Consider the following 56,944-nt stretch of genomic DNA (forward strand, 5'->3'; position numbering starts at 1 on the left):
GTGACGGTCTGGTGTTGCGGACCGTCCTCGTGGGCGTGCATCGAGACGACCGCCGTGGCGACGATGTCTCGTTTCTGCCGGGCCGTGACCGTGAGTGTCGCGAACGAGCGGCCTTCGTGCTGTCGCTGCACGATGTAGAAGACGGGGGCGTCGCCCTTGCCCTCGTGGGCGAACACCACGTGCAGCGATTTGACGGCCTTGGCCGGGCAGGCGCACACGGACGCCCGCACGATCTGCGCGAGCAATTGCCCGCCGTACAGCCAACCGTGATCCAGCCGTTGACTCGATCCCTCGTAGACGGTCAGCGTCTCCCGGCGGCGGCCTCCGATGCCGGGCCGGGTGTCGGCCGTTCCGGGCGACGGAGACGTCGGTCGCTGGCGGAGGTCGAGGCAGGCGAGCAGCTCGCTCCAGAGGTCAGGCATACCTAAATTGTAGCGTGTTCTCTTCTTGGGAGAATGCGATTTTCCTAGCGACGCGGCGTCGGCTCGGAACCGGCTACACCGGGTCGAACGCCGAGATCCGCCAGGCATCGTCGGCCTTGCGCAGCGTGACCCGGACGCTGCTGGCGGCCAGGGCGGGATCGGGTTTCTCGGCGCTCGTGGTGGTTTGGTTGATGAAGACCAAGACCACGGCCTCGTCCGGGCGCAGCTCCGACACCGCCGCCCGCACGACGGTCGCGGCCGTGCGGACCGACTTCTGCTTGGCGGCCGGGGCCACCACCTGCTGGGTGAACTGGCTGTAGTACGCCAGGAAGTCGCCGGTCAGGAAGGACTTCGCCGCGCCGAGGTCATGGTCGATGGTTTCGGGTGCGTAGGACAGCAGCGCCACCGTGCCACGGGAGGCGGTGTCGAGCGCGGCCGCGGTGTCGCCCTCGGTTCGGCTGTCCGGCCGGTACTGCAGGAAGAACAGGCACGCGGCGGTCGCGACGGCGGCGACGACGAGAACGGCGAGCAGGACCAGTTCGTATCCGGGCCGCGCTGCCGGCTTCGATTCGGCGTCGCCCTCGACGGCGGATGTGCTGTCGCGGGTCACGGTACGAACTCCACCTTCGACATCTTGAGCTGATCTCCGTCCCGGGTCACGGTCACACTCAGCCGCCAGGCCCGCGGCTCCTGTCGCGCCCCGGCGGAATTGGTGACCTGGGATGTCGCTGCGACGAGCACGACCGCGGAATCCTCCGTCATCGACTCGATTGCGGTGGCGTTCACCTTGCCCTCGGTGGTGACCTGCGACTGCTGGACCACGCTCGTGAAATCCGCGGCCCGCGCTTGGAAGTCGCCGCGGAAGGACCCCGTCGAGTTGTCCACGACCCGCTGCACGTCCTCTTTCGCCCGGTTGAAATCGAGCGTCGTCAACGCCACCACCCCTTGGCGTGCGGCAGCGGTGAATTCGGCGGCGCGCCGGTCTTTCTCGGTGACCTTGTGATGGTGCCACACCGAATATCCGCTGCCCGCGAGCGCGAGGGCGATCACGGCGATGGCGGCGATCCGGGCGGAGCGACCGCGCGGACGCCGAGTGAGGATGCCGCGAAGCCGTGCCGGGCGCGAGGGGGATGCGGGCTCGGCCGGATCTCCGGTGGCGTCGCGGCGCTCGTCGGCCGTGGCACTCGTCGGTGTGCTGCCCACTGGACGGGCGTCGGAAAGGTCCCCCGGAGGGGTGGGTTCGGCGGGCGTGGCGTCGCTGTCCGAGAGTTTCCGCGCCCCTGCCGATTCCGCAGCGCCGGTGCTGTCGGTGGGCTGCGCGGCGGTGCGCACTCGGCGGCGCAGCTCGGCCGCGCGAACCTGGGCTCGGGCCGCCGCGGCGCGCGCCTCGGCCGCCTGTGCCTCCGCCTCCGCCGCCTCGGCGGCCAGGGTGAGTTCGTCGGCATCGGCGTCGCTGAGCGCTTTGCCGCCGAGAGTCCGTTCGCCGCCATCAGGCGCGGGTGGCGATTGGACGTCGCTTCCGGTTTTCGGGCTCATCACCACCTCCGCGGTATCGCAACGGATCACGGGCCGACATGTGGGCGTTCGATCCGGTTGGTCGGGCAAGCAATGAGAATGACATTATCACAGAATTATGTGACTCAACTCGCACAGTCTAAGTTTCGTTTGGTAATCAAGCGGCAGTCCTGCGGAAATGGCATTTTCGTGAACTGCACGGGCCAAGCTGTGAAGAAGCCTGGTTCGAGGGCTCCGGCTCAGAAGTGGCCCGATCATCCGCAGGGCCGCGGCCGGTGGCCGGTCCGTCCGCCTGCGCTCTGTGTGCGGCGACGAGTCCTCGGCCGCTATCCACCGGCGATGAGGTGTGAATATGCTATTCTCCGCAAACGAGAATGACAATATCGCAGCGCGCCCGGTGGGCGATCGCGGAGAGGGTGCGGAATGAGCGTCTCGCTCTTGCTGGACATGGCTGCCTCGAGCAACCCGGACCGGCTCGCGGTGGTGTGCGAGGAGGTGCGCTGGACCGCGTCCGAACTGAACGCGCGGGCCCAGGGCGGCGCGGCGGTGATCGGGAACTCCGGGGCGCGCAGCGTGGCCTACGTGGGGACCGGCGGTCATCTGCTGCCGCTGCTGATCTTCGCCTCGGCAGGGGCCGCGACCGCCTTCACGCCGCTGAACTATCGGCTCGGCGCCGACTCCCTGCGCGAGCTGATCGCTCGGCTCGACGATCCGCTGGTGGTCTGCGACGACGAGTACCACGACATCGTCGTCTCCTTCGGCGTCAGGATCATGCGGTCGCGGGCGTTCGCCGAGGCGGCCGCCACCGCCGATCCGCTCGTGGACGCCGAGCCGGCCGATCCCGATCACGTGGCCGTGGTGCTGTTCACCTCGGGGACGACCTCCCGGCCCAAAGCGGTCGAGCTCTCCCACCACAACCTGGTCAGCTACATCACCGGCACCGTCGACTTCGACTCGGCCGGACCCGCGGACGCCGCGCTGATCTGTGTGCCGCCTTATCACATCGCCGGTATCGGCGCCGCGCTCTCCAATCTGTACGCGGGCCGCACGATGGTGTACCTGCGCAACTTCGACGCCGCGCGCTGGATCGAATTGGTCACCAGCGCGTCGGTCACGACCGCGACCGTGGTGCCGACCATGCTCGACCGCATCGTGACCGAACTCGAGCGCTCCGGCGCACGGTTGCCCGCCTTGCGCAATCTCGCCTACGGCGGCTCGAAGGTCGCGCTGCCGCTGGTGCGCAAGGCGCTCGACTTGCTGCCGGAGGTGGGTTTCGTCAACGCCTATGGCCTGACCGAGACCAGTTCCACGATCGCGGTGCTCGGGCCGGAGGACCACCGGGCCGCGCACCGGTCCGCCGACCCGGCGGTCGCGCGGCGGCTCGGCTCGGTGGGGCAGCCGGTGCCGGGCATCGAGGTGCAGATCCGCGACGACAGCGGACGGGTGTTGCCCGCCGGCGCGACGGGGGAGCTGTTCGTGCGCGGGCCGCAGGTGTCCGGCCGGTACACCGGGATCGGATCGGTGCTGGACGACGAGGGATGGTTCCCGACCAAGGACGTCGCGATGCTCGACGCCGACGGCTATCTGTTCATCGGCGGCCGCTCCGACGACACGATCATCCGCGGCGGCGAGAACATCGCACCGGCCGAGATCGAGGACGTGCTGGTGGAGCATCCGGCGGTGCGCGAAGTCGCGGTCATCGGCGTGGAGGACGCGCAGTGGGGCCAGATCATCGTGGCGGTGGTGGTTCCCGCCGACGGCGCGACACCGGATCCCGGCGCCCTGCGCGACTACGTCCGTGCGGGACTGCGCGGCTCGCGCACGCCCGACCGGGTCGTGTTCCGGGATTCGCTGCCCGCCACGCCCACCGGAAAGGTGCTGCGCCGCGAACTCGTCGAGGAGTACGGCCCGCGCGCCGCGGCGGATGTCGCCGCCACAACGTAGTCACCGTGAGGAAGGACGACAATGGTCAAGAACGGCACTCGCCTGCGCAGTCAGGTGTGCGACACCGAGGTGATCGTGGTGAAGGCCGCGGACAGTCTCGACGATCTTCGCGCCGGGGGTGTTCCGATGGTCCCGATCGGCGCGGAACGCACCGCGGGCGCCGAGCCGGCCGCGGACTTCGCCGACGGCAATCTGATGGGTAAGCGCTACGTCGACGAGTCCGGCGGGGAGATCCTCGTGACGAAGGCCGGAGTCGGCACGCTGAGCGTCGGCACCACCCGGCTCGCGCTCAAAGAGGCCAAGCCCCTTCCGGCCAGCGACTGACCGGTCCCCGATCGAGCCGCGCGAGCGCGAATACGGCGCCCGCGCGGCCCGTCGCGTTTCCGGGACACGGCGCGAGCAAAATTCTTACGATCAGAAAGTAATGTTCTCATTGTCTCACGACGGTTCGGCGTGCGGCCGGGCGCGGAGGCGGAGTGGAAGGACTCGAAACGTGGCGGAATCGAAGATGCTGGTGTTCTCCAACGCCGTGGCGGGGCAGGACGAGGAGTTCAACGAGTGGTACGACACCAAGCACCTCGCCGAGGTTGTCGCCGTGCCGGGTGTGTCGAGCGGGCAGCGATTCGAGCTCGTGCCCGCCGCCCTGCCCGGCGGCAACGCCGAGGCGCCCGCGCACCGGTATCTCGCGGTGTACGAGCTGAGTGATGATCCGGACCAGGTCGTGCGGGCGTTCCTGGCCCGCGCGGGCAGCGGGGAGATCGAACTGAGCAAGGCGCTGGATGTCTCGACGCTGGCCGTATCGGTGTGGCGCGCCCGGGGCGCCGCGCAGACGGCGGACTGAGCGAGCGGCCGAGGGGCGTCTCGCCGCGCCGACGGCGAGGCCCCTCGGATGCGTCGCGGTCAGCGCCGTGCCACCGACAGCATCTCGTCCACGGAGAAGAATTTGACGCGGGGGCGGGTGGCCGCGGCGCCGCGCTCGCGCTCGGCGGCATCGATGGCACGCCATCCCGTCCATTCGACAGGGTCGGCGCCGCGCTCGGTCATCCGTGCGCGCAGCGCCGCTCGGTCGCCCACCGGCCGATCCAGTGTGGCCGCTGTGGAAGTCCGTCAGCAGCGCCGCGACGGTTTCCGTGGCGCAACCGCGGTTCGTCCCGATGACGCCGCGCGGCCCGCGTTTGATCCATCCGGCGACATAGACTCCCGGCACGGCGGCGCCCGTGTCGTCGACGACACGGCCCTGCTCGTTCGGCACGGTGCCGGTGCGCGCGTCGTAGGGCAGACCGCCGATCGGAGCGCCCTGGTACCCGATGGACCGGAGCACCAGCGACGTCTCGATCGAGTCGGTCTCGCCGTCGAGGGAGCCCGCGACGAACGCTCCGTCCTCGGTGATCCGATTGCGCACCGTGCGCAGTTGTTCCACGTGTCCGCCGCCGAGGATCTCGGCCGGTGAGGTGAGGAATCGGAAGACGATCCGCTTGTGGCCCGCGGTCGTGGGGCGTGCGGCGAATTCGCGGGCGATCTCCAGTTTGAGCGCGGTCTCCACGTCGTCGTCCGGATGCGGTGCGAGGTCGCCGCCCTCGATGACCACGTCGATACCGCTCAGATGTCCGAGCGCGTGGAACTCGCCCACCGAGAACGCGGCGTCGCGCGGACCGCGCCTGCCGAGCACGATCACCTCTTCGATGCGACTGCGCGTCAACGCCTCCAGCGCGTAGTCGGCGATATCGGTGGCGGCGAGATCCTCCGGTGACATCAGCAGCACTCGCGCCACATCGAGCGCGACGTTGCCGTTGCCGACGACGACCGCCCGGCGCGCCGACAGGTCGAACCGGCGTCCCGCGTGGTCGGGGTGCCCGTTGTACCAGCCGACGAACTCGGCGGCCGCGTGGTGGCCCGGCAGGTGCTCCCCGGGGATGCCGAGTTCGCGGCTGGTGGCGGCGCCGACGGCGTAGATCACCGCGTGGTGGTGGGCGAGCAGATCGGCATGGGTCAGCGTCCGGCCGATGTCCACATTGAGGTGGCAGCCGAAACGGCGGTCGGCGAAGGCGGCGTCGAAGATCCGCACCACCGACTTGGTGCGCTGATGGTCGGGCGCCACACCCGCCCGGATCAGGCCGAACGGGGTGGGTAAGCGCTCGAACAGATCGACCTCGACGCCGCCGACCTCCAGCAGTTCGGCGGCGGCGTAGCAGGCCGCGGGCCCCGCGCCGACGACGGCGACGCGCAGGGCGCCGGGCTCGACCGACGTGCGTTTGCTCAGCGGTTCGATCATTCCCGGCTCCAGCGGGTGGTGCCGGAAGTACGCGGCGTTGATCTCCCGGAACCGTTCCATCTCGGGCGGAAGGTCGAACTCGGAATAGATCGCGTCCACCGGGCACTCGTCCGCGCAAGCGCCGCAGTCGATACAGGTCTCCGGATCGATGAACAGCATCTGCGTGCCGCGCTCCTCGCCCGTGGGCCGGATGCAGTCCACCGGGCATGCCGCCACGCAGCTGGCGTCTTTGCAGCAGTTCTGAGTGATGACGTAAGCCACCGGCTGACCTCCTCGACGTGCGGCGCGAACCGCCAGGGCACGCCCGGTAGTGTAAACTATGTTATCAATATTTGAGAGGACTACTCTCGCTCAGGTCGAGGAGCGCCGACCCGTGATGCCGTGGGCGCAGAAGTTCCAGACTTCCTCGGGGGTGAGTGGCCGAGCCTCGGGATCCGCGTTCGCCGGCTGCGAGGTGAACATCACCGTGTGCATGATCATCGCGGCCAGCCTTCGCGGATTGGCGGCGGCGGTGAGCCGGTCGGCGGCCTGTGCCTCCGTCATCAACTCGGTGAACAGCGCGAACAGCGACGCGTGCGCCATCCGCACCTCCGCCGGATGGGAACTCAGCAGCTGCGGCGAGAATTCGGTGAACAGCGGCCTGCGTGCGTCGGGATCCGGTCGGCACAGCTGGAACAGCAACTCCACCGCCGTCCGTAGTCGGTCCAGCGGCTCGCCGCTGTTGATCGTGGCCGCGCGGATCTGCTCCACCGTCCGGCCCAGCGCGTCCTCGTACAGCGCGAGCAGCAGTTCGTGCTTGCCGTCGAACTGGAGATAGAAGCTGCGCAGCGACTGCCGCGACCGGTCGACGACCTCCTGCACCGTGAAATCCGTACTGCCCTTCTCGGTGATGATCGCCTGCGCCGCGTCCAGGAACCGCTGCACGCGCTGACCGGCGCGCAGCTTGGCCGTGCGCAGCGACCGCTCCACGGCGCGCTGTTTCCAGGCGGGCTCGCGGCGGCCCTCCACGTCAGTCATGGCCGCCCCGTCCCGCGCGCCGACTCGTTCGCACCCGTCGCAAACCATGCATCACCGGATGATACTCGCTCGGAATCATAGTTCTTCCACTTCAGCTATTAGCATCTGAGAACTGAAACTACTATTATCGTTAATTAAGAACTACATTCTCGTCGCAGTTCGAGGGAAGTGCTGACGGGGAGTCGTCGAGGAGGACGATCGGATGTTGCTGGAGTTCGACTCCGATCAGCGGTTGTGGAAGGACACCGTGCGCGAGGTGGTCGCCAGACACTGCCCGGTCGCGCTGATCAGGGACATCGCCGATCGCGGCGCGGATCCCGGACCGCTGTGGAAGACCTACCTCGACCAGGGATGGACCGCGCTGACCGATCCGGCCGCAACGGTCGAGCTGACGATCGTGCTGGAGGAACTGGGGCGGGCGACCGATCCGACCCCGTACCTGGCCACGATGACCCACTACGCACCGCTGGCCGGTGACGCCCACCCGGTGACGGCGGCTTCCGCGGTGTTCGACGGCATCTCGGCGCGCCGCGACGGCGCGGGATGGCGGCTGGACGGCACCGCGCACGTGCTCGACGGCGACCGCGCCGAACGGTTGGCGGTCGCGACCGGGGCCGGAATTTTCGTGGTTCCCGCCGAGCGGGTGGCCGCACGCCGTATCACGGTCTTCGACCCGCTTCTGCACGTCGCGCAGGTGACGCTGGAGCAGGTGCGCGTCGGCCCCTCCGACCGGGTGCACCGCGATGCGCGACAGGCCAGGGAGGTGGCGCTCACCGGGCTCGCGGCCACCATGGTCGGCGCTTGTCAGCGCGTGCTGGACCTGGTCGTTGAGCACGTGCGCGTGCGCCGCCAGTTCGGGGCGCCGATCGGCGCGTTCCAAGCGGTCGCGCACAAGGCCGCCGACATTCACGTGGCCGTCCAGCGCGCCCGCGCGCTGACCTATTGGGCCGCGCTGACCATCTCCGCCGACGACCCGCGCAGGCATCTGGCCGCCGTCATGGCCAAGGCGGCCGCGGGCGAGTGCCAAGCGGTGGTATTCCGCCACGGCCTGCAGCTGTTCGGCGCCATGGGCTACACCTGGGAGAACGATGTGCAGTTCGCGTTGAAACGGGCCAAGGCCGGTGAGTTGCTCCTCGGCGGCGCCGACGAGCATCGCGCCACGATCGCGAGGGAGTACCGTGCGACTGACCTTCGATGACGATGTGGAGGCGTTCCGCGCCGAATTCGCGGAGTTCCTCGACCGGCATTTGCCGCCGGAGGCCGCGGCGGGCGAACGCCCCCGGTCCACCGCCCATGTCCCGGAGTGGGCGCGGCAGTGGCAACGACTGCTGTTCGAGCACGGCTGGCTGGTGCCGGGCAACCCACCGGAGTTCGGCGGCCGCGATGCCGGGATCCTGCAGCAGTATGTGCACCGCGAGGAACTGGCCCGGCGGCGTATCTATGAGAACTTCAATCCGCAGGGCGTCGGTATCGTCGCCGCTTCCCTGATCACCTTCGGGACGCCGGAGCAGCAGCAGCGCTGGGCGATCCCGATCCTGCGCGGCGACCGCACCGCCGCCCTCGGGATGAGCGAGCCGGAGGCGGGCTCGGATCTGGCGGGTCTGCGCACCAGGGCGGTCCTGCGCGGCGACCGTTTCGTCGTGGACGGGCACAAGATCTGGACCTCGGGCGCGCACGATGCCGACGTGCTGCTCGCGTTCGTGCGGACCGATCCCGACGCGCCCAAGCACCGGGGAATCTCGGCCCTGCTCATCCCGACCGATCTGCCCGGGGTGCGCTGCCGGCCGTTCGCCTCGGTCTGCGACCCGGCGGACCTCGATTTCAACGAGGTGTTCTTCACCCAGGTCGAGGTACCCGCCGAGAACCTGGTCGGCGAGCTGAACCGAGGCTGGCGGGTCGCCAACGGGTCGCTCGGGCACGAGCGCACACTGCTGTGGCTCAGCTTCGCGGATCGGCTGGACGGCCTGCTGGCCGATTTCCGTCCGGATACCGCCGTGGCCGCCGATCGCTACGCCGGTCTGGTCCTCGACGCGCACGCCCTGCGTCTGCTCGGATCGGACGCGCTGGCCAAGGCGGCCCGCGGTGAGGACGCCGGACCCGGGCTCTCGGTGCTCAAACTGCTGGGATCGGAAGCCGTGCAACGCGGGGCCGAACACGCCCTGGCGGCCGCGGGGACCGGCGGGCTGGCGCACCCCGATATCACCGCGCGGCACAGTGTGTTCAACCTGGAGGAGACCACGCCGGGCTGGTTCGAGCGATTCGTGCGCAGTTTCGCGGGCACCATCGCGGGCGGCACGTCGGAGATCCAGCGCAACATCATCGCCGAGCGCATCCTCGGGTTGCCGCGGCAGTGAGTACGCCGGTCAGCGGCCGACGGACGTCGGCCGCCGACCGGCTGAGCGCCCGGCCGTTTCGCGCCGCCCAGCGCGGCGGCGGGCGCTCGCCCAGCTCACTCGACCAGCGAGATGGCCGCGCGCGGGCACTGCGCTACCGCGTCCCGGACGCGATCTTCGACCTCCGGGGTCACCTCCGGCCGTAGCACGTGCAGTTCGTCCTTGTCGTCCAGTTCGAACACCTCGGGGATGATGCCCATGCAGATGCCGTTGCTCTCGCAGGTGCGGTAATCGACCTCGATTCTCATCGCGCCGCCTTCGTCTCGCAGGGGTTGTGGCCGGTCGGGCGACCCGCCGATGCTGTGGTTCCCGGGGTGCCGGTGCGCGCCGAGGTCGTCCTGAGTTCGCTCATCGCGGCGGCTCCTGCTGTTCGGTCGCGGGGGTGGACGGCGAACTCGTTGCCGCAGGGCCGGATTCGGGCTCGGGCACGGCGATGATCGCGTGCACCGGGCAGTCCAGCAGCGCGCGCAGCACCCCGTCCTGATCCGCCGCCGCCACGACGCCGGTGCCCTCCAGCGCGGCGTAGCCCCAGTCGTCGAGCGAGAAATGCGCGGGTGCGTGCTTGGCGCACAGGCCGAAGCCGTCGCACAGGGTCCGATCGAGCCTTATCCTCATGCCGGCAGCTCCGCTTCCACGTCGAACGGCCGGTCGGCCGAGTAGACACCGGAGGCACAGGTGGAGCACCGGCCCTCCAGATGAGCGGCGACCTCCGGGGAGAACCGCGCCAGCAGTGTGGCGGCGGCGTTGGCCGCGCCGTCCAGGGTGCCGCAGGCCCCGCGTCCGCGCAGCACCACCGACCACCGCTGCATGCGTTCGATGTCCGCGGCGGTGGCCGTCGCGTCCCGCAGCGCGGTGGCCGCGGCCGCCATCGCCGCGGTGCCGTTCCAGCAGGATCCGCACTGGCCCGCGTTCTCGCGGTCGAAATAGCGCAGCACCGCCGCGGCCACGGCGACCGGGCACTCGCCGGTGAGCAACGAGATCGCCCCGCACCCCAGGCCGCTGCCGAGCGCGCGGATCGATTCGTGGTCCAAGGTGGCCGTCAGCACCGCACGGTCCACCATCCCACCGAAATAGCCGCCCATCAGCGCGCCACGCACGTCGTCGGGTGCCACGCCGTGCAGGGCGAGCACATCGGTGAACTTGCTGCCGTGCGGCAGTTCGTACAGGGCGGGCGGGCGCCCACCACCGGTGACGGTGGCCAGGAAGGTACCCGGGGATTGCGCGGTGCCCACCGCGCGGAACGCCGCACCGCCGTACCGGTGCACGAACGGCAGATGGGCCAGCGTCTCCACGTTGCTGACCAGTGTGGGCAGCCCGTCGACGCCTTGCTCGAACGGGCGCGGCGGCTTGTCCGAGGGTTTGGCCGGGCCACCGTTGACGGCCCGCACCGCCGCCGTCTCCTCGCCGGCCACATAAGCCGGCGCCACGGTGACGAGTGCGATATCCACTTCGCCGCCGCCGGCCGCGTCGAGCTCGGTGAGCGCGGCGTCGATCCGGCGCGCGGACTCCGAATCCGAGACGTAGACGTAGGCGCGGCGCGCGCCGACGATTCCCGCCGCCAGGCGCAGTCCGTCCAGAACGAGATGTGGGCGGTGGCGCATCAGCCATTTGTCCTTGACCGAGGCGGGTTCGCCTTCCTCGCCGTTGGCCACGACCACGGTCTCGTTCCCGCGCAGACCGGCTTCGCGGACGCCGTTCAATTTGATCGCGACCGGAAATGCCGCGCCGCCACGACCGAGCAGTCCGCTGCGCCGCACCTGCGCCAGCACCGTGTCAGCGGGGCCGAGCGCCCGGTAGCCACCGGCCTCGCGGTAGGCGGCGAGGTCTTCGACGGCGCCGTCGGCCCGCAGCAGGCGTGGTACGCAGCCGGGCGCCGGGGCCACGGTGAGCCCGGTGGCCGGTTCCACGGTTTCTTGCATGGCAACCTCTTCTGGGTGGTGTGTCGATCAGAGAGGGCAACGGCGTTCTCCGATCGCGGCGGTTACGCTTGCGCACATGAGAACCGCAGTGCTGCGCATCAATGTCGACCCCGCCGGGCAGCTCACCGCGGCGCAGCTGGCGGAGGGGATGCGGGCGTTGCGTGCGCACGCCGCCACGATCGCGGCCGCGTCGCCGGACAACGATCTGCCGGGCGAGCCCGCCGCTCGGCGCGAAGTTCAATTGCTGGTCGCGACAGACGATCCCGAAGCCGCGGTAGGCGAGGCGGTGCGGGTGTGCGCGGCTGCCTTCGGCACCGCGCCGGTGGCCGGTGTGGTGACCTTCGTCAGCCGGGGCACCGATGACGACGCGCACGGCGTCCTCGCCGGTTTCGGCGTGACCGGCGAGGTCACCCGGGCGCAGGACGCCGACGGCTTCGACGTGGTCTCGGTGACGCTGCGCGCGTCCGACCTGGAGCGGGTGCCCGAGAGCCGGATCCACACCGCCCTGGAGGCGTCGCTGAACTGCGAGGTCCGCATCCGCACCCGGTGAGCGGCGCGAGCGGACGCCGGGCAGCGATCGGGCAGGCCCGGCCATCAGCCGTCCAGGAACTTCAGGATCGCTGGCGCCCCCTGCACCCAGGTGTCGAACAGGTTGTAGTAGTCGACTTTTCCGCTCGCGCGATCCTCGACCGCGCGCTCCCAGGCGTCTTCGGGCCAGGGCGGATCGATAAGTGTCGAGCCCTCGATCAGGCAGCTCACCTCGAGCGACGTGCGCTTGGGGTGGTCCAGGTCGCCCGCTCCGCCGCGGATGATCAACGTGGGGACGCGAACGCGGTCGAACAACTCGTCGTCCACGCCGGGGATCGTCTGGCCCGGTTTCGGCACATAGGCGTTGAGCCACCGCAACGACAGCTTCACGAACTCGTCGCGGTCCAGGTTCAGCAGGCGCTGTTCATTGGCGGGGTTCCGGGCGATGCGCTCGCGCCACTCCCGCATCCGCGGCAGACCCGCGACCCCGCTGCCGCGCACGACCTGCAAGCTGGGCAGCACATAGTAGGCGCCGAGGTTGAACATCCCGTAGACGCCGCCGACGATGTTCCACAGCACGAGCTTGCTGACCCGCTCGGGATAGAGCATCGCCGTCAGCATCGAGTCGCGGGCGCCGCCGGAGCCGCCCGCCAGCACGCACGGGCCCGCGTCCAGCGCGGCGAGCAGGCCGTCGAGCGTCTCCGCCCGCATGTGCGACTCCGTCTGCCCGTAGAACTGCACGTCGGAGGCGCCGCAGTTGGGGCGGTCCCACAGCAGCACCGTGTAGCCGCCCGCGACGATGGCTTCGGCCAGCGGGCGCAACCCGGGCACGTCCATGCCGAACCGGCCGCCCGGCGTCAGGACGACGAGATCACCGGTGTCGCCGAGGATCTCGTAGACGACCTTGCCACCGTTGATCTCCACCGAGGACACGCGCGCCGCGCCGCTTTCGCTGTTCATGCGGGCGCCTCAGGCCATGACCACGACGTCGTCACCGACGATCCGGACCGGATAGGTGCGGATGCTCCACTCGGGCTTCACCGCGGTGGTGCCGGTGGCCAGCTCGAAACCCCATTGGTGCCACGGGCAGTAGATGTATTCCTTGTCCCGCACCATGACCGCGTCTCCGGGGACGGACTCGTCGACGACGGTGCGTCCGCGGGTCCGGCCCGCGCAGAGCGGGCCGCCCTCGTGCGGGCAGTAGTTCGCGATGGCGTAGAACGTTCCGTCGACGTTGTAGACGCCGACCCCGTGCCGGCCGATCGGCACCACCTTGGACGAACCAGGGGGGATCTCGCCGACGGTCGCGACCACATGTTCGCGGCCCTGCGCCAGCCGTGGCGTCTCGGATTCCTCGGGCACTCAGAACACCCGCCTCTGGCCGTCGATTGCGGGCACCGTCTCCGGCAGGTGGTAGGTCTCGATGCCGTTGCGGTACATCACCTGTTCGCGCGCGTGCTCGGGCAGATGCTTGACCAGCCAGCGGGGATCGTCGAAGGTCCAGTGCGGGTAGTCCGAGGAGTACAGCAGGATCTTGTCCGCCTCCATCCATTCGAACGCCCGGGTGAGTTCGGTCTTGTCCTCGGGATAGTCCAGCGGCTGGGTGGTGAACTTGATGTGCTGCTTGACGTACTCCGACGGCTTGCGCTTGATGCCGGTCCACGACTTGCGCGCCGCGTAGACCGCGTCCATCCGCCACATCAGCGGCAGGATCCAGGTGAAGGCGTGCTCCACGAACACGATCCGCAGCGCCGGGAAACGGTCGAACACCCCGTCGAAGATCAAGCTCATGATCTGATTCGCCGCCAGCAGCGAGTAGCTGACCATGAAATCGTGGTTGTAGCTGGGGAATCCGACCGGCGGCATGGGCATCGTCTCGTAGGCGCCGCGGCCGAGGTGGCAGCTGACCACCAGGTCGTGCGCGGTGGCCGCCGCCCAGATCGGGTCGTACTTCGGATCGCCCCAAGCCGGGCGCGGTTCGGCTTTGACGAGGATCTGCGCCATGTACGGGTGCCCGGCCCAGTGCTCGATCTCGCGGACCGCGCCCTGCGGGTCGTCCACGGCCGCGCAGATCGAGCCGCGCCACCGCTGGTGCCAGTTGTTCTTCGGGTCCAGCCAGTGGTTGGCCTGCCAATGGTTGATACCCGTCGCCAGCGCCTGAGTGGCCTCGGCGAGCCGGGTGGCCTTGACCGTCGGCTCCAGGATCGCGATGTCGGAGCCCGCCTCCACGATCAGCTGCCGGAAGGCCAACTCCGGATCGCTGCCGGGGAATTCGCCGTCGGCGGGGAAGGTGTCCACCCGCATCGCGTAGGAGTGCGCGTAGTCGGGTGCGTCGTAGATGATCGTCTCCCCGACACGGTGACTGAGGAAGTACGAGCTGCGGTACGGCTCGGGGATGTACTCCACGAGTTCCCGGCGGCGTGGCACGGGGTGCACGTCCGAGTCGACGACCCGGATGGCGACCTGCCCGGGGGCCGGGGTGGGGTGCTGCTGGTGGGCCAGCGTCATGGTCGTCTCCCTTCTTCGCGACTATTCGGTGACCAGTTCGGCCGCGATGTCGATGCCGTAGAGCCGGGACGCGTTGCGCCAGCAGAGCTTCTCGCGCTGTCGCGCGGTGATCGTGGACGGGAGCCCGTCGACGTCTCCGCAGTGCCAGTGCGGATAACTGGAGCCGAACATCACCATGTCCTCCTTGCCGGTGAAACCGAGCCACTCGGCGGCGAATTCGGTGTCGCCTGGCCCGTCGAGGCTGCCTTGGACGAAGAACACGTGACCGGGCAGGTAGTCGCTGGGCATCCGCGGCGACCAGGGCGTCTGCTCCAGGTGCGGCCTGCCGAAGGTGTCCATCCGCCAGGTGAACGGGGTCAGCAGGTCGGCCCCTCCGTCGGCCCAGACGAAACGCAACGACGGCAGCCGCTCGAACACGCCTTCGGCGATCATGTTCATCAGGTGATAGACGTAGTTCAGCGACATGAACCCGAGATACTGCTCGTAGGTCCGGGTGTGCCCGGACGGTGTGGGCGGGAAGCCGATGCTCTCGCCGGACTCGATGTGCGCGGCCACCGGCAGCCCGGCCTCGGCCGCCGCCTCCCACAACGGCCAGAACTGCGGCTTGCCGTAGAGGTCGCGCGACTGCAAGGGGACACCGATCTGGACGACACCGGGATGATCGGCCCACGTGCGGATCTCGCGCAGCGCCCCGGGAATGTCCTCGGGGTTCACCCGGATGGTGCCGCGATACCGGGACGCGTACGTTCCGGAATCCAGCCACCGCGACACCATCATCTCGTTGTGCGCGGCCAGCACCGCCGTGGTCAGGTGCCGGTCCGGCAGGATGCCCCGGGTCATCGGATGCAGGATCGCGACGTCGACGCCGCGGGTCTCGAACAGCTGCCCGCCGACCACGTCGGGGTCCGAACCGGGGTAGCCGCGGTCGGGCCCCCTGGTGCCCTTGGCGTATTCCCCGCCGGGCGCGCCGTACCAATCCATCTCGGCGTCCGGAATGCCGCGGCTCTTGAACGGCTCGCGCAGGAAGCCGCGCATGTCCTTGTTCGAGGCGAAGAAGATGTGCACGCTGGCGTCGATGACGGGGATGGCGGTGCCGTCGGAAAGCGTTCTCATCCCATATCTCCCAATGAGCAGGTACACGTCAGTCGATCCGCGCGATGTCGGGGCGTTCGGTCACCGGCGCCGCCAGCTCCTGCTCGTCACAGATCCGCTGCAGTTTCGCCAGCGTCTCATCCAGCCCCGGTCCCAGGCGCGGTCCCGGCGTGAAGGTGGCGGGCAGGTGCCGCATGCCTTGGATGACCCCGATGGTCTCGTAGTGCACGGTGCCCTCCGGATCGCAGCGGTAGTCCGGCATCCGGTCGAGCACGGCCGTGAGCATGGACTTGAACACGGTGCGCGCGACGTTGGACCCGATGCAGCGATGCACGCCGAGGCCGAAGCTGAAGTGCCGGTTGCCTTTGCGGTCCAGGACGACCTCGTGCGGATCGGGGAAGATCGCGGGATCACGGTTGGCCATCGCCCAGGACAGCCACAGCCGCTCGCCCTCTGCGAACTGGGTGTCCTCGACGACGCAGTCGGCCGAGATGGTGCGCCCGTCGCCCGGTGCGGGCGTGAAGAAACGCAGGAACTCCTCGGTGGCCGAGTCGAGCAGGATCTCGCGCTCGCGGCTGAGCAACTCGCGCTGGTCCGGGTGGTCAGAGAGCCATTCCAGCGAGTGCGCGGTGAGCGCGGTGGTGGTGTCGAAGCCGCCGCCGATGATCAGGCCGAGCATCCCGAGCAGTTCGAGGTCCGGCGCGGGCTCGCCGTCGATCCGCAGTTCGGTCAGCGCGCGCACCAGGCCGGGGCGGGGGTTCTGCTTGATCTCGACGAGGTTGGTCAGCAGGTCGATGCCCATCGCGCGGTGCATCTCGGCCACCCGCGCCGCGTCGGGCGAATCCTCCGGGGTGTACACCGCGGCGTGCACCGGCTCGCTGTAGAGGGACCACTGCCGCAACGGAATCCCGAGCATGGCCAGCGTCAGCACGGCAGGGACGACGTTGGCGAGGTCGTCGACGAAGTCGATCCGCCCGCTTTCGATCTTCTCGTCCAGGCCGGCCCGCACGATCTCGTCGATGACCGGCTCCCAGCGCCGGACGGCGGCGGGGGACAGGTAGGGGTTGAGCACCTGGCGGTAGAGCCGGTGCTCGGGATCGTCCATTTCCAGCATTCCGCCGCGGACGAGCTGCGCGCGCTGGGCGGGCGGAATGGAGATTCCCTTGTAGCCCCTGCGTTCTCCGTGCAGGTCGTGGTCGTTGGAGACGTGCGGGCAGCGGGCGAGTTCGAAGACCGCGTTGCCGCCGCTGGCCACCCAGTGACCGTCGTAGGTGTCGCTCCAGGCGATCGGGCACTTGGCGTGCAGTTCCTCGGTGATCTCCTGGAACCGGTGCCGGTATTCCGGGGTGTGCCGGTCGAAGTGGTACCGGTTCTTCTTGCGGTCCTGATCGGCGACCGCGTCGTCAATGCTCACGGTGATGTTCCTCTGCTGCTCACGGGATTCGGCGCGCCGGCGACGGGCGTTCAGGAGAGGGATATGGCCCGTTCCGGACACGATCGCACGGCTTCACGCACCTGCTCCTGCTGCTCGGCCGGGACGTCGCCCGCGACGGCCGTCGCGTGTCCGTCGACGTCGCTCAGCTCGAATGCCGCCGGTGCGTTGATCGCGCACAGGGTGTGTCCCTGGCACCGATCCGGATCGACTCGGACCTTCACTGCTGGTTCCTCCGCACTCGTCGTCGGGTTCGCGGGTCGGCGTGCCGGTCAGATGTGGTAGTCGTACCACTTCAGGTATCCGCCGCCGTCCACCCGAAGTTGCAGGCCGGTGACGTATCTGGCCTCTTCGGAGGCGAGGTAGACGATGGCGTTGCTGATGTCCTCGGGTTCCACGTACGGGATGCGCATGGCCTGCTGCACACCGAAGGCGGGCTCGGCGTCGGCGCGGGTCGGATGCTCGAGGTCGGGACGGAACGAGCGATACATCGGCTCGCTCTGCAACATCGGCGTGTTGCAGTTCGTCGGGTGCACGACGTTGGCGCGGATGCCGCGCGGCGCCAGATGGCGCGACAACTCGTAGACGTAGGCCGTCAGCGCCCGCTTCGAGTGCACGTACGCCATGCCGCCGAGATCCTTGCCCGGCTGGTCGATCTTCGAGATGTCGATGAGCGAGGCGGTGGAACCGGTCGCGATGATCGAAGCGCCCTCGGCGAGATGCGGCAGCGCGACCTGGATCGCGTTGATGGTGCCGATCAGGTTGGTGTTGATCACGTCGGACCACGCCTGCAGCTGCGGTTCGCCCTTCATGCCCGCGATGCCGGCCTGGGCCACGACGATGTCGAGCCTGCCCAGCTCGCGGATGCCGTTCTCCAGCGCGGCCTGCAACTGTTCGGCGTTGCGCACGTCGGCCTTCGCGGCGACGACGCGCCGCCCGGTCTTACCGACCAGGTTCGCGGTCTCCTCGAGGTCCTCCGGCGTCGCCAGCGGGTAACCGATGGTCGCGATGTCCTCGCAGAGATCGACGGCGATGATGTCGGCGCCCTCCTCGGCCAGGCGCACCGCGTGACTGCGGCCCTGTCCGCGTGCGGCGCCGGTGATGAACGCGACCTTGCCCTCGACACGTCCCACAGCTGAACCTTCCGTTCTCTTCGATGGCCGCCACGGCCACGCGGTGACGACGGATGTCGCCGCAGCCGCGACGCCGAAGCGCACGCCCGCGGTGCGCCGGGAATGCAGGCGGTCCGCCTGCCGGGAACCGGCGGACGTCCTCCGTGGCCAGGGCTGTTCGGGCGCGCGACTCGCTCGCCGGATCTCCGGGTCTGCCCGTCGTCTCATTGGCAAGAATTATCCTTGCCGCTGATGAGAACGGTACTCTACCGAAAGTTTCGCTGCAAGCCTGCCCGAAGTCTGCTGATCACACGATCGTTCGCAGGGAGCCCGGTGCGCCTTCCGGGTAGAACGGTCTACTTCCAGCAACTCGGGATCGGCTGGTGGGGATGTATTACTTTCGAATACGGAGAATGAGATTTCCGTCGATAGTGGGCGCAGTCCGATGGCCGTCCTTCGACTCACCGCCCGCCGACGCGGTGCTGTCGCGCTGCGCCCGAGAAGTGAGTGAGAGTCGATATGCGAACCATCCCAGGGGAATTGAGCGCCCGCTACGAGCGCGCAGGCTGGTGGCGGCGGGAGGCGCTGGGCGAGCTGCTGAGCCGAGGGCTCGCGGCCGCTCCCGGTACCGAGTTCCGGGTCCATTCCGATGTGCGCCCGTGGTCGGGCACCTTCGCCGATGTCGAGCGGGTGGCGCGCAGGCTGGCCGCGGGACTGCGGGCGCGCGGAGTCCGTCCGGGTGACGCGATCGCGTTCCAGCTGCCCAATTGGATGGAGGCCGCCGCGACCTTCTGGGCATCCGCGTTGCTGGGCGCGGTGGTCGTGCCGATCGTTCATTTCTACGGACGCAAGGAGGTCGCGCACATCCTCGACGCCGTCCGGCCCGCCGTGTTCATCACGGTGCACCGGTTCGGCAAGCTGAGTTTCGACCCCGCGGTGAGTGCCCGGGTTCCGGTGGTCGGGCTGGTGGAGATCGACTTCGACGAGTTGCTCGCCGACGAGCCGATGGCCGGGACGATCGCCGTGGATCCGGCGAGTCCCGCCCTGATCGCTTTCACCTCGGGAACCACCAGCGCTCCGAAGGGTGTCGTGCACAGCCACCAGACGCTGGGGTGTGAAGCCAGGCAGCTCGCCGAGCAGAACCAACTGGATCGGGGCAAGCAACTCACGGCCACCCCGGTGGGCCATTTCATCGGCATGGTCGGGGCGTTCCTGATTCCGGTGCTGCACGCCAAACCGGTGCATCTGACCGATGTCTGGGATCCGGGCCGTGCGCTGGCGCTGATGCGCGGCGATGGCCTCTCGGTCGGCGGCGGTCCGCCCTACTTCGTCACCAGCCTGCTCGACCACCCGGATTTCACCCCTGACCACCTCCGGCACTTCCGGTACGTCGGACTCGGCGGCTCCGCGGTCCCGGTCTCGGTGACGCGCAGGCTCGCCGCGCTGGGGCTGGTCCCCTTCCGCGCCTACGGCAGCACCGAGCACCCGTCGATCACTGCGTCGCGGTACACGGCTCCGGAGTCGGAACGGCTCACCACCGACGGCAGGCCGATGCCGGGCGTCGAGATCCGGCTGGCCGACGACGGCGAAATCCTCAGCCGCGGACCGGATCTGTGCCTGGGCTACACCGATGACGTACTCACCCGCCGCGCTTTCGACGCGGACGGCTGGTATCACACCGGCGACATCGGCGTCCTCGGCGCGGACGGCTGCCTGACGGTCACCGGCCGCAAGTCCGACGTGATCATCCGCGGCGGCGAGAACGTCAGCGCGCTGGAAGTGGAGGAGGTGCTCGCCGAGCTGCCCGCGGTCGCCGAGGCGGTGGTCGTCGCCATTCCCGACGACCGCTTCGGGGAGGCGGTCGGCGCGGTGCTGCGCATCCGGCCGGGGCACACGCTGCCGTCCATGGACGAGGTGCGCGCGCACTTCGCGGCGGCGGGCATCGCGCGCCAGAAGTGGCCGGAGCGGTTGTTCGAGGTCGAGGACTATCCGCGCACGGCGAGCGGGAAGGTGCGCAAACATCTCCTCCGCGAAAGGATTGCCACATCCGCGCTATGAGAATACCATTCTTCTCAGTTGCAAATGGTGGTCTCGCGTACCTCGCGCCTCCACCCGCATTCCTCCGGGCCGGCGCTTCGGGGTCGACCGCGCAGCGCCTGATCCGCGCGGTCCCGGCTTCGCCGCCGTCGGCTCGGTGAGGGCTTCGAAGCGCCCGCCGCGATCGGCTCGCAAGAGCGGATCCGGTGCGCCCGTGGCTCGCCCGTCCAGCCGAAAGGAAATCGCGCAGTGCCTTCGCAGCAGCAGGAACGATCCGCCACGACGGCGGATGTCGAGGTGGACGTGGTCGTCCTCGGCAGCGGCGCGGCCGGCTTGACCGCCGCATTGACCGCGGCGGTGCACGGCGCGTCGGTGGCCGTCTTCGAGAAGGCCGCCACTGTCGGCGGAACGAGCGCCGTCTCGGGTGGTATCGCGTGGATTCCCGCTCACGACCGCTGCGCCGACGGACCGCTGAGTGTGGCCGACGCGTTGAGCTACCTGCACGCCCAGTCCCTGGACTCGATGGACGACGAACTGGTCGAGGTCTTCGTGCGCACCGGTGCGGCGATGGTGGACTTCGTCGAGGCGCACAGCGGTGTGCGTTTCGAGATCGCCGAGGGCTTCCCGGATTACAAACCGGAACTGCCCGGCGGCAGGCCGGGCGGCGGGCGATCACTGAGCCCCGTCGCGTTCGATCTTGCCCGGCTCGGCGAATGGCGCGACCGCATCACCGCCTTCCCGGCGGACTGGAGCAACGTGGGGTTCGACGCCGAGACGCGGGCCCGGCTGCACGCGACGGTCGCCGACGAGTCGGCCGATCTGTGCGTAGCCGGAACGGCGCTCGTCGCCGGCTTGCTCGCGGGGGTGCTCGGCGCCGGAGTCGTGCCACGGACCGGGGCCAGGGCGACGGAGTTGATCGCCGAGGACGGGGCGATCAGCGGGGTCCGGATCGTCACGGCGGCAGGCGAGTCGACCGTGCGGGCGCGCAGTGGCGTCGTCCTGGCGACCGGCGGATTCGAGTGGGACCCCGGCCTGGTCCGCGCTTATCTGCGCGGCCCCATGCACGGCGCGGTCTCGCCGCCGAACAACACCGGCGACGGTCTGCGCATGGCGATGGCGCACGGCGCGGAACTCGGCACGATGAGCGAGGCCTGGTGGGTGCCGATCGTCCGTATTCCCGGCGACACCATCGAGGGCAAGCCGCGCAGTCGCAGTGTGCGCCTGGAGCGCACGCGCCCGCGCAGCATCATGGTCAACCGGGCGGGCAGGCGGTTCGTCAACGAGGCGGCGGAGTACAACTCGATGGCGGGCGCCTTCCACTATCTCGATCCCAGGGGCGGTTACGTCAACGACCCCGGCTGGATCGTCTTCGACGCCGTGCATCTGAGCCGGTACGGCTTCCTCGGCGTCGCCCCCGGTGACCCGGTCCCCGAATGGTTCTGCGAATCCGCGGATCTCGCCGAACTCGCGGCCAGGACCGGCATCGATCCCGCCGGGCTCGCCGCGACCGTCGCCGCGTGGAACCGTCACGTCGCCACGGAGAACGATCCCGACTTCGGGCGCGGCGGGAGCGCCTACGACGGCTGGTGGGGAGACCAGCGCGCCGCCACCGTCGCCGGTCGCACGCTCGGCCCGATCGATACCGCCCCGTACTACGCCGTGCCGGTCACCGTGGGCGCGATGGGTACGAAAGGCGGGCCGCGAACCGACCGGGACGGGCGGGTGCGGCATGTCGGCGGGGCGGTCGTCCCCGGTCTGTTCGCGGCGGGCAACGCCATGGCCGGTGTGACCGGCCGGGCCTACGGCGGGGCGGGCGGAACCATCGGTCCCGGGATGGTGTGGGGCTTCCGCGCCGGGTACGCCGCGGCCACCGGTAAATCGGTCGAGATCTGACAGCGAAGGCATCGGGTCTGCTCCGCCGCGTCGGCGGCGAACAGACCGGGTTCTACGGAGGTAACGAGTTGCCGGAATACGAGAGCATCTGGAGCGATCTCCAGGGCGTCCCTTTCACGCAGGGATACCTGGATGTCGGCGGCGTCCGAACCCGCTACCTACACGCGGGCGATCCCACCCGCCCGGCTCTCGTTCTGCTGCACGGGTCCGGTGGGCACGCCGAAGCCTATGTCCGCAATCTGGAGTCGCACGCCGCGCACTTCTCCACATGGTCGATCGACATGCTCGGGCACGGCTACACCGACAAGCCCGGCCATCCGCTGGAGATCGCGCACTACGTCGAGCACGTCATCGGGTTTCTCGACACGGTCGGCGTGCGGCGCGCGTCCGTCAGCGGGGAATCACTGGGCGGCTGGGTGGCCGCGCGCGTGGCGATCGATCATCCGGACCGCGTCGAGCGCTTGGTGCTCAACACCGCGGGCGGGTCACAAGCCGACCCGGAGGTGATGCGGCGCATCGTCACGCTGTCGATGGCGGCCGCCGCCGACCCGGCCTGGGAGACGGTGCAAGCCAGGATCAAATGGCTGATGGCCGACAAGTCGAAGGGCTACGACGATATAGTCGCCAGCAGGCAGCGCGTCTACCGGCAGCCGGGCTTCGTCGCGGCCATGCGCGACATCATGGCCTTGCAGTACCCGGAGATCCGGCAGCGAAACCTGTTGGGCCCGGCCGAGTACGGCCGCATCACCGCACCCACCCTGGTGCTGTGGACCAGCGACGATCCCACCGCCGACGTCGCAGAGGGCAGACGGATCGCGTCGATGATCCCCGGCGCGCGATTCGAGGTCCTGCCGGACTGCGGGCACTGGCCGCAGTACGAGGACGCCAAGACCTTCAACGCCCTGCACCTCGACTTCCTGCTGGGCGGCTGACCGTGTCCGAGCAGATTTCTCCCCCCGCGACCGACGTCGACGTAGTCGTGGTCGGCGCGGGCCCGGTGGGCCTGACGCTGGCCAACATGCTCGGGATGTACGGGGTGCGCACCCGGGTGGTCGAAGAACGCGCGACGCTCATCGACTACCCGCGCGGCGTGGGCCTGGACGACGAGTCGCTGCGCACGTTCCAGGCGATCGGCCTGGTCGACCGCATCCTGCCGCACACGACGCCGAACCAGATCATGCGGTTCGTCGACAGCCGCCGCAGGCTGCTCGCCGAGATCGCCCCGACCGAGCAGCAGTTCGGCTGGCCGAAGCGCAACGGATTCGTCCAACCGCTGGTCGACGCCGAACTGCTCGCCGGACTGGACCGTTTCCCGCAGGTCGAGGTGGCCTGGGGGACGGCCATGACCGCGTGCGCGGACTCCGGCGGACAGGTCTCGGTCGCACTCGACACCGGCGCCGGGGCGTCCACCGTGACCGCCCGGTACGTGGTGGGCTGCGACGGCGGGCGCAGCGCCACCCGACGGCAGATGGGGGTGTCCTTCGACGGCACCACCTCGCCGACCCGCTGGCTGGTGGTCGACTTGGCCTCGGACCCGCTGGGACACCCCAACATCGAGGTCGCGGCCGATCCGGCGCGGCCGAACGTGTCGGTGTCGATCGCGCACGGCATCCGGCGTTTCGAGTTCATGATCCACGACGACGAGCCCGACGAGCTGGCCGAGGATCCGGCGTTCGTGGCGAAGATGGTCGCGCCGTTCGTCCCGCATCCCGAGCGGCTCGAGGTCATCCGGCGCCGGGTCTACACGCACCACTCCCGGATCGCCGGGGCCTTCCGGCGCGGCCGACTGCTGCTGGCCGGCGACGCCGCGCACCTGATGCCGGTGTGGCAGGGGCAGGGCTACAACAGCGGCATCCGGGACGCGGCGAATCTCGGATGGAAACTCGCCGCCGTCGTCCGGGGGCACGCGGGGGACGGCTTGCTCGACAGCTACGACGTGGAACGGCGCAAGCACGCCAGGGCCATGATCGATCTGTCGACGATGGTCGGCCGGGTGATCTCGCCGACCGATCGCAAGGTCGCGGCGGTGCGGGACGTGCTGGTGCGCGCGGCGGCCGCGATTCCTCCGGTGAAGCGCTACGTGCTGGGCATGCGGTTCAAGCCGATGCCGCGCTACGAGCACGGCGCGGTGGTGCACGACTGGTCCCGTTCGCCGGCGTCGTCGGTCGGCACGCTGTTCGTGCAGCCCCGGGTGGACACCAGGGACCGCGCCGACGTCCTGCTCGACGAGGTGCTCGGCCCGTGGTTCGCCGTGCTGTGCTGGAACAACCGCCCCCGCGAAGTGCTCGGCGCGATGGCGTTCGAACGATGGAAATCTCTGGGAGCCCGGTTCTTCGAGGCCCGCCCGTTCACCCAGCTGCACTGGACCGGCCACGACGACCCCGACGTGGTCGTGGTCGGCGATCGCACCAGCGCGCTGAAACGCTGGTTCGACGGCCAGCGCGACTCGGTGCTGTTCCTGCGCCCGGACCGCTGTGTGGCGGGCGCGTCCATCGCGCAGCTGGCGCCGGAACTGAGCGCCGACCTGCTCGACACTCTCGACTTGCCGCAGGGAGGAAACGATGCCGCTGGCCCTGTGCTGCGTCTCGCACAGCCCTCTTCTTGATCTGCCCGGACCGGAACGCGAGTTGCTCGACGACATCGAGTCCGCGCTCGACGAGGCGGCGCGGTTCGTGCGCGCCTTCGATCCCGAACTGGTCGTGGTGTTCGCGCCCGATCACTACAACGGGTTCTTCTACAAGCTCATGCCGCCGTTCTGCGTCGCGGCGGCCGCCACCGGAGTGGGGGACTACGGCACGCACGCCGGACCGCTCGACGTCCCGGCCGAGCTGGCCACCGAACTGGCCGAGGCGGTGCTCGCGGCCGGGGTCGACGTCGCTGTCTCGATGACGACGGACGTCGATCACGGGACGGTGCAACCGTTGCAGCGGCTGCTCGGCGCCGCGACGGCGCGTCCGGTCGTCCCGATCTTCGTCAACTCGGTGGCCGTGCCGCTGGGGCCGCTGCATCGCGCCCGCGCGTTGGGCGCGGCCGTCGGCGCGCACGTCGCGACACTGGACAAGCGGGTGCTGGTGCTCGGTTCCGGCGGGCTGTCGCACGACCCGCCGGTGCCCGCACTCGCCACGGCCACCGGACCGGTGCTGGAGCGGATCGTGCACGGCGGGCCCATGACCCCGCAGCAGCGGGAAGCGCGCCAGGAGAAGGTGATCGAAGCCGCACGCGAGTTCGCCGCCGGTCGCGGCGGCCTGCGGCCGCTCAATCCGGAGTGGGACCGGCGCTTCCTCGAGCTCCTCGACGAGGGGCGGCTCGGCGAATTCGACGACTGGGCCAATGCGTGGATCACCGAGAAGGCAGGCAACTCCGGGCACGAAATCCGCACCTGGGTGGCCGCTTTCGCGGCCATGCGCAGTCAGGGGCCGTACCGGACGACCGTGCGCTACTACCGCTCCGCGCCCGCGCTGATCGCCGGATTCGCGGTGCGAACCGCCCTGCCGGAAGCCGATCAGGACAACGATTCGACCGCCAGGAGGCGAGCGTGACATCCGAACCGACCGACGCGCCCGCGTCCGGCACCGTCGAGCAGTCCGGCGATGCCGGGGGCGCGACGGCTTTCGACCATTCCGTCGACGTCCTGATCGTCGGCTCCGGCGGCGGCGGGCTGACCGCCGCGCTCACCGCCGAGGCGGCCGGATTGTCCACCCTCGTGGTCGAGAAAGCGGCGCACTACGGCGGATCCACCGCACTGTCGGGCGGTGGGATCTGGGTGCCCGGCGCCCCCGCGCAGAAGCGCGACGGCTACGAGCCCGACCCGGAGCGCGTCGTCGAGTACCTGCGCGCGATCACCGAGGGCTTGGTGAGCGACGCGCGCCTGCGCGCCTATGTCACCAAGGCGCCGGAGATGATGGAGTTCCTGGAGCGGCGCAGTTCGTGGCTGGAATTCGTGTGGAAGCCCGGCTACGCCGACTACTACCCGGAACTGCCCGGCGGTTCCGCGCAGGGCAGCACCATCAACGTGCCGCCGATCGATCTGCGCGAACTCGGCGACGAAGAACAGAACCTGCTGCGCCCGCTGGCTCTGGCGCCCAAGGGGATCTGGCTGGGCCCCAAGGATCTTCGCCTGTTCTATCAGGTGCGCCAGTCCTGGCGTGGCAAGGCCGTGCTGGTGAAGCTGGTGTGGCGGATGTTCCGAGCCAGGGTGTTCGGCGACCGGATCGCCGCCATCGGGCAGTCCCTGGTCGCCCGGCTGCGACTCGCCCTGCGGGAGCGCGACATCCCGCTGTGGCTGAGCGCGCCGATGACCTCCCTGATCACCGGAGCCGACGGCCGCGTGGTGGGGGCGGTGGTCGAGAAGGACGGAAAGTCGCTGCGGATCCGCGCCGAGCGCGGGGTGATCCTGGCGACCGGCGGCTTCGATCACGACATGACCTGGCGCAAGGAGCACCAGCCGGTGGTGGAGCGGGACTGGAGCTTCGGCAACCCGGAGTCCATGGGCGACGGCATCCGCGCCGGACAGCGGGTCGGCGCGGCCACCGACCTGCTCGACGAGGCGTGGTGGTTCCCCGCCATCCAATGGCCGGACGGCCGGCTGCAATTCATGCTCAACGAGCGCATGATGCCCGCCCAGTTCATCGTCAACGGCGCGGGCGAGCGGTACATCAACGAGGCCGCCCCGTACATGGATTTCGGCCACGCGATGATCGACGGACAGAAATCGGGGACCACGCACATCCCGAGCTGGCTGATCACCGACGTGCGCTCCTGGCGCCGCTACGTCGTCGCGGGGCATCTGCCGCTGCCGAAGATCCCGTTCGCGCCGGTGCCGACCGGCCGGAAGATCCCGCAGGCATGGCTGGACTCCGGTGTCGTCGTGGCCGCGAACTCCTGGACGGAGCTCGCGGCGAAGATCGGCGTGCCCGAGGATCGCCTGCGCGCCACCGCCCAGCGCTTCGACGAACTCGCGCGCAAGGGCCACGACGACGATTTCCAGCGCGGCGACAGCGTCTACGACAACTACTACGGCGACCCGACGCTGCCCAACCCCAACCTGTATCCGCTGGGTAAGCCGCCGTACTACGCGTTCCGGATCATCCTCGGCGACCTCGGCACCTCGGGCGGACTGCGCACCGACGAGCACGCCAGGGTGCTGCGGCCCGACGACACCGTCATCCCGGGTCTGTACGCCGTGGGCAATACCTCCGCGGCGGTCATGGGCCGCAGTTACGCGGGCGCGGGCGCGACGATCGGGCCCGCCATGACCTTCGGCTACCTCGCGGTCGAGCACCTGGCCGCAAGCGCGGGCCCCGCGACCGGAGCGGCGGACGACGCCGGATCGGCCCGCGACCACTCGACATTCGATTCCATCGGAGGAAGTAAATGAAGATATCCCTGTTCTACGAATTCGCGCTGCCGAAGCCGTGGGTCCCCGACGACGAGCGCCAACTCTTCAAGGAGGGGCTCGCCGAGGTGGAGGCCGCCGACAAGGCCGGGTTCTCCACCGTCTGGTTGACCGAGCACCACTTCCTCGAGGAGTACTGCCACTCGACCGCGCCGGAGATCTTCCTCGCCGCGGCCAGTCAGCGGACCAAGGACATCCGGCTCGGCTTCGGCGTCATGCACCTGCCCCCGGCGATCAACCATCCGGCACGCGTCGCCGAACGCGTCGCCACTCTCGACCTGATCTCCGATGGGCGGGTCGAGTTCGGTACCGGTGAGTCGTCGTCGGTGGGGGAACTGGGCGGGTTCAACATCGATCCCGCCGACAAGCGCGGGCAATGGGAAGAGGCCCTCGAGGTCTCCATCCGCTGCATGATCGAGGAGCCGTTCACCGGTTTCAAAGGCGAGCACATCGAGATGCCCGCGCGCAATGTGATTCCGAAGCCGCACCAGCGCGCGCATCCGCCGGTGTGGGTGGCGTGTACCCGGCCCTCGTCGGTGCAGATGTCGGCGCGACTGGGTGCGGGTGCGCTCAGCTTCGCCTACACCGGCCCTGGACCGCTGGCCGATCGCGTGCGCGGGTACTACCAGGAATTCGAAGATCACGCCGAGCCGTGGTTGCCGGTGCTCAACCCGAACATCCTGGCCATCGGCGGCGACCTGTCGATGATGGTCGCGCCCACCGACGAGCAGGCTTTGCAGCGGCTCGGCCTTGGCGGCGGCTTCTTCTCCTTCGGGATCATGCACTACTACATGACCGGCCAGCACACGCCGGGCCGCACCGGCGTCTGGGAGCGCTACCTCGACGCGGTGAAGGAGGACGAGACGCTGGCCTACGGTCCGGGCCGGGGCGCCATCGGGTCGCCGGACACCGTGCGCGAATTTCTGCGCGGTTACGAGGAGAGCGGCGTCGACGAGATCATCCTGCTGCTGAACCCGCGCAGCCACGAGGCCACCATGGAGTCCATCGAACTGATGGGCAAGCACGTGCTGCCGGAGTTCATCGAGCGCGACGCGCAGGCGGTCGCCGCGAAGGCCGAGCGGCTCGAGCCGGTCATCGAGAAGGTGGAAGCGCGGCGCAAGCCGCTGTCCACGCCCGCGTTCGACGAGAACTACGCGTTCGGTGGCCTGCCCACCGGCCGGGGCGGCACCTTCACCGCGAGCGAGATCCCCGAAGCGATGGCCGAGATCAACGAGGGCCGGGTCCAAGCCGCGCAGCGCGCCAAGGAAGAAGCGCAGTGACCGCCCGCCCGCGCGGCCGCGCCGCGACCGCGCGGGCACGCCCGGACGACAGGGGAGAAAGACGAGGTGCCCGAGGTGGAACGAGCCGATGAGCTGTGGCGCTACGACGGCAAGCGGGTCGTCGTGACCGGCTGCTCCTCCGGGATCGGCGCGTGCGTGGCCGGGCAGGTCGCCGAACTCGGCGGCCGCGTGGCCGGTCTGGACCTGGTGGAGCCGACCGGTGCGCTGGACGAGTTCCACCGCGTGGACATGGCCGACGCCGCATCGATCGACCGGGCCGTCGCCGCGCTCGGCGGCCCGGTGGACGCCTTGTTCAACGTCGCGGGCGTCTCCTCGGGCATCGGTGACCCGATCCGCGTGGTCACGATCAACTTTCTCGGCCTGCGGCACTGCACCGAGGCGATCGCGCGGTCGATGGGCCGCGGCGCCACCATCGCGAGCGTGTCCTCGCTCGCGGCGGCCGGCTACCTGGAGCATCGCGAACAGGTCGGCGGCCTGCTGGACACGGCGGACATGGACACCGGAATCGCCTGGTGCGAGGACCATCCCGACGCCGTGGCCGACGGCGGATACCGGCTGTCGAAGGAAGCGATCATCTACTACACGATGCGCAACGCCGTCGCCTTCGGCGCGCGTGGCATACGGATCAACTGCACCGGCCCGGGGGTGACGGAGACACCCATCCTGGATCAGCTGCGCTCGGCATACGGTCCGCGGTACCTCGACACCATTCCCAAGCCGCTGGGCCGGGTCTCCGAACCGGCTGAACAGGCGGCCGCCCTGCTCTTCCTCAACAGCCGGGCGGCGAGCTACGTGACCGGCCAGGTGCTCTGGGTCGACGGCGGCAACGTCGGCGCCCGGATCGCCGGTGTCGAGCTCGGCTCGTGACCGCAGGCAGACGAGCGATCAGCGTGAAAGGACAAGCAGCGTGGCCAATCTGACCGAATTCCGGCGGGTCGCCGACAGTGTGCGCAATTGGGGCCGATGGGGTGCCGCCGACGAACTCGGCACCCTCAACTTCGTCACCCCGGAGAAGATCGCCCAGGCCGCGCGCCTGGTGCGGCACGGGCGGGTGTTCCCGCTCGGCGTCGACTTCGGTTCGTCCGGGCCGCAAGGGGCGTTCAAATTCCGGCACAACCCGGTGCACGTGATGACCGTGGACGGCGGCGACGCGCGAACCCTGACCGAATACGGCCCGAAGTGGTTGCGCAACAGCGTCGGACGCGAACTCAGCGGCTTCTTCGAGGACAACCCGTTCCGCTTCAACGACGACCTGATCATCATGCCGCTGCAAGCGGCGACGCAGTGGGACGCGCTGTCGCACGTCTACTACGACGACTACCTGTACAACGGTTTCCCGGCGAGCTCGGTCACCAGCCTGGGCGCGTATCACTGCGGCATCGACAAGGTCGACGGCAAAGGCATCACGACCAGGGGCGTGCTGCTGGATCTGGTCCGCCACCGCGGCGCCGACACCTTCCTCGCGCCGGGCGACCCGATCACCCCCGACGAACTGGACGCGGTCGCCAAGACACAGGGGGTCGAGGTCGGCCGCGGCGACATCGTGCTGATCCGCACCGGGTGGTGGGCGCGCTTCCTCGAGGCGGGCGACGGCACCGAACCGTACTCGGGCCTGGACTGGCGGTGTGCCACCTGGCTGCACGAGCGCGAGATCGCGGCCGTGGCGGCGGACAACCTCATGGTCGAGGACCCGGTGTCCGGGGTGGACGGCACCTTCCTGCCGATGCACATGCTCTGCCTGCGGGACATGGGCCTGATGCTCGGCGAGTACTGGGACCTCACCGCGCTCGCGGCGGACTGCGCCGCCGACGGCGTCTACGAATTCCAGCTCATCGCACCGCCGTTGCGCGTCGTCGGCGCCGTCGGATCACCCGTCAACCCGATCGCCATCAAGTAGAACCAGAAGGAAGCACGAGGTTTCGGTCATGACCGCAGGCACGACACGTGCGACGGCCACCGAGCAGGCCACGGCCGGACGGCCGTTCGTCGTCGGCATCGGCGGCACGTTGCGGGCGGGCTCGTCCACGGAGCAAGCGCTGCGGCACTGCCTGGCGGCGGTCGAGCGCCACGGCGGCCGCACCGCGCTGTTCTGCGGCGAGGAGATCAACCTGCCGATGTACAACCCGCACGACCCGGCCCGCACCGAGAAGGCGACCGCGCTGGTGGCGGCGCTGCGCCGCGCGGACGCCGTGGTGATCGGCTCACCCGGGTACCACGGTGGCGTCTCCGGCCTGGTGAAGAACGCCCTCGACTACATCGAGGACCTGCGCGGCGACGCGACGGTGTACCTGGACAACAAACCGTGGGGCTGCATCACCTGCGCCTACGGATGGCAGGCCGCAGTGGGGACGCTCGGCCAGCTGAGGGTGATCGGGCACGCGTTGCGGGCGTGGCCGACCCCGCTCGGCGTCGCGATCAATTCCGCGGAGCCGATCTGGGATGCCGAGGGCCGGCTGACCGACGACGCGGTCAGCGCCCAACTCGACCTGCTCGCCACCCAGGTGCTGACCTTCGCCGCGGCCGGCGGGGCACGAGCATGACGGCCGCGCCCCGGCCGGCCGGCCGCACCACAGTGGCCGAGGCGACGGCCGCCCTCCGGTCCGGGCGGATGATCCTCGTCCTGAGCGAGGTGGACGGCGCGTGCCGGGGCGATCTGGTGCTGGCGGCCGAGTGCGTGACGGCCGAAGCGGTGAACGTCATGACCGCGCTCGGGTGCGGGCTGATCCACGTGTCGATGCGCTCGGCGGCGCTCGACGCCCTCGGGATACCCCCGGCCGACCCCACCGCCACCGGCCCGGGGCGCGACCGGTTCCGAGTGTCGGTGGGACTGGCCGGTGCCCAGGCCGGTGGGGTCCGCGCCTCCCAGCGCGCCCACACGATTCGCACGCTCGCCGACCCGGCCAGCACGGCGAGCACGTTCGCCCGGCCCGGGCACGTCTTCCCGCTCGGCTGCGCCGCGGGCGGCGTGCTGTCGGTGCCCGCGTGTCCGGAGGCCGCGGTCGATCTGGTCGAACTGGCCGGGATGGCGCCGGTCGGCGTGCTGTGTGAGGTCTGCGGCTCCGACGGCGAACAAGCCGGATACGCCGAGCTGCTGGACATCGGTCGCACGCACGGGTTTCCGGTGGTGTCCATCGATGACCTGGTCGCTTACCGCCGACGTGAGCTGTGCCGGGTCAAGCGTTGTGGGGTGGCTCGAATTCCGCTGCCCATGGGGGAGTTCCGGGCGATCGGCTTCACCGACGGCATGGACCGCGAACACGTCGCGTTCGTCCACGGCGACCCGGCGGCGGGCGGCGCGCCGCTGGTACGCCTGCATTTCGAGTGCCTCGCCGGTGACGTGTTCGGTTCCCGGCACTGCGGATGCCGGGCGAAACTCGAGGAGGCGCTGGATCGCATCGCGCGTGCCGGGGACGGCGTGCTCGTCTACGTCCGGGCACGCGGAACCGCCGTGCGGGACACGTTGCGCGCCTGCGCCACCGACGGCGAAAACCGCTGTGCCGAAGCGCATCCGGTCGGCCACAGTGATCTCCAGTCGGCCTTCGACATCCTCGACGAACTCGCCATGCGCGAGATCCGGCTGCTCAGCGACGTGGCCGAGGCCTCGCTCGAGCCGGAGCAGGTGCGCATCGTCGAGCGGATCCCGCTGTCGGAGAGCCCCGCGCGCACGGGCGCGCAGACCTTCGCGTCGCGCCCACCACACGCCGACGACCGGATCGGGAGCATGTCGTGATCGCGCAGCGCAGAACCGTCGTGGTGGACGGCTCGACCACTGCGTACCTGGAGGCGGGATCGGGCGAACCGGTCGTGCTGCTGCACGGCGGAGAGTTCGGCGGGTGCGCGGAACTGGGCTGGGAGCACACCATCGACGTCCTCGCCCGTCACTACCGGGTCCTCGCGCCGGACATGCTGGGTTTCGGTGGGTCGGCGAAGGTGATCGACTTCACCGACGGACGCGGCCTGCGGATCCGGCACATCGCACGGCTGCTCGCCATCCTCGGGATCGAGTCGGCGCACTTCGTCGGCAATTCCATGGGTGCGATCAACCTTCTGGTCGACGCGACCTCGACCGCGCCGAAACTTCCGATGCGCAGTCTGGTGGCGATCTGCGGTGGCGGCGAAATCCAGCGCAACGAGCACATGCGGGCGCTCTACGACTACGACGCCACGCTGCCCGGGATGCGCGCCATCGTCCGGGCGCTGTTCCACGCCGAGTCGTTTCCCGCCGACGAGGCCTATGTGCGCAGGCGGTACGAATCGAGCATCGCCCCCGGCGCGTGGGAGGCGTTGGCCGCGGCCCGTTTCCGCCGCCCGGGCGCCGAGGCGCCGCCTGCGCCGTCGAGCAAGCGCGCCTACGAGCGCATCCGCGTCGCGTCCCTCGTCGTCGAAGGCGCGTGCGACAAGTTGCTGCCCGCCGGATGGTCCGCCGAAATCGCGGCGCAGATCCCGGCCGGACGCTCCGCTGTCGTACCGGACGCGGGGCACTGCCCGCAGATCGAGCAGCCGGAATTCGTCAACGACCTGCTGCTGGCCTTTCTGCGCGAGCGGACCGGCCCGGTGGCGGAGTCGAACGGCGCAGGTGCGGGCCTGCCGGGGCGCAGCCTCGGGTACGGCTCCGGCCGGACCGAAACGAAAGGAATGAACGCATGACCGACGAATTGGCGGGCAAGGTCGCCATCGTCACCGGCGGCGCGTCGGGCATCGGCAGCGCCACGGTGGCGCGGTTCGTCGCCGAAGGCGCGCGCGTGGTGGTCGCCGATGTCGATCCCGAGCGCGGCGCGGCCTCGGTGGCCGGTTACGGTGCGGCCGCGGTGTTCCAGCAGACCGACGTCGCCGACCCGGCGCAGGTGGAGCGGCTCGTCGACACCGCGGTGCGCACCTTCGGCGGGCTGCACGTGATGTGCAACAACGCGGGCATCTCGGGCACCATGCACAAGAGCTTGCTGCACGACGATCTCGCCGACTTCCACCGCGTCCTCGGCGTCAACCTGCTCGGCGTCATGGCGGGCACCCGCTTCGCGGCCCGGCACATGGCCGAGAACGGCGGCGGATCGATCGTCAACGTGTCCTCGGTCGGGGGCATCCAGGCGGGCGGGGGAGTGCAGAGCTATCGGGCGTCGAAGGCGGCGGTCTTGCACTTCACGAAATCGGCGGCGATCGAACTGGCGCAGTTCGGTATTCGCGTCAACTGCATCGCGCCCGGCAACATACCGACCTCGCTGCTCGCCTCGTCGGCCACGACGATGTCCGCGGAGCACAGCGAGCGGTTCACCAAGGCGATGCGCGAATCCATGGAGGCCGACCGGCCGTTGCGGCGGGAGGGCACACCGGAGGACGTCGCGGAGGTAGCCGTCTATTTCGGCGGGGACCGATCCCGGTACGTCACCGGAACCGTGCTGCCGGTGGACGGCGGAACGGTCGCGGGAAAACCCCTGAGACCGCGCAAGAAGGCGGCGGGGCAATCGCTGGCGGCGGGGCCGCGATGAACCGCCGCACCGGAGTGCTCGTCGTCGGGGCCTCGGCCGCGGGCCTGGCCGTCGTGGAAGCGCTGCGCAGGGAAGGGTATCGGGACCGCGTCACACTGCTCGGCGGCGAACCGCACCTGCCGTACGACCGTCCGCCGCTGTCCAAGCAGATCCTCTCCGGCGCCTGGCGGCCCGAACGGACCCTGCTGCGCGCGCCGCGCATGCTGGCCGGACTGGACGCCGACCTCGTCCTCGGCTGCCGTGCCACCGCCCTCGATGTCAGCACGCGCACCGTCCACACGACGACCGGCGCCGTGACGGCGGACCACATCGTGATCGCCACCGGCGCCGCCCCCAGGACGCTGCCCGCACCACCCGGAGTGCGCGGGGTCCACGTGTTGCGCACGCTGGACGACGCCCTCGCGCTGCGCGAGGGTCTGTCGGCCCCCGCGCGCGTGGTCGTGGTGGGCGAGGGTGTGCTCGGCGCGGAGATCGCCGCCACCGCACGGCAGATCGGTCACGACGTCACGATGACGGGTCCGCAGCGCGCCCCGATGGCCGCTCAGCTCGGCGGTTTCGCCGCCGAGCTGCTCGCGGGCCTGCACACCGGCGAGGGAGTGCGCCTGCGGCTCGGCGTCGGCGTCTCCGGCCTCACCGAACACGGCGGCGAGGTCACCGGAGTCGTCCTGGAGACCTCCGAGACCTTGCCCGCGGATCTGGTGGTGGTCGCGATCGGGGCGGTGCCGGCCACCGACTGGCTCGTGGGCAGCGGGCTCTCGCTGGCCGACGGCGTCGTGTGCGACGAGCGCTGCCGCGCCGCCGACGGCATCTACGCGGCCGGTGACGTCGCACGGTGGCGCCATCCGGCCCTGCGGACGACGATCCGCTTGGAGAACCGCACGAACGCGACCGAACAGGCGGGCGTGGTGGCGGCCAACATCCTGGGCGCCGAGCGGGCGTATCAGCCGATTCCGTACTTCTGGACCGATCAATTCGGCACGAAGATCCAGGTGTACGGGACCATCACGGCCGACGCGCGGGTCACCGTCGTCGAGGGCGACCCGGCCGGTGGCCGGTTCGTCGCGCGGTTCGAGCGAGGTTCCGCCGTCACCGCGGTGCTGGGCTGGAACATGCCCAAGCAGGCCAGGATCCAGCGCCAGCAGTTGGCGCAGGCGCACGCGCTGCTCACCTCGCCCCCTACCCCAGCCCACTCCCCGTAGGAAGAAGGTCCCGATGAAAGTGACTGTCGACCAAGTCAAATGCGTCGCGGCCGGGCATTGCGTCATGCACGCGGCCGATGTGTTCGACCAGCGAGACGAGGACGGCATCGTCGTCCTGCTCGACGAGAACCCGCCGGACGAACTCGCCGAGGACGTGCGCCAGGCTGCGGCGGTCTGCCCGGCCATGGCCATCCATATCGAGGAATGAACCGGCAGCCTGCGGTGCACCCGCAGCCGATCACCCAGGAGCGCACAGTGTCCGAAGCACTGACCGAAACGACCGCCTCCGTCACGGAGGTTCCCGACTATCCCATGCCCCGCTCGACCGGGTGCCCGTTCGCGCCGCCGCCGGAGGCGTTGCGGCTCGGCCGGACCAAACCGCTCAACCGCGTCCGGATCTGGGATGGCAGCACACCGTGGCTGGTTACCGGATACGCCGAGTTCAAGACGCTGATGTCGGATCCGAGGGTCAGCGTGGACGATCATCGCCCTGGCTTCCCGCACTGGAACGAGGGAATGGCGGCGATCGTGGACAGCAGGCCGAAGTCGCTGTTCACCACCGACGGCGAGGAGCACAGCCGGTACCGGCGGATGCTGACCAAACCGTTCACCTTCAAGCGGGTGGAGGCGTTGCGGCCGGTGATCCAGCAGATCACCGACGAGCACATCGACCGGCTGCTGGCCGGACCGCAACCCGGCGATCTCGTCGAGGCGCTGGCCCTGCCGGTGCCGACGCTGATGATCAGCGAGATGCTCGGCGTGCCGTACGAGGATCACGAGTTCTTCCAGAAGCACGCCACCGTCAACGTCGACCGGTACGCGACCAAGGAGCAAGCCGCCGAGGGCCGCGCCGGGCTGGCGCGCTATCTGGTCGAACTGGTCAAGAAGAAGCTGGAAACCCCCGCCGAGGACGTGGTGTCCGACATCGCCGAGCGGGTCCGCGCCGGCGAGATCGACATGAAGGAGGCCGCGCAGCTCGGCACCGGCCTGCTGATCGCCGGGCACGAGACCAGCGCCAACATGATCTCGCTCGGGGCGCTGGCCCTGATGCGCAATCCCGATCAGTTCGCCCTGCTGCGCGATACCGACGATCCGAAGATCGTGGTCAACGCGGTCGAGGAACTACTGCGATACCTCAGCATCATCCAGAACGGGCAGCGGCGCGTCGCGATCGAGGACATCGAGATCGCGGGCGAGACCGTCCGGGCAGGCGACGGCCTGATCTTCGACCTCGCTCCGGCCAATTGGGACGAGAAAGCGTGGGACCAGCCCGACCAGCTGGATCTGCGCAGGCCCGCCGCTCAGCACCTGGGATTCGGCTTCGGCCCGCATCAGTGCGTCGGGCAGCAGTTGGCCAGAGCCGAACTGCAGATCGTCTTCCGGACGCTGGTGCGGCGAATTCCCACCTTGCGCTTGGCAATTCCGTTCGAGGAAGTCCAGTTCAAGCACGACCGGCTCGCTTACGGGGTGTACGAGTTGCCGGTGAGCTGGTAGGACGCGCCGAAACCGCTCTGCCGCAACGCTTCGCCCGTCCGCGCGCCGGGCGCGTACGCCGGGCAGTCGCCGAATCCGGCAGCTGCCCGGCCGTGCTGTTCGCGCGGTACTCGCCCCCGCACGACGACCTCGACCCATCGGTCCAGTAGTGAGCGCACGACCGAGCGGCAGTCTGACACCGGGCGGATTCATATAGTAGTAATCGTGTTACTCTACGGTAGGTCCGTAGCTGTGACTTGTCTCATGCGCAACAGCTATTGCGGCCGAGGACACTCGGCGACGGTGCCGGGGTGGAGTTCACGGAGAGTTGATCGATGCAACGACAGCAGGGGCAGTCCGGGTCGAGGTGGCGGCGTTGGGTCGCTCCGTTGGCGGCGGTGGTGGCCGTCGCCGGTGTCGCCGCGGTGGCCGTGGTGGGAGTGGATACGCGGGAGGCGGCCGCTGCTCCGGTGAGTGATTTCTATGTTCCGCCTGCGCAGATTCCGTCGGAGCGGGGTGCGATCGTCAAGACGGCGCCGATGAGCCTGTTTGCGACGGTGCCGACGGACAAGGGGTGGCCGGGTAAGGCGCAGCATGTCATGTACACCTCGCGGTTGCAGGACGGGTCGCCGGTGGCGGTGTCGGGGACGTTCATCGACGCGACCGGTCCGTGGCAGGGGCCGGGTCCGCGTCCGACGGTGGTGATCGCCCCGGGCACTTCGGGCCAGGGTGATCGCTGCGCGATGTCGGTGGCTTTTTCTACCGGCTTGACGCTGTTCACCGATCCCTCGCCGGGGTTGTCGGCGAATCAGGAACTGCCTGCCTCGGCGGTGTGGAGCGGGCTGGGCGCTCGCGTTCTGGTGACCGATTACATCGGGCTGGGCACGCCGGGTATCCATACCTACGCCAACCGGATCGAGGCCGCACACGCCGTTCTCGACGGGGTTCGCGCAGCTCACAACTTGGCGGGTGTCGGGCCGGAGACCCCCGTGGTGTTGTGGGGTTACTCGCAGGGTGGCGGGGCGACCGCGGCGGCCGCGGAGCTGCAACCGGACTACGCGCCGGAGTTGAATCTCAAGGGCACCTGGGCCGGTGGGCCGGTGGCGGATCTGGCCGCGATTCTGGAACGCATCGACGGCGCGCTCATCGGCGGCGCGATCGGGTTCGCGATCAACGGATTGCTCGCGCGCTACCCCGACTTGCACAAGGCCGTCGACCGGGTGATCAGTCCCGCAGGGCGCGCCAGGCTGGAGACGCTCAGCGACGAATGCATCGGTGACATCATCGTCCGCCATCCCTTCCTGAAGACCGGTTCGCTGACCAACGACGGCCGCTCCCTCAGTGCGCATCTGGCGGCGATGCCCGAGGCGGGGCCTGTGCTGGCGGAACTGCGTATCGGTAATCGCACTCCGGCGACGCCGGTGTTGATCACCAGCGGGTTGAACGACGACACCGTTCCTTACGGTCAGGCGCGTCGGCTCGCGGAGGACTGGTGCGCGAAAGGCGCCACGGTGACGTTCCGGACCAACGACCTGCCGCCGATCTTGCCGGGCACCACCATTCCGAACCATTTCGGTCCGGAGATGATCGACGGTTTCGGCCCGGACAACGCGATCGTCTACCTGCTCGATCGCCTCGCGGACAAGCCCGTCACCGGCTGCACTTTCGACTGAACCAGCTGCGCCGCAATCTCAGCGGGCCTCGCATCCGACACCGTCGGTATGCGGGGCCCGCTCGTTTTCGTGGATCCGCGTTGCCCTCGACTTCTTGGGAGAATGACAATCTCCGGAAATGAGAGGATCAGTTGCATCAACGTAGCGGCAGTTTTACACTGGCAGGACTCCGACAACTCGGTCTTCGGCTGACTCTCGTCCGCACCACCGAGGACGACGATGTTTCTGCGAGAGGCGAACCTCAGTGACCACCAGCGCGGCCAGCGACGTGTACTACGACCCGTACGACGTCGAGCTCAACGCCGATCCCTACCCGATGTTCAAGCGGCTCCGCGAGGAGATTCCGCTGTACTACAACGAGAAGCACGACTTCTACGCGGTGAGTCGCCACGCGGATGTCAACGCGGCGTTGCTGGACAAGGACACCTACAGTTCCGCGCGGGGAGCGATCATCGAACTGATCAAGGCCGATATCGAGATGCCCTCCGGCGTGCTCATCTTCGAGGACCCGCCGATTCACGACATCCATCGCAGCCTGCTGTCGCGCATGTTCACCCCCCGCAAGATCCGGGCGCTCGAGGACAAGATCCGTGAGTTCTGCGCGCGCAGCCTCGATCCGCACGTGGGAACCGGACGGCTGGACTTCATCGCCGATATCGGCGCGCAGATGCCGATGCGCACCATCGGCATGCTGCTCGGCATCCCGGAGCAGGACCAGGAGGCCATCCGCGACTTCGCCAACGAGCAGATGCGCACCGAGGAGGGCAAGCCGATGAAGGCCGCCTCCGAGGGCATGGCCAGCGGCGACATCTTCGCGGCCTACATCGACTGGCGGGCCGAACATCCCTCCGACGACATCATGACCGAGCTGCTCAACGTCGAGTTCGAGGACGAGACCGGCACCGTGCGCCGACTGAGCCGCGCGGAATTGCTGACCTACGTCAACGTGGTGTCCGGTGCGGGCAACGAGACCACGACACGGCTGATCGGTTGGGCGGGCAAGGTTCTCGCCGAGCATCCCGATCAGCGCCGCGAACTCGTCGAGAACCCGCGCTTGATTCCGAACGCGGTCGAGGAGCTGCTCCGGTTCGAACCGCCCGCCCCGCATGTGGCGCGGTACGTGACCAGGGACGTCGAGGTGCACGGCCGGACCGTCCCGGAGGGCAGCGCCATGATGATGCTCATCGGCGCGGCCAACCGCGACCATCGGCAGTTCCCGCCGGACGGCGACGTCTTCGACATCCACCGCGACACCCGCCAGCACCTGTCGTTCAGTGTGGGCACGCACTACTGCCTCGGGTCGGCGCTGGCCCGCCTGGAGGGGCGGATCGCGCTCGAGGAGATCCTCGCGCGGTTCCCGGAGTGGGAGGTGGACCTGGCGAACGCGAGACTGTCGCCCACCTCGACCGTCCGCGGCTGGGAAACGTTGCCCGCGTTCACCTCGTGAACCGCTTCCGGCATCGCGCGGTCGCCAGCGCCGTCCACACGGAAACCGATGCGACCGCGCCGCGCGGCGTACCCGGCCGCATCGATGCGGACACGCACATCGTGAACGCTTCCGGGCGACCACGAGGAGGATCGAGATGTTGACCGTCCGCTCCCGCAGTGAGCTGGCCGCGAACCTGGCCGAGGCGGAGCGCAGCCGCACACCCTTGTCGCCGCTGACCACCGCGCACCCACAGATCGACGTGGTCGACGCCTACGCGATCCAGCTGATCAACATCCGCAAGCGCGTCCGCAACGGCGCGCGGGTCGTCGGGCACAAGGTCGGGCTCTCGTCGAAGGCCATGCAGCAGATGATGGGCGTCGACGAGCCCGACTACGGTCACCTGCTCGACGACATGCTGGTCTCCGCGGACGAGCCGGTGCCCGCCGGACGGTACCTGTACCCGAGGGTCGAGGTGGAGGTCGCTTTTGTCCTGGGGGCGGATCTGCCCGGGGCGCAGTGCACCGAAGCGGACGTGCTCGCCGCCACGACAGCTGTCGCCCCCGCGATCGAGTTGATCGACTCGCGGATCGAGAACTGGGCGATCCGGTTGTGCGACACCATCGCCGACAACGCCTCATCGGCGGGATACGTACTCGGCACGGAGCGGGTGGCACCCGCCGACATCGATATCACCGCGATAGACGCGGTGCTCACCCGTAACGGCGAGGTGGTTGCCGAGGGCCGCAGCGACGCGGTTCTCGGCGATCCCGTCACGGCGGTGGCCTGGCTGGCCCGGAAGGTGGCCAGCTTCGGGGTGCGGCTGCGGGCCGGGGACATCGTCCTGCCCGGCTCGTGCACCAAGGCGATCGACGCGCACCCGGGTGACGAGTTCGTGGCCCGGTTCGCGGGCCTCGGCTCGGTCCGCCTCGCCTTCGACTGATCGGAACAAGGGAGCGTTATGCCGGCGAAAGTATCCGTGGCCATCGTCGGGTCGGGCAATATCGGCACCGACCTGCTGTACAAACTGTCGCGGTCGGAGTGGCTCGAGCCGCGCTGGATGGTCGGCATCGACCCGGCCAGCGAAGGTCTCGCGCGTGCCGCCCGGCTCGGCCTGGAGACCACCGACAAAGGGGTCGATCACCTGTTCGCGCAGGCCGAGAAACCCGATCTGGTGTTCGAGGCGACGTCGGCCGCCGTGCACCGCGCGGCCGCGCCGCGCTACGCCGAGGCGGGCATTCGCGTCATCGACCTCACGCCGGCGGCGATCGGCCCGGCCGTCATCCCGCCTGCGAATCTGCGGCAGCATCTGGACGCGCCGAACGTCAACATGATCACCTGTGGCGGGCAGGCGACCATCCCGATCGTGCACGCGGTCTCGCGGGTGGTCGAGGTGCCGATCGCCGAGATCGTCGCCTCGGTCGCGTCGGTGTCGGCGGGGCCGGGGACCCGAGCGAACATCGATGAATTCACCAAGACCACCAGCCGCGGAGTGGAGACCATCGGCGGCGCCGCGCGCGGCAAGGCGATCATCATCCTCAACCCGGCCGACCCGCCGATGATCATGCGCGACACCATCTTCTGCGCCATCCCGGAAGACGCCGACCGGGCCGCGATCGCCGCGTCCATCCACGAGGTCGTGGCCGAGGTGCAGACCTACGTCCCGGGCTATCGGCTGCTCAACGAGCCGCAATTCGACGATCCGTCGGTCAACTCCGGAGGCCGGGCGCTGGTCACGACGTTTCTGGAGGTCGAAGGAGCCGGCGACTACCTGCCGCCTTACGCGGGCAATCTGGACATCATGACGGCCGCGGCCACCAAAGTGGGCGAGGAGATCGCCAAACAGACCCTCGGTGTCGCGGAACGCGTCGGGTGAGCGAGACGCGAAGGACCAACGGGCACAGAATCGAAGGACGAGGCCGATGACTGCATCCGAGATCTGGGACGTCCGGATCACCGACACGTCGCTGCGGGACGGTTCGCACCACAAACGTCACCAATTCACGCCGGACGAGGTGAGCTCGATCGTGGCCGCCCTGGACGCGGCGGGCGTCCCGGTGATCGAGGTGACCCACGGCGACGGCCTCGGCGGCTCGTCGTTCAATTACGGCTTCGCCAAGACGCCCGAGCAGCAGTTGATCAAGCTGGCCGCCGAGACGGCCACGGAGGCGAAGATCGCGTTCCTCATGCTGCCCGGCGTCGGAACCAAGGAGGACATCGAGCAGGCCAGGGACAACGGGGGATCGATCTGCCGGATCGCCACCCATTGCACCGAAGCCGACGTGTCGATCCAGCACTTCGGGCTCGCACGGGATCTCGGCTTGGAGACGGTCGGCTTCCTCATGATGGCCCACACCATCGCGCCCGAACGGCTCGCGGCGCAGGCACGGATCATGGCCGACGCCGGCTGTCAGTGCGTCTACGTGGTCGATTCCGCGGGCGCGCTGGTCATGGACGGCGTGGCCGACCGGGTGTCGGCGCTGGTCGCGGAACTCGGTGACGACGCCCAGGTCGGCTTCCACGGTCACGAGAACCTCGGCCTCGGCGTGGCGAACTCGGTGGCGGCGGTGCGGGCGGGCGCCCGGCAGATCGATGGCAGCGCCCGCCGCTTCGGCGCGGGCGCGGGAAACGCTCCGGTGGAGGCGCTGATCGGCGTGTTCGACAAGATCGGCGTGAAGACCGGCATCGATTTCTTCGACATCGCCGACGCCGCCGAGGACGTCGTGCGCCCCGCGATGCCCGCCGAATGCCTGCTCGATCGTAACGCGCTGATCATGGGGTATGCCGGGGTCTACTCGAGCTTCCTGAAACATGCCGTGCGCCAAGCCGAGCGCTACGACGTGCCCGCCGCCCAATTGCTGCACCGCGCCGGTCTGCGCAAACTGATCGGTGGCCAAGAGGATCAGCTCATCGACATAGCACTGGAACTCGTCCGCGAGCGTGCGTCCGAATCGGCGAGCTGACGCCCAGCCGACTCGATGCCGGAGCCCCGCCGCGAAATCCGCTCTCGCGACGGGGCTTCGGTGTCCATTACTCTGGTCGCGCGGATGGGCGCGCGACGGCAGGCAGACCTCCGACGATCCCGTCCTCCTGCAAGGCGCGAATCTCCCTCTCGCTCAGACCGAGGGCGGTGAGCAACTCGGTGTTGTGCTGGCCGAGCAGGGGAGCGGGCTCGCGATGGAAGCGCCGCGGACCCGCCGAGAACCGGACGGGTACCGTGCTGTGCCTGGCCGTTGCGGCGACCGGGTGGGCGACCGGTTCGAAGAAGTCCCGGAATCGCAGTTGTGGCAGTTCGAACTGACGATGGGGTTGCATGACCTCGGCGACCGGGACGCCGGCATCCCAGAGGGCGCGGACGATCTCGTCGCTGTCGCGCTCCGCGCACCACGCGGCGAGCCGCTCATCGATCAGGTCGTGCCTGCGGCGGCGGCCCGCAGCGGTCGACAGTTCCGGATCCAATGCCCAAAACGGGGTTCCGAGCGCTTCCCGCAACCGCCGCCACTGCGGGTCGGTGGCGACCGCGATCGCCACCCAGCGATCCGCCCTGCCGAACTCGTCCGATCCCGCCGCGCGGTAGAGGTTCTGCGGAGCGGCGACCGGACCGCGATTGCCGTCCCGCTCGAGCAGCGCGCCGTAGGCCGAGTACTCGATCACCTGCTCGGCGGCCACGTTGAGCGCCGCCTCCACCATCGCGGCCTCCACCAGCGCTCCCTGACCGGTGCGCCGCCGGTGTTCCAAGGCCAGCAGCAGCGCGTTGAGCGCGTGCACCCCCGCGTTCGGGTCACCGATCGAGTAGGGCTCCACCGGGTTCTGGTCGGGGTGGCCGGTCAGCCAGGTCAATCCCGAGGTGTCCTCGATGACGTAAGCGAAGGCGGGATGGTCGCGCCAGGGGCCGTCCAGGCCGAATCCGGGCATCCGGACCATGATCGCGTCCGGCCGCAGCTTCCGCACGGCCGCATAGTCCAGGCCGATCTGTTCGAGCACCCGAGGCGTGTAGTTTTCGACGATCACGTCGCAGGTGGCGGCAAGGCGCTTCAGCAGGTCCTGCCCGCGCTCGGTGCGGATGTCCAGCGTGAGGCTCTTCTTGTTGGTATTGAGCCCGGAGAAGATCGGAGATTTCTCCCACCACTGCTCTTCGGTCGGCGGCACGCCCGCGATGAGGCGGGTGCCGTCCGGTCGTCCGGCGGATTCCACGTGCACGACCTCCGCGCCCAGCATGGCGAGGTAGTGGGTGCACGACGGGCCTGCCCAGAACGTCGTGAGGTCCAGGACACGAAGATCGCGGAAGGGCAGGGGATTCGGCTCCGCGCGACCTGCCGCGGTGCGCCGAGCGGGGCGCGGGGCGCGGTATTCCTCGGTGTGCTCGCCGAGCCGAGGAGCAGGTAGCGGATCCCGCAGCAGCGCGGGCCGGGTGCGGTACGGCGGGCCGGGCTGGACGAAACCGTCGCGGGGATTGACCGTGAAGAACTTCCGGGCCACGTGGTGATCCATCGTGGTGGCGTCGGCGCCGTTGACCACCGGGCCGTTGGGAATGCGGAAAGCGGTCGCCAGATCGCGGATCACCTCGGCGGGCTGCTCGGCCATCCAGGCGAAGATCTCCGCTGCCTTCTCGTTGGCCAGCTGGGTGATCCCGGGGGCGAGGTCCTCCTCGATCCACTCCGGATGGCCCACCATCGCGCACAGGTCGAACCACTGCTGCGCGGTGCCGCAGCCCACCGCTACCAAGCCGTCGGCGGCGGTGGCGACGCCGGGCACGCTGAGCCGTCGTTCGGTGCGGAACGGACGGCCGAGGGCGTCGAAGAACGAGACCGGGAAATAGGTGAGCCCGAGGATCTGCGTCTCCAGCATCGACAGGTCGACCAGCTCGCCCCCATCGGATCCGAGCGTGCGCAACCGCGATGTCATCGTGGCCGCGCAGGCGTAGGCGCCTGCGAACCACTCACCGACCCGGCCGCCCACGTGCACGGGCGCCCGATCCGGTGCGCCGCGCCCGAGCCCGACGATGCCACCGGACCAGGCCTGCAAGGTGAACTCCGTGGCCGGGCGATCCCGCCACGGCCCGTCCAGGCCGAAGGGGCTGATCGCGGTGACCACGAGGTGCCGGTGGGCGCGGCGCAGCGCGCCGGGAGCGAGCCGGGGATGCTCGGCCAGCCGCGACCCCGGCGACCACACCACTACGTCGGCCGACGCCAGCAGGCCGTCGACGAGATCCAGATCGGCGGCCACGCCGGGGTCGGCGACGACGCTCTTCTTCGAACCGGCCAGGAAGGCGAACAGCGCACCGTCGGCGCCCGGGTCGAGCTCGGCACGCGAGGCCGACCAGCGCCGCAAGGAATCCCCCTCCGGCGCTTCGACTTTGATCACCTCCGCGCCGCCGTCGGCCAGCAGTTTCGTGCAATACGCACCGGCGATCTCCGAGGAGATGTCGACCACGACGCAACCGCGCAGCGGCGGCTCGACGGGACGTTCGGCGCTGCTTGCGGACTCTCTCGATGCCATGACCCTCACCGTTCCGATCACCGGCCGCCGGGATCGCCGACCGCGGCCGCGGCGGCGGACTAGACCTGCTTCTTGCGACCCGACTTGCTCAGCCGGAACTCCGGCGGGAACTGCGCGTCGTTGTCCTTGACCGAGTTGTTCAGCCCGCCTTCGAAGGCGTTGTCCAGCATCAGTTCGTCGTCGTCGGCGTGGATATGTCCGCCCATCGACTCGAAGAACCCGCTCAGCAAGCTGCCCATGTACTCGCCCTGGTGCTGCTTCAGAACCTCGAAGAAGACCTTCTGCATGAAGACCGTGTCGGTGGGCCGGTTGCGCGCGCAGGCCAGCGCGTACTTCGCGGTCTCGGCTTCGAGGTCGGCCCGTGGCACGACCTTGTTCAGGAAGTTGCATTCGTACATCTCCCGCGCCGTGAACGCCCGGCCGGTGAAGACCATTTCCTGGAACCGGCGCAACCCCATGGTCTGCGCCCACGTCCACATCCGCGGCCCCCAGCCGTAGTACCGGAAGGACGGGTGACCGAACAGGGCGTCGTCGGAGGAGATCACCAGGTCGGCGTCGGCGGCCTGGTAGAAGTGCCAGCCGTAGCAGTACCCCTTCACCTCCAGGATGCTGATCTTCTTGAACTCCTGGAGACTGCGGCAGCCGGCCTGGGCGTTGGCGTACCACTGGCTGATCGTGGCGCCGTGCCGGAAGGACTCCTTGGGCGGATACCGCACCTCGTCCTCGCCGATCTTGTACTCGCTCAACCGCGGGCCCTGGGTCGGCGCGTTCTGCACCGCCATGAACTCGGGGAGGTCGGCCCCGGTACCGAGGTCCTCGCCCGCGCCGCGGACGACGAGCACTTTCACCTCGTCGTCGACGCTCGCGCGGTGCAGCAGATCGGCATAGCGCAGCCGCGCCGCGATGGTCGGGGCGTTGAGATGATCGGGCCGGTCGAACGTGATGGTCGCGATCCGGGTCTGGGTGTCCTTCTCGTAGCGGATGATCTCCTCCGCCGAGGGCTGCTCGGGACCGGGCATGGGCGGGCTCCTTTGCCGAAGATGGACGTGTCCGAAACCTGCTGTCGGACACTTTGATCGGTGCTCCGGCGCGTGCCGGGGAACCGTTCCCTAGTGCTCCCAGTGCGGGGCGGCGGTGAGCACCTCGGCGCCGTCCTCGGTGATCAGCACCGCGTCGCGGCCGAACACCGCCCCGACGCCCGGTTCCCAGACGTAGCCGGTGACCGCGAGCACCATGCCGGGTTCCAGACGCTCCGCCTCGGCGCTCGCGCGCAGGGATGAGGTCACCACCGGCGGGTCGAAACCCATCCCGAGGCCCCGCGCCACCGGCATCGGCGGCAGCGGTTCCCCCGCGATCTCGTAGGCGGCGAGCAGATCCGTGCCTGCCGACCCGGGGCGGCACGCCTCGATCAGCCGCGCCCACAATCCGTCCCACCGCCGGTACAGCTTCCGCACGCCGTCGTCGCCTTCGCCGCCGACCGGGAAGGTGCGGCCCACCTCACCGATGTAGCCCTCACCGAGCACACCGGAGGAAAAGGCCACCAGGTCGCCCGGCTGCACGCGCCGGTCCGCGCCCGCCCGCCGCCACGGGTGTTCCCGCGAGGTCACCCAGGCGGAGTCCTGCGAGGCCGGGGTGCTGACGCCGCCGGCCGCCATGGCTTCCAGCAGCACGCCGATCAGCGCCTGTTCGGTGACGTCCGGCGCGAGCTCGGCCACCGCGGCCGCCAGACCCGCCTCGGCGATCCGCAGCGTTCCGCGCAGCACCTGCACTTCCTGGTCGGTCTTGATCCGGCGGGCGGCGCGCATCGCGAGTTCACCGTCGACCAGTTCGGCGTTCGGGAAGGCCGTCGGCAGCAATTTGGCGAAGGTGGGCGACAGCGCGTCGGTGCCGACCCGCCGGGCAGTGGCCGCTCCCTCGATGCCCCGCAGCACACCGATGGTGTTCAGCGGGTTCCACGCGATGCCGTAGAGGTGATCGTGCGGGATGTCCTCGGGCACGCCCTCGTCCCAGCTGCTCAGCAGGTGCACCGCACGCGTCGCCCGCACCACCGTCGCCACCGGGCCGAACGGGCGGGTGCCCGCGACCCACAGCTGCGGTGTGCCCGACACATAGCGGGCGTTCGCCTGGCGTCCGAGCACCAGGACGTCCAGGTCATGGGCTTGCATCTGTGCCAGGGCACGATCGCGCCGCCCATGTCGCAGGGCGCGATCGTCCGGCACGACCTCAGTGGCCATAGGGGGCATAGGGGTAGTCGGTGAGGGCCGTCCAGCCCTCCTCGGTGATCACGATGATTTCCTCGCTTCGGTAGCCGCCGGTGCCGTCCTCCCAGACCACCGGCTCCAGAACCAGCACCATGTTGGGTTCGAACACGAAGTTCTCGTCGAACTCGTCGCCGAGATCGGTGCCGATCATCGGCATCTCGGCGGCGCTCACGCCGATTCCGTGTCCCAGGTAGAAGTGCGGCAGCCATGGTTTGGCGCCGCCGTTGGCGGCGATCGCCGCGCGGGCGAGCTCGGCGGCGGTGGCCCCCGCGCGGGTCACGTCCAGCACCGCGGTGAGGATCTCCCGCCAGCGCTCGAACTGTCTGCGCTGACGAGCGTCCGGCTCGGTGCCCACCGTCCAGGTGCGCCCGAAATCCGAGCAGTAACCGCCGTAGGTGATGCTGACATCGGTCCAGAGCACGTCACCGGCAGCCAGTTCCCGCTCGGTGGTCAGCAGCGGCAGCGCGAGATCGCCGTGCGTGGTCCAGACGCCGTCGGCCTTGGTGTCCGGCATCACCTGCCAGATGGCGTCGAGCATGTTGGCGGTGGCGCCCAATTCGAAGGCCCGGCGCACGAAGCTCGCCGACAGGTCGATCTGCCTGCGTCCCGGCGCCAGCGCCGCCTGCACGTCGACCATCGCCTGTTCGGTGATCCGGCACGCGGTGCGGATGCAGGCGATCTCGTCCGGCGTCTTGATCAATTTCGCGGCGCCGATCACCGTGGCGGCGTCCGCAGGGGGACCGCCGGGGAACAGCGCCGACCGCGCCCGCAGCATGGCGCCGGTGCACTCGTCCACCGCGATGGCCGACCCGGCCGGGACGAGATCGGCGATCAGGCGCGCGAAAGCCTCGACGCCCTCGTCGAATTCGAGATAGACGGGACCGTGCAGGTGATCGGCGGGCAGATCCGATTCCGCCGAGGTTCCCTCCCGGAAGGGCAGGAACAGGTGCGGCCACGGATCGCCGGCCACGACCACGGCGACCGGTCGTTCGACGTGCGCGAGACCCGCGTCGCCGAGCGGCCAGTTCGCCCCGGTGGCATACACGACGTTGCTGTTGTGCAGCAGGATCAGCGCGTCGACGCCCTGATCGGCCATGGCCGACCGCAGCCGCGCCCCGGTGTCGCGCCGCATGCGGGCGCGATCCGGTACCTCGGGGATCTCGACCGACGAGGTCGCCGCGACGGGGAACGAGGTCATGACAGACCCAGGAATTCCGCCACGTTGCCGCTGACGATCCGGGCGGCGTCCTGCGGCCCCACCGCTCGCACCACGGCTTCCAGGGACTTCTCCGAGTAGCCGAAGGTGCTCTCGTTGTGCGGATAGTCCGACGACCACATGACGCGGTCGCGGCCGATGTGGTCGACCAGCGACAGCCCGAGCGGGTCCACCATGAACGACGCGCGCATGTGGTTGTCCCAGTAGTGGCGCACGTCGTGCTCGACCGGACGATCGAGCATGTGCTGGAAGGAGGCCAGCATGTGCTCGGCGTCCTGGATCGCCGAGGGAACCCAGTTCATCCCGCCCTCGAACCAGCCGATGCTGAGGCCGGGATGCCGGTCGATGATGCCGCTGAAGATGTACTTGGAGAACAGCTCCCGGAACGGCGCGACGTTGTGCATCATGCCGACGGCGACGCTGTTGACTTCACAGGGGCTCGACAGCGGCGACTCACCGATGTGGTGGGAGACCGGCACACCGGACTCCTCGATCGCGTCCCACACCGGGATCATCGCGGTGCTCGCGTAGTCGATGACCTTGCCCTCGTCGTCCTTGCCCGCCGACAGCGGCAATAGGAAAGTCTTGAGCCCCAGCGCCTTCAGCTCCGCCAGGGTGCGGCGTGCGCCGTCGGCGTCCCACCAGTTGATCAGCCCGACGCCGTAGAAGGTGCCGCCGGACTGTTCCTGCAACTCCGCGATGTAGGCGTTGTACACCCGGAAGGAGAGTTCCCTGATCTCCTTGTCCGGGTAGAACAGCAGCGCCAGCAGCGCGTTCGGGAACGCGAGTTCCTTGGCGATGCCGTCGGCGCGCAGATCCGCGATCCGTGCCTCCAGGTTGGCGCTGCCGGAACCGTCCAGCGGGTCGTACTGCATGAGCACGTGGCTGAAATCCCCGGGCAGGAACGACTTTCCCTTCCGGCCCAGCTGGTAGGCGCCGTCCTCGTACCACACCCTGGGGGCCCGGTCCTTGAGCGATTCCGGGAACCGCTCGTAGAAGATGTCGTGCGCCAGCGAGATGTGATTGTCGGCGGAGAACACTTCGGTGCCCGCGGGCAGGCCTACCGAACCCTCGGCCCGGCCGCGGCGGTCCTTCGGCGGACCGAAGCCGCCGGGCGGGTACAACGAAGCACTGCTGGTCGGAACCGACATCTTGACCCTCCCATGGATCTGTTGGCTGCACGGAACCGTGGTCACGCCGGTGCGGGCCGCGCCGGTGGCGGACTCCGGCGGCGTGCACCGCGACCGCGGATCGCCTCCGGCTGCGATGGCCGGGCTCGCGATGACCGCGCGGCGGCGATCCTCTCCGGACCGCTGCGGTTTCCGTTGTGGGAATGACGTTATCACAAGAGAAGAGTGATACCTACACTTGACGCTGAACAGTGCGCAAATAGTCAGCTTATCCAGCGAGAATGACGTTATCGTCGGGAAGCGGTGGAAGTGCTACGGGCGTTCCGGAGCAAGTTCGCGGCGGAAGATCTGATCCGCCGAGCGCTGCTGCCGAGGGGCTGCCTCGGATGCGGTTTCCGGTGTGATCGATCGGGCCGTCATGAGACCCTTGTCACATCGCCGAAACCAACCTACTGTGTGTTCACTAGGTTTGAACGAACAGGGACTTTCGTGACTACTCCTCGTCCTTACGCCTCCCTGCTGGCCAAAGGTGAAGACCGCCGACAGCGCATCCTGGCTGTCGCTCAGCGCCTGCTCACCCGGAATGGCTGGCGCAGTACGACCTTGGCTCAGATCGCCAGGGAGGCCGGCGTGAGCCCGGCCGGGCTGCTGCACCATTTCCAGTCCAAGGAACAACTGCTGCACGCCGTGCTCGACGCCCGCGACGCCGACGACGCCCGCGAAGCCGACGTGACCGGAGATCTGTTCTCGGAGATCCGCAAGGTCGCCGACCGTATCCAGCGCTCACCGGAACTGGTGGGCACCTTCGTAGTCCTGCTGGTGGAGAACCTGCTGCCCGAGGCTCCCCTGCACGAGCGCCTGCTCGACCGTTGGAAGGTGGCCGTCGGCATCGTCGCCGACGTCATCCGCCGCAACCAGGAGATCGGACGGTACCGGCCCGATCTCGATCCTGATATCCGGGCCGTGGAAATCGTCGCTTTCATCAATGGAATGGAGATCTCATGGATGCTCGACCACTCGATCCCGCTGACCGAGGTGTTCAACGAGTACACCCGGTCGCTGGCCCGCGACTTCGCTCCGGCTGGGGAACGATGAGATACCGCCTCGACGTCGTCGCTTCCAGCGTCCTCGATGTCGTCGAGCACGCGGGTGGGTGGCTGTTCGACCGCTCGGTCGCCGGGTGGGACGTCACGGTGCTCGTCGCGGATCTGTCGGATACCCGGCCGTTGCGCATTCTTGGCGCGGAGGTGCTGGAACTCGAGCAGGTGCTCGCGTCGCGCGGGCAGGGGCGTCAGCCTCACGCGCTCGCTGTCGCCGCCGACGTCTGCGAATGTGATCGCCGAGCGCGCCGTGGCCTGATGAAGGCGCTCGACGACGGCGGCGTCCAAGTCGTGGTCTGGGGTGAGGGCTGGCCGTCACCGCCGGAGCACCGGGTCGATCCGGTGCTGCACCGGCTCAGCGTCGCCGCGCAGGCGTTCAAAGCGCAGGCGCTGACCGCGGCGGCCGTACCGGCGACCACGGTCGGGACCACGGAGGTCTTCCGTAGCGGGCTGTCGTCCTTCCCGCCGATCGGCGCCGACCTCAGTCCCGTCGGCTGACTCGCCCCGCTCCGAACCGCTTCGCGCCCGGCTGATCATCGGCCGTTCGCACCCTTCTTCTCGCCGCGCCGCTCGTCGCTCGGTCGAGGGGCGCAGCCTGCCTCTGTCGACCGGATTCACCCGTCCGCCGTAGGGCGCCGCCTGGTGTCGCGGGTGTCCGCCGCCCCATCCCCGTATTGAATTCTCATTTCAACTGTGCAACCGTATGCAGATATGAGAATGGCATTTTCCACCACAGAGAGGGTGATTAATGCGATCCCAGGCGAAGGCGCCGCCCGCCGTCACCGGGCGCGGTGCGACGGGGGGTAACCGGCTGCTGCCGGGGCGGAACGTGCGGGCCACGCTCGGGCGCGCGGCGGCGGGACCGATGCAGGCCGTGGGAGGACTGTTCGCGATGTCGGCGGACGCCGTGCGGTTCCTGTTCCGCAGACCGTTCCAGACCAGGGAGTTCCTCGAGCAGTCGTGGTTCATCGTGCGCGTCTCGCTGGTGCCGACGCTGCTCGTGGCGATTCCGTTCACCGTGCTGGTCAGCTTCACCCTCAACATCCTGTTGCGCGAACTCGGCGCCGCCGACCTCAGCGGCGCGGGCGCCGCGTTCGGCGCGGTGACGCAGGTGGGCCCGATGGTCACCGTGCTGATCGTCGCCGGGTCCGGCGCGACGGCGATGTGCGCCGATCTCGGCTCACGCACCATCCGCGAGGAGATCGCGGCGATGCAGGTACTGGGCATCGACCCGGTGCAACGTCTGGTGACGCCCCGAATGCTCGCCTCCGGCTTGGTGGCGTTCCTGCTGAACAACCTGGTGTGCATCATCGGCGTGATCGGCGGCTACGTGTTCTCCGTCTACGTGCAGGACGTGAATCCAGGCGCCTTCGCCGCCGGGATCACGCTGCTGACCGGGATCGACGAGGTGGTCATCTCCTCGGTCAAAGCGTTGCTGTTCGGCCTCGTGGCCGGCCTCGTCGCCTGCTATCGAGGGTTGATCGTGACCGGCGGGGCCAAGGCCGTCGGCAACGCGGTCAACGAGACCGTTGTCTACGCCTTCATGTCCCTGTTCGTGATCAATGTCGTCGTCACGGCGATCGGCATCCAGATGACCGTCCGGTGAAGGAGCGGCGCTCGTGACCCTCATCGCGCGCTATCCCCAGATGATGCACCGGATCCGGCGGCCGTATCGAGCGTTGAGCCGGATCGGCGACCACGCCATCTTCTATCTGAAGGCGCTGCTGTGCGCGCCCTTCGCCGCCTGGCACTACCGCAGGGAAACGGTCCGGCTCATCGCCGAGATCAGCATGGGTTCCGGGGCGCTGGCGGTGTTCGGCGGGACGGTGGTGATCGTCGGGTTCCTGACCTTGGCCACCGGCGGCACGCTCGCCGTCCAGGGCTACAGCTCGCTGGGCAACATCGGCATCGAGGCGCTGACCGGCTTCCTGTCGGCGTTCATCAACGTGCGCATCTCCGCGCCGGTGGTCGCGGGCATCGGACTGGCCGCGACCTTCGGTGCTGGCGCCACCGCCCAGCTGGGCGCGATGCGGATCAACGAAGAGATCGACGCGCTCGAATCGCTCGCGATCGAACCGATCCCGTACCTGGTCGGCACCAGGATCGTGGCGGGCATGATCGCGATCGTCCCGCTGTACGCGCTGGCGGTCATCGCCTCGTTCATCGCGAGCAGGCTGACCACCGTGGTGCTGCTCGGTCAGTCCGCCGGGCTGTACGACCACTATTTCGGGACCTTCCTGAACCCGATCGACCTGGTGTGGTCGTTCGTGCAGGCGATCTTGATGGCGTTGACGATCCTGCTGATCCACACCTACTTCGGTTTCTTCGCCAGCGGAGGTCCCTCGGGCGTCGGCATCGCGGTGGGTAACGCGGTCCGCACGTCGCTGATCGGCGTCGTCTCGGTGACGCTGCTGGTTTCGCTGGCGGTATACGGCGCCAACGGCAACTTCGATCTGTCCGGCTGAGAGGTGCCGATGTCATCGACGATGAAGTCGCTCGCCGCGCTGTCGCGTGTGCTGGTGCGCCCCGCGGCCGGGCTGGCCTCGATCACGCTGGGCATCGCGGTGATCAGCCTGAGCGTGACCATGTTCAATGGCGGGTTCGCCGACACCGTGCCGGTGACGGTGCTGTCGCCGCGCGCCGGTCTGGTGATGTATCCGGACGCCGACGTCAAGATGCGCGGGGTCACCGTGGGCAAGGTCGACAAGATCGAGGAACGCGCCGACGGCCTGGCATCCATCCGGTTGGCGATCGACGCCGGACAGCTGGATCTCATCCCCGCCGACGTGCGGGTCGACATCGCCTCGACGACGGTGTTCGGTGCGAAATTCGTGCAGTTCGTCCCACCGGAACGCCCTGCGTCGCAGGCTATGCGCGCCGGACAGGTGCTCGCGGCCGACCACGTCACGGTGGAGATCAACACCGTCTTCCAGCAGCTGACCGCGGTGCTGGGCCGCATCGAACCGGAGAAGCTGAACGAGACGCTCGGCGCGATAGCAGCCGCGACCGGCGGGCGCGGCGACAGATTGGGGCTCATGCTCGGCGACCTGGAGAACTTCCTCGCCCAGCTCGAACCGGGACTGCCCGCTCTGCGCGCCGATCTCGCCGCGGCGGCGCAGGTGCTGAACACCTACGCCGACGCGGCGACCCCCTTGCTGGACACCGCCCGCAACACCGCCGCGATCAGCCGGACGATCGTGGACGAACAGCGCAATCTCGACGCCATGTTGACCGGGGTGATCGGCTTGTCCGACATCGGCGTCCAGGTGCTCGGGGACAACCGCGCCGCGCTGGACACCGCCCTCGCGGCGCTGGTGCCCACCACGACGCTGACCAGCGAGTACCACGAGGCGCTGACCTGTGCGCTCGACGGCTTCGGGTGGCTGTCGCGATCGAAGCCGGTCGACGTGCCCGGGCTCGGGCTGTCGGCGAACTTCCTGTTCGGCACCGAGCCGTACCGGTATCCGCGGCACCTGCCGAAGGTGGCCGCCACGGGCGGTCCGCAATGTTCGGTGCTCCCGGTCCCGTACGAGGGCCGGCCGCCGTTCGTCGTCGCCGACACCGGGGCGAACCCGTTCGAGAAGGGAAACCAGACCGTGGAGCTGAACGTGGGCAACCTCCCGCAGGCGCTGTTCGGTCCGTTCGCCGGACAACCGGGGCAGGAGGCGCCTCGATGACGCCGCGCAGTTCACCGCTGCTGAAGTTCGGCGTCTTCGCCGCGGTCATGCTCGTGCTGTCCGCGTTCCTGGTGCTCGTGTTCGGCGAATACCGGACCGGGTCGCGGGTCGAGTACGCCGCCGTGTTCACCGATTCCTCCGGGCTGCGCTCGGGCAATACCGTCCGCATCGCCGGCGTGGAGGTGGGCAGGGTGCGCACCGTCTCGCTGCGCGACGACCACAAGGTCAGAGTGACCTTCGACGCCGAACGCGGCGTCGCGCTGACCAACGGCACGGCGGTGGCCGTGCGGTATCTCAATCTCGTCGGCGACCGCTACCTCGAACTGTCCGACACCCCCGCGGCGACCGGAATCCTGGCGGCTGGCTCGGAGATCCCCGTCGAGCGGACGTCCCCCGCGCTCGACCTCGACCTCCTGCTCGGCGGCCTGAAGCCGGTGATCCAGGGGCTGAACGCGCAGGAAGTGAACACGTTGACCTGGTCGCTGCTGGAGATCTTCCAGGGCAAGGAGGGCACCCTCGACTCGCTGCTGTCGCGGACCTCCTCGTTCACCACCGCGCTCGCCGGCCACACCGAGGTGATCCAGCAGGTGATCGACCGCCTCGGCGCCGTCATGGCGACGCTGGCGAAAGACGGCGAGAAGTTCGCGGGCACCATCGACCGGCTCGAACAACTGGTCACGCAGCTGTCCCAGGAGCGGGACCCGATCGCCGAGGCCATCGTCGCCCTCGACAACGGCACCGCGACCATCGCCGACCTGCTGACCCGCGCCCGGCCGCCGCTGGCGGGCACCGTCGATCAGCTCGCGCGGCTGGCGCCGCTGGTCGACCAGGACAAGCAGCTCGTGGACGACGCCTTGCACCGGGCGCCGGGGAACTTCCGCAAGCTGGTGCGCACCGGTGCCTACGGCAATTTCGTCCAGTACTACATCTGCGCGGTCACCGTCCGGGTGACCGACGACGCCGGGCAGGTGGCGGTGCTGCCCTGGATCGAACAGAAGACCGGAAGGTGTAGCGGGTAGCGATGCTCGAGTACCGCGGAAGTCATCTGGCCAGGCACGGCGTGATCGGCGTCGTGCTGGGTGTCTGCCTCATCCTGATCGGTCTCCAGTCCCAGAAGTTCATCGAATGGGCGACCACCGTGCGCTACCAGGCTGTCTTCACCGAGGCGGGCGGGCTCGCCGTGGGCGACGAGGTGCTCGTCTCCGGCATGCGAGTGGGCCGGGTGTCGGAGGTGTCGCTGCGCGGGGGCGACGCCTGGGTGACGTTCGCGGTCGACGAGACGATCCGGCTCGGTGACGACAGCGCGGCGCAGATCAAGACCGGTTCGCTGCTGGGCAAGCGGGTACTGACGGTGATCTCCGCCGGGGAGGACACCTTGCGGCCGCTCGGCGTCATCCCGCTGGAGCGCACCTCCTCGCCCTACTCGCTGACCGACGCGGTCGGCGATCTGACCACCACTGTCTCGGAGATCGACACCGACTCGCTCAACCGGTCACTGGAGCTGCTCTCCTCGACGCTGGATCGCATCGCGCCGCAGCTGGGGCCGGCCTTCGACGGGGTGACCCAGCTGTCACGCTCGATCAACAGCCGCGACAGTTCACTGCGGGACATGCTCAGGACGACCGCCCATGTCACCGAGACCCTCGCGCAACGCGGCCAGCAGCTGAACGCCCTGATCCTGAACGCCAATGCACTGCTCGGCGTATTGGCCGCGCGCCGTCAGGCGATAGTCGACCTGCTGGCCAATATCGCCGCCGTGGCCGAACAGCTCACCGGCCTGGTCGCGGACAACGAAGCCGACCTCGCGCCCACGCTCGCCCGGCTGAATTCGGTGGTGGCGATGCTGGAGAAGAATCGCGACAACATCGCCGCGGCGATTCCAGGTCTGGCGAAAGTCGCGCTCACCCAAGGCGAAGCCGTGTCCGGGGGGCCGTTCTACAACGCCTACGTCGCGAACCTGATCCCGGCCCAGCTCATCCAGCCGTTCATCGATCAGGCCTTCGGCATCCAGCCGCCCAGCCAGTTCC

The 56,944-nt window shown here is 69.2% G+C and carries 54 protein-coding genes and 1 pseudogene (2 of these 55 cut by a window edge); 34 read left to right on the top strand and 21 right to left on the bottom strand.

The genetic code is table 11. The features are described from left to right. The 3 genes from HOV91_RS01575 to HOV91_RS01585 form a co-directional block, all read right to left on the bottom strand. A protein-coding gene (locus HOV91_RS01575; RefSeq protein WP_174183598.1) for an acyl-CoA thioesterase crosses the window boundary here: on the bottom strand, window positions 1–422 show its beginning. It extends 439 nt beyond the left edge of the window; 422 of the gene's 861 nt are visible here — the first part of the coding sequence; it begins with the start codon at window positions 420–422; the stop codon falls past the left edge of the window. 73 nt (window positions 423–495) lie between these two features. Next, the gene (locus tag HOV91_RS01580) at window positions 496–1,032 is read right to left on the bottom strand and encodes an Rv1363c family protein (RefSeq protein WP_174183599.1); all 537 of its coding nucleotides are present in this window, start codon (window positions 1,030–1,032) and stop codon (window positions 496–498) included. Next, a complete protein-coding gene (locus tag HOV91_RS01585) occupies window positions 1,029–1,958 on the bottom strand; it encodes an Rv1363c family protein (protein ID WP_246349679.1) in 930 nt (309 codons plus the stop codon). Before HOV91_RS01585 ends, HOV91_RS01580 begins: the two co-directional genes overlap by 4 nt. Before the next feature lie 402 nt (window positions 1,959–2,360). On the opposite strand from HOV91_RS01585, the gene HOV91_RS01590 reads away from it, so the two are divergent. From HOV91_RS01590 to HOV91_RS01600, 3 genes are all read left to right on the top strand, one after another. Next, window positions 2,361–3,881, top strand: a complete 1,521-nt coding sequence (locus HOV91_RS01590) for a class I adenylate-forming enzyme family protein (protein WP_174183600.1) — start codon at window positions 2,361–2,363, stop codon at window positions 3,879–3,881. Between the two features lie 21 nt (window positions 3,882–3,902). Beyond that, window positions 3,903–4,205 carry a hypothetical protein gene (locus tag HOV91_RS01595; RefSeq protein ID WP_174183601.1) on the top strand — a complete coding sequence of 101 codons (303 nt, stop codon included), beginning with the start codon at window positions 3,903–3,905 and terminating at the stop codon, window positions 4,203–4,205. Between the two features lie 169 nt (window positions 4,206–4,374). Continuing rightward, window positions 4,375–4,722, top strand: a complete 348-nt coding sequence (locus HOV91_RS01600; RefSeq protein WP_174183602.1) for a DUF4286 family protein — start codon at window positions 4,375–4,377, stop codon at window positions 4,720–4,722. 59 nt (window positions 4,723–4,781) lie between these two features. Here the strand turns inward: HOV91_RS01600 and HOV91_RS01605 are convergent. Next, window positions 4,782–6,414 (bottom strand): annotated as a pseudogene (locus HOV91_RS01605) (FAD-dependent oxidoreductase). Window positions 6,415–6,504: 90 nt separating this feature from the next. After that, window positions 6,505–7,170 (bottom strand): TetR/AcrR family transcriptional regulator, encoded by a 666-nt coding sequence (locus tag HOV91_RS01610; RefSeq protein ID WP_174183603.1) that lies wholly within the window; start codon window positions 7,168–7,170, stop codon window positions 6,505–6,507. Window positions 7,171–7,372: 202 nt separating this feature from the next. Between HOV91_RS01610 and HOV91_RS01615 the strand changes: the two genes are divergently transcribed. Next, window positions 7,373–8,368 (top strand): acyl-CoA dehydrogenase family protein, encoded by a 996-nt coding sequence (locus HOV91_RS01615; RefSeq protein WP_174183604.1) that lies wholly within the window; start codon window positions 7,373–7,375, stop codon window positions 8,366–8,368. Further along, complete coding sequence (locus tag HOV91_RS01620) at window positions 8,349–9,524, top strand: acyl-CoA dehydrogenase family protein (protein ID WP_174183605.1); 1,176 nt, start codon at window positions 8,349–8,351, stop codon at window positions 9,522–9,524. The genes HOV91_RS01615 and HOV91_RS01620 overlap by 20 nt, the downstream gene beginning before the upstream one ends. 95 nt (window positions 9,525–9,619) lie before the next feature. Here the strand turns inward: HOV91_RS01620 and HOV91_RS01625 are convergent, their stop codons facing one another. The 3 genes from HOV91_RS01625 to HOV91_RS01635 form a co-directional block, all read right to left on the bottom strand. Next, window positions 9,620–9,811 (bottom strand): ferredoxin, encoded by a 192-nt coding sequence (locus tag HOV91_RS01625; protein ID WP_174183606.1) that lies wholly within the window; start codon window positions 9,809–9,811, stop codon window positions 9,620–9,622. Window positions 9,812–9,911: 100 nt separating this feature from the next. Further along, window positions 9,912–10,178, bottom strand: a complete 267-nt coding sequence (locus HOV91_RS01630; protein ID WP_174183607.1) for a ferredoxin — start codon at window positions 10,176–10,178, stop codon at window positions 9,912–9,914. Further along, window positions 10,175–11,482 (bottom strand): NADH-ubiquinone oxidoreductase-F iron-sulfur binding region domain-containing protein, encoded by a 1,308-nt coding sequence (locus HOV91_RS01635; RefSeq protein WP_174183608.1) that lies wholly within the window; start codon window positions 11,480–11,482, stop codon window positions 10,175–10,177. The genes HOV91_RS01630 and HOV91_RS01635 overlap by 4 nt, the downstream gene beginning before the upstream one ends. A gap of 76 nt (window positions 11,483–11,558) precedes the next feature. Here HOV91_RS01635 and HOV91_RS01640 point away from each other — a divergent pair, with 76 nt between their 5' ends. Further along, window positions 11,559–12,032 (top strand): hypothetical protein, encoded by a 474-nt coding sequence (locus HOV91_RS01640; protein ID WP_174183609.1) that lies wholly within the window; start codon window positions 11,559–11,561, stop codon window positions 12,030–12,032. Between the two features lie 44 nt (window positions 12,033–12,076). Here HOV91_RS01640 and HOV91_RS01645 read toward each other — a convergent pair whose 3' ends face one another. Genes HOV91_RS01645 through HOV91_RS01675 form a run of 7 tightly spaced genes read right to left on the bottom strand, consistent with a single transcriptional unit; the run spans window position 12,077 to window position 18,175 of the window. Then, the gene (locus HOV91_RS01645) at window positions 12,077–12,943 is read right to left on the bottom strand and encodes an alpha/beta fold hydrolase (protein ID WP_174183719.1); all 867 of its coding nucleotides are present in this window, start codon (window positions 12,941–12,943) and stop codon (window positions 12,077–12,079) included. Window positions 12,944–12,979: 36 nt separating this feature from the next. Then, entirely contained in the window at window positions 12,980–13,372 is a 393-nt protein-coding gene (locus HOV91_RS01650) for a Rieske (2Fe-2S) protein (RefSeq protein WP_174183610.1), read from the bottom strand. After that, window positions 13,373–14,518, bottom strand: coding sequence for an amidohydrolase family protein (locus HOV91_RS01655; RefSeq protein ID WP_174183611.1), 1,146 nt, complete (start codon window positions 14,516–14,518; stop codon window positions 13,373–13,375). 21 nt (window positions 14,519–14,539) lie between these two features. Next, window positions 14,540–15,631: an amidohydrolase family protein gene (locus tag HOV91_RS01660; protein ID WP_174183612.1), complete on the bottom strand. Its 1,092-nt coding sequence runs from the start codon at window positions 15,629–15,631 to the stop codon at window positions 14,540–14,542. A 28-nt stretch (window positions 15,632–15,659) separates the two neighbouring features. After that, window positions 15,660–17,024, bottom strand: coding sequence for a cytochrome P450 (locus HOV91_RS01665; RefSeq protein ID WP_174183613.1), 1,365 nt, complete (start codon window positions 17,022–17,024; stop codon window positions 15,660–15,662). 50 nt (window positions 17,025–17,074) lie between these two features. Further along, a complete protein-coding gene (locus tag HOV91_RS01670) occupies window positions 17,075–17,266 on the bottom strand; it encodes a ferredoxin (protein ID WP_174183614.1) in 192 nt (63 codons plus the stop codon). A gap of 48 nt (window positions 17,267–17,314) precedes the next feature. Further along, window positions 17,315–18,175, bottom strand: a complete 861-nt coding sequence (locus HOV91_RS01675; RefSeq protein WP_174183615.1) for a mycofactocin-coupled SDR family oxidoreductase — start codon at window positions 18,173–18,175, stop codon at window positions 17,315–17,317. 498 nt (window positions 18,176–18,673) lie between these two features. On the opposite strand from HOV91_RS01675, the gene HOV91_RS01680 reads away from it, so the two are divergent. The 16 genes from HOV91_RS01680 to HOV91_RS01755 all read left to right on the top strand — a co-directional run bounded on the left by HOV91_RS01680 (window position 18,674) and on the right by HOV91_RS01755 (window position 36,956). After that, window positions 18,674–20,212 carry an AMP-binding protein gene (locus HOV91_RS01680; RefSeq protein WP_174183616.1) on the top strand — a complete coding sequence of 513 codons (1,539 nt, stop codon included), beginning with the start codon at window positions 18,674–18,676 and terminating at the stop codon, window positions 20,210–20,212. A 228-nt stretch (window positions 20,213–20,440) separates the two neighbouring features. Beyond that, entirely contained in the window at window positions 20,441–22,084 is a 1,644-nt protein-coding gene (locus HOV91_RS01685) for an FAD-dependent oxidoreductase (RefSeq protein WP_174183617.1), read from the top strand. Between the two features lie 68 nt (window positions 22,085–22,152). After that, window positions 22,153–23,016: an alpha/beta fold hydrolase gene (locus HOV91_RS01690; protein ID WP_174183618.1), complete on the top strand. Its 864-nt coding sequence runs from the start codon at window positions 22,153–22,155 to the stop codon at window positions 23,014–23,016. Between the two features lie 2 nt (window positions 23,017–23,018). Continuing rightward, window positions 23,019–24,689, top strand: coding sequence for a bifunctional 3-(3-hydroxy-phenyl)propionate/3-hydroxycinnamic acid hydroxylase (locus HOV91_RS01695; RefSeq protein WP_174183619.1), 1,671 nt, complete (start codon window positions 23,019–23,021; stop codon window positions 24,687–24,689). Beyond that, entirely contained in the window at window positions 24,646–25,623 is a 978-nt protein-coding gene (locus tag HOV91_RS01700) for a 3-carboxyethylcatechol 2,3-dioxygenase (RefSeq protein ID WP_174183620.1), read from the top strand. Before HOV91_RS01695 ends, HOV91_RS01700 begins: the two co-directional genes overlap by 44 nt. After that, entirely contained in the window at window positions 25,620–27,461 is a 1,842-nt protein-coding gene (locus HOV91_RS01705) for an FAD-binding protein (protein ID WP_174183621.1), read from the top strand. Before HOV91_RS01700 ends, HOV91_RS01705 begins: the two co-directional genes overlap by 4 nt. Beyond that, on the top strand, window positions 27,458–28,759 hold the full coding sequence (locus HOV91_RS01710) for an LLM class flavin-dependent oxidoreductase (protein ID WP_174183622.1): 1,302 nt from the start codon (window positions 27,458–27,460) through the stop codon (window positions 28,757–28,759). The genes HOV91_RS01705 and HOV91_RS01710 overlap by 4 nt, the downstream gene beginning before the upstream one ends. Window positions 28,760–28,834: 75 nt before the next feature. After that, window positions 28,835–29,647 carry a coniferyl-alcohol dehydrogenase gene (locus tag HOV91_RS01715; protein ID WP_174183623.1) on the top strand — a complete coding sequence of 271 codons (813 nt, stop codon included), beginning with the start codon at window positions 28,835–28,837 and terminating at the stop codon, window positions 29,645–29,647. 40 nt (window positions 29,648–29,687) lie between these two features. Beyond that, entirely contained in the window at window positions 29,688–30,677 is a 990-nt protein-coding gene (locus tag HOV91_RS01720) for a cyclase family protein (RefSeq protein WP_174183624.1), read from the top strand. 28 nt (window positions 30,678–30,705) lie between these two features. Next, window positions 30,706–31,320: an NADPH-dependent FMN reductase gene (locus HOV91_RS01725; protein WP_174183625.1), complete on the top strand. Its 615-nt coding sequence runs from the start codon at window positions 30,706–30,708 to the stop codon at window positions 31,318–31,320. Continuing rightward, window positions 31,317–32,510 carry a 3,4-dihydroxy-2-butanone-4-phosphate synthase gene (locus tag HOV91_RS01730; RefSeq protein ID WP_174183626.1) on the top strand — a complete coding sequence of 398 codons (1,194 nt, stop codon included), beginning with the start codon at window positions 31,317–31,319 and terminating at the stop codon, window positions 32,508–32,510. The genes HOV91_RS01725 and HOV91_RS01730 overlap by 4 nt, the downstream gene beginning before the upstream one ends. Then, window positions 32,507–33,427: an alpha/beta fold hydrolase gene (locus tag HOV91_RS01735; RefSeq protein WP_174183627.1), complete on the top strand. Its 921-nt coding sequence runs from the start codon at window positions 32,507–32,509 to the stop codon at window positions 33,425–33,427. The genes HOV91_RS01730 and HOV91_RS01735 overlap by 4 nt, the downstream gene beginning before the upstream one ends. After that, window positions 33,424–34,263: an SDR family NAD(P)-dependent oxidoreductase gene (locus tag HOV91_RS01740; protein ID WP_174183628.1), complete on the top strand. Its 840-nt coding sequence runs from the start codon at window positions 33,424–33,426 to the stop codon at window positions 34,261–34,263. Before HOV91_RS01735 ends, HOV91_RS01740 begins: the two co-directional genes overlap by 4 nt. Continuing rightward, a complete protein-coding gene (locus HOV91_RS01745) occupies window positions 34,260–35,462 on the top strand; it encodes an NAD(P)/FAD-dependent oxidoreductase (RefSeq protein WP_174183629.1) in 1,203 nt (400 codons plus the stop codon). Before HOV91_RS01740 ends, HOV91_RS01745 begins: the two co-directional genes overlap by 4 nt. Before the next feature lie 13 nt (window positions 35,463–35,475). Next, the gene (locus HOV91_RS01750; protein WP_043701659.1) at window positions 35,476–35,670 is read left to right on the top strand and encodes a ferredoxin; all 195 of its coding nucleotides are present in this window, start codon (window positions 35,476–35,478) and stop codon (window positions 35,668–35,670) included. A gap of 47 nt (window positions 35,671–35,717) precedes the next feature. Next, a complete protein-coding gene (locus HOV91_RS01755) occupies window positions 35,718–36,956 on the top strand; it encodes a cytochrome P450 (RefSeq protein WP_174183630.1) in 1,239 nt (412 codons plus the stop codon). On the opposite strand, the gene HOV91_RS01760 is transcribed toward HOV91_RS01755, so the two are convergent. After that, a complete protein-coding gene (locus tag HOV91_RS01760; RefSeq protein ID WP_217439251.1) occupies window positions 36,923–37,135 on the bottom strand; it encodes a hypothetical protein in 213 nt (70 codons plus the stop codon). The genes HOV91_RS01755 and HOV91_RS01760 overlap by 34 nt on opposite strands. Before the next feature lie 135 nt (window positions 37,136–37,270). Here HOV91_RS01760 and HOV91_RS01765 point away from each other — a divergent pair, with 135 nt between their 5' ends. The 5 genes from HOV91_RS01765 to dmpG all read left to right on the top strand — a co-directional run bounded on the left by HOV91_RS01765 (window position 37,271) and on the right by dmpG (window position 42,997). Then, the gene (locus HOV91_RS01765; RefSeq protein WP_174183632.1) at window positions 37,271–38,608 is read left to right on the top strand and encodes a lipase family protein; all 1,338 of its coding nucleotides are present in this window, start codon (window positions 37,271–37,273) and stop codon (window positions 38,606–38,608) included. A gap of 244 nt (window positions 38,609–38,852) precedes the next feature. Then, the gene (locus HOV91_RS01770; protein ID WP_174183633.1) at window positions 38,853–40,055 is read left to right on the top strand and encodes a cytochrome P450; all 1,203 of its coding nucleotides are present in this window, start codon (window positions 38,853–38,855) and stop codon (window positions 40,053–40,055) included. A gap of 136 nt (window positions 40,056–40,191) precedes the next feature. Then, entirely contained in the window at window positions 40,192–40,977 is a 786-nt protein-coding gene (locus HOV91_RS01775) for a 2-keto-4-pentenoate hydratase (protein ID WP_174183634.1), read from the top strand. Between the two features lie 18 nt (window positions 40,978–40,995). Beyond that, a complete protein-coding gene (locus HOV91_RS01780) occupies window positions 40,996–41,910 on the top strand; it encodes an acetaldehyde dehydrogenase (acetylating) (RefSeq protein WP_174183635.1) in 915 nt (304 codons plus the stop codon). 46 nt (window positions 41,911–41,956) lie between these two features. Then, window positions 41,957–42,997 (top strand): 4-hydroxy-2-oxovalerate aldolase, encoded by a 1,041-nt coding sequence (gene dmpG / locus HOV91_RS01785; RefSeq protein WP_174183636.1) that lies wholly within the window; start codon window positions 41,957–41,959, stop codon window positions 42,995–42,997. Between the two features lie 67 nt (window positions 42,998–43,064). Here the strand turns inward: dmpG and HOV91_RS01790 are convergent, their stop codons facing one another. From HOV91_RS01790 to HOV91_RS01810, 5 genes are all read right to left on the bottom strand, one after another. Further along, window positions 43,065–45,533: a CaiB/BaiF CoA-transferase family protein gene (locus HOV91_RS01790; RefSeq protein WP_174183637.1), complete on the bottom strand. Its 2,469-nt coding sequence runs from the start codon at window positions 45,531–45,533 to the stop codon at window positions 43,065–43,067. Between the two features lie 59 nt (window positions 45,534–45,592). Continuing rightward, on the bottom strand, window positions 45,593–46,552 hold the full coding sequence (locus HOV91_RS01795) for an enoyl-CoA hydratase/isomerase family protein (RefSeq protein ID WP_174183638.1): 960 nt from the start codon (window positions 46,550–46,552) through the stop codon (window positions 45,593–45,595). Between the two features lie 90 nt (window positions 46,553–46,642). Next, window positions 46,643–47,767, bottom strand: a complete 1,125-nt coding sequence (locus HOV91_RS01800; protein ID WP_174183639.1) for a M24 family metallopeptidase — start codon at window positions 47,765–47,767, stop codon at window positions 46,643–46,645. Beyond that, complete coding sequence (locus HOV91_RS01805; RefSeq protein ID WP_174183640.1) at window positions 47,757–48,992, bottom strand: M24 family metallopeptidase; 1,236 nt, start codon at window positions 48,990–48,992, stop codon at window positions 47,757–47,759. The genes HOV91_RS01800 and HOV91_RS01805 overlap by 11 nt, the downstream gene beginning before the upstream one ends. Then, window positions 48,989–50,161 (bottom strand): amidohydrolase family protein, encoded by a 1,173-nt coding sequence (locus HOV91_RS01810; RefSeq protein ID WP_174183641.1) that lies wholly within the window; start codon window positions 50,159–50,161, stop codon window positions 48,989–48,991. The genes HOV91_RS01805 and HOV91_RS01810 overlap by 4 nt, the downstream gene beginning before the upstream one ends. A 468-nt stretch (window positions 50,162–50,629) precedes the next feature. On the opposite strand from HOV91_RS01810, the gene HOV91_RS01815 reads away from it, so the two are divergent. The 7 genes from HOV91_RS01815 to HOV91_RS01845 form a co-directional block, all read left to right on the top strand. Next, the gene (locus HOV91_RS01815) at window positions 50,630–51,235 is read left to right on the top strand and encodes a TetR/AcrR family transcriptional regulator (RefSeq protein WP_174183642.1); all 606 of its coding nucleotides are present in this window, start codon (window positions 50,630–50,632) and stop codon (window positions 51,233–51,235) included. Then, window positions 51,232–51,738, top strand: a complete 507-nt coding sequence (locus HOV91_RS01820) for a hypothetical protein (protein ID WP_174183643.1) — start codon at window positions 51,232–51,234, stop codon at window positions 51,736–51,738. Before HOV91_RS01815 ends, HOV91_RS01820 begins: the two co-directional genes overlap by 4 nt. Window positions 51,739–52,105: 367 nt before the next feature. Continuing rightward, window positions 52,106–52,846, top strand: a complete 741-nt coding sequence (locus tag HOV91_RS01825) for an MlaE family ABC transporter permease (RefSeq protein WP_246349709.1) — start codon at window positions 52,106–52,108, stop codon at window positions 52,844–52,846. 40 nt (window positions 52,847–52,886) lie between these two features. Then, window positions 52,887–53,705 (top strand): MlaE family ABC transporter permease, encoded by an 819-nt coding sequence (locus HOV91_RS01830; protein WP_174183720.1) that lies wholly within the window; start codon window positions 52,887–52,889, stop codon window positions 53,703–53,705. Window positions 53,706–53,714: 9 nt separating this feature from the next. After that, window positions 53,715–54,917 carry an MCE family protein gene (locus HOV91_RS01835; protein WP_246349682.1) on the top strand — a complete coding sequence of 401 codons (1,203 nt, stop codon included), beginning with the start codon at window positions 53,715–53,717 and terminating at the stop codon, window positions 54,915–54,917. Then, a complete protein-coding gene (locus HOV91_RS01840) occupies window positions 54,914–55,936 on the top strand; it encodes an MCE family protein (RefSeq protein ID WP_174183645.1) in 1,023 nt (340 codons plus the stop codon). Before HOV91_RS01835 ends, HOV91_RS01840 begins: the two co-directional genes overlap by 4 nt. Before the next feature lie 2 nt (window positions 55,937–55,938). Continuing rightward, on the top strand, window positions 55,939–56,944 hold the 5' portion of the coding sequence (locus HOV91_RS01845) for an MCE family protein (RefSeq protein ID WP_174183646.1). The gene runs 29 nt beyond the window's last position; the window shows 1,006 of its 1,035 coding nt (coding positions 1–1,006); it begins with the start codon at window positions 55,939–55,941; its stop codon lies beyond the right edge, outside the window.

Source organism: Nocardia barduliensis (assembly GCF_013315795.1).
Lineage (GTDB): Bacteria > Actinomycetota > Actinomycetes > Mycobacteriales > Mycobacteriaceae > Nocardia > Nocardia barduliensis.

Coding starts and splice junctions, on each gene's coding strand:
- HOV91_RS01585 (WP_246349679.1), bottom strand. CDS start 1,958: ATGAGCCCGAAAACCGGAAGCGACGTCCAATCGCCACCCGCGCCTGAT.
- HOV91_RS01590 (WP_174183600.1), top strand. CDS start 2,361: ATGAGCGTCTCGCTCTTGCTGGACATGGCTGCCTCGAGCAACCCGGAC.
- HOV91_RS01595 (WP_174183601.1), top strand. CDS start 3,903: ATGGTCAAGAACGGCACTCGCCTGCGCAGTCAGGTGTGCGACACCGAG.
- HOV91_RS01610 (WP_174183603.1), bottom strand. CDS start 7,170: ATGACTGACGTGGAGGGCCGCCGCGAGCCCGCCTGGAAACAGCGCGCC.
- HOV91_RS01615 (WP_174183604.1), top strand. CDS start 7,373: ATGTTGCTGGAGTTCGACTCCGATCAGCGGTTGTGGAAGGACACCGTG.
- HOV91_RS01625 (WP_174183606.1), bottom strand. CDS start 9,811: ATGAGAATCGAGGTCGATTACCGCACCTGCGAGAGCAACGGCATCTGC.
- HOV91_RS01630 (WP_174183607.1), bottom strand. CDS start 10,178: ATGAGGATAAGGCTCGATCGGACCCTGTGCGACGGCTTCGGCCTGTGC.
- HOV91_RS01635 (WP_174183608.1), bottom strand. CDS start 11,482: ATGCAAGAAACCGTGGAACCGGCCACCGGGCTCACCGTGGCCCCGGCG.
- HOV91_RS01640 (WP_174183609.1), top strand. CDS start 11,559: ATGAGAACCGCAGTGCTGCGCATCAATGTCGACCCCGCCGGGCAGCTC.
- HOV91_RS01655 (WP_174183611.1), bottom strand. CDS start 14,518: ATGACGCTGGCCCACCAGCAGCACCCCACCCCGGCCCCCGGGCAGGTC.
- HOV91_RS01660 (WP_174183612.1), bottom strand. CDS start 15,631: ATGAGAACGCTTTCCGACGGCACCGCCATCCCCGTCATCGACGCCAGC.
- HOV91_RS01680 (WP_174183616.1), top strand. CDS start 18,674: ATGCGAACCATCCCAGGGGAATTGAGCGCCCGCTACGAGCGCGCAGGC.
- HOV91_RS01700 (WP_174183620.1), top strand. CDS start 24,646: ATGCCGCTGGCCCTGTGCTGCGTCTCGCACAGCCCTCTTCTTGATCTG.
- HOV91_RS01710 (WP_174183622.1), top strand. CDS start 27,458: ATGAAGATATCCCTGTTCTACGAATTCGCGCTGCCGAAGCCGTGGGTC.
- HOV91_RS01725 (WP_174183625.1), top strand. CDS start 30,706: ATGACCGCAGGCACGACACGTGCGACGGCCACCGAGCAGGCCACGGCC.
- HOV91_RS01730 (WP_174183626.1), top strand. CDS start 31,317: ATGACGGCCGCGCCCCGGCCGGCCGGCCGCACCACAGTGGCCGAGGCG.
- HOV91_RS01740 (WP_174183628.1), top strand. CDS start 33,424: ATGACCGACGAATTGGCGGGCAAGGTCGCCATCGTCACCGGCGGCGCG.
- HOV91_RS01745 (WP_174183629.1), top strand. CDS start 34,260: ATGAACCGCCGCACCGGAGTGCTCGTCGTCGGGGCCTCGGCCGCGGGC.
- HOV91_RS01750 (WP_043701659.1), top strand. CDS start 35,476: ATGAAAGTGACTGTCGACCAAGTCAAATGCGTCGCGGCCGGGCATTGC.
- HOV91_RS01765 (WP_174183632.1), top strand. CDS start 37,271: ATGCAACGACAGCAGGGGCAGTCCGGGTCGAGGTGGCGGCGTTGGGTC.
- HOV91_RS01775 (WP_174183634.1), top strand. CDS start 40,192: ATGTTGACCGTCCGCTCCCGCAGTGAGCTGGCCGCGAACCTGGCCGAG.
- HOV91_RS01780 (WP_174183635.1), top strand. CDS start 40,996: ATGCCGGCGAAAGTATCCGTGGCCATCGTCGGGTCGGGCAATATCGGC.
- dmpG (WP_174183636.1), top strand. CDS start 41,957: ATGACTGCATCCGAGATCTGGGACGTCCGGATCACCGACACGTCGCTG.
- HOV91_RS01790 (WP_174183637.1), bottom strand. CDS start 45,533: ATGGCATCGAGAGAGTCCGCAAGCAGCGCCGAACGTCCCGTCGAGCCG.
- HOV91_RS01795 (WP_174183638.1), bottom strand. CDS start 46,552: ATGCCCGGTCCCGAGCAGCCCTCGGCGGAGGAGATCATCCGCTACGAG.
- HOV91_RS01800 (WP_174183639.1), bottom strand. CDS start 47,767: ATGGCCACTGAGGTCGTGCCGGACGATCGCGCCCTGCGACATGGGCGG.
- HOV91_RS01805 (WP_174183640.1), bottom strand. CDS start 48,992: ATGACCTCGTTCCCCGTCGCGGCGACCTCGTCGGTCGAGATCCCCGAG.
- HOV91_RS01810 (WP_174183641.1), bottom strand. CDS start 50,161: ATGTCGGTTCCGACCAGCAGTGCTTCGTTGTACCCGCCCGGCGGCTTC.
- HOV91_RS01820 (WP_174183643.1), top strand. CDS start 51,232: ATGAGATACCGCCTCGACGTCGTCGCTTCCAGCGTCCTCGATGTCGTC.
- HOV91_RS01825 (WP_246349709.1), top strand. CDS start 52,106: ATGCAGGCCGTGGGAGGACTGTTCGCGATGTCGGCGGACGCCGTGCGG.
- HOV91_RS01830 (WP_174183720.1), top strand. CDS start 52,887: ATGATGCACCGGATCCGGCGGCCGTATCGAGCGTTGAGCCGGATCGGC.
- HOV91_RS01835 (WP_246349682.1), top strand. CDS start 53,715: ATGTCATCGACGATGAAGTCGCTCGCCGCGCTGTCGCGTGTGCTGGTG.
- HOV91_RS01840 (WP_174183645.1), top strand. CDS start 54,914: ATGACGCCGCGCAGTTCACCGCTGCTGAAGTTCGGCGTCTTCGCCGCG.